57 protein-coding genes and 1 pseudogene (1 of these 58 running past the window's edge) are annotated in these 55,172 nt (G+C 72.4%); 33 read left to right on the top strand and 25 right to left on the bottom strand.

What is annotated here, in order from left to right:
* Together AB0F10_RS05955 and AB0F10_RS05950 are read left to right on the top strand one after the other, a co-directional pair.
* On the top strand, positions 1 to 281 hold the 3' portion of the coding sequence (locus AB0F10_RS05955; protein WP_360620682.1) for an endonuclease domain-containing protein. It extends 58 nt beyond the left edge of the window; only the last 281 of its 339 coding nucleotides appear in the window; its start codon lies beyond the left edge, outside the window; the stop codon is at positions 279 to 281.
* A 123-nt stretch (positions 282 to 404) separates the two neighbouring features.
* Positions 405 to 953 (top strand): nucleotidyltransferase family protein, encoded by a 549-nt coding sequence (locus AB0F10_RS05950; RefSeq protein WP_360620681.1) that lies wholly within the window; start codon positions 405 to 407, stop codon positions 951 to 953.
* A gap of 178 nt (positions 954 to 1,131) precedes the next feature.
* Here the strand turns inward: AB0F10_RS05950 and AB0F10_RS05945 are convergent, their stop codons facing one another.
* Entirely contained in the window at positions 1,132 to 1,686 is a 555-nt protein-coding gene (locus AB0F10_RS05945) for a hypothetical protein (RefSeq protein ID WP_360620680.1), read from the bottom strand.
* Positions 1,687 to 1,827: 141 nt separating this feature from the next.
* Between AB0F10_RS05945 and AB0F10_RS05940 the strand changes: the two genes are divergently transcribed.
* The gene (locus tag AB0F10_RS05940; protein ID WP_360620679.1) at positions 1,828 to 2,766 is read left to right on the top strand and encodes a DJ-1/PfpI family protein; all 939 of its coding nucleotides are present in this window, start codon (positions 1,828 to 1,830) and stop codon (positions 2,764 to 2,766) included.
* 96 nt (positions 2,767 to 2,862) lie between these two features.
* Positions 2,863 to 3,858 (top strand): type I glyceraldehyde-3-phosphate dehydrogenase, encoded by a 996-nt coding sequence (gap, locus tag AB0F10_RS05935; RefSeq protein WP_360620678.1) that lies wholly within the window; start codon positions 2,863 to 2,865, stop codon positions 3,856 to 3,858.
* Positions 3,859 to 3,894: 36 nt separating this feature from the next.
* Here gap and AB0F10_RS05930 read toward each other — a convergent pair whose 3' ends face one another.
* Positions 3,895 to 4,593 carry a TetR/AcrR family transcriptional regulator gene (locus tag AB0F10_RS05930; protein ID WP_360620677.1) on the bottom strand — a complete coding sequence of 233 codons (699 nt, stop codon included), beginning with the start codon at positions 4,591 to 4,593 and terminating at the stop codon, positions 3,895 to 3,897.
* Between AB0F10_RS05930 and AB0F10_RS05925 the strand changes: the two genes are divergently transcribed.
* The 4 genes from AB0F10_RS05925 (at position 4,520) to AB0F10_RS05910 (ending at position 6,814) form a co-directional block, all read left to right on the top strand.
* Positions 4,520 to 5,107 carry a TIGR03086 family metal-binding protein gene (locus AB0F10_RS05925; RefSeq protein ID WP_360620676.1) on the top strand — a complete coding sequence of 196 codons (588 nt, stop codon included), beginning with the start codon at positions 4,520 to 4,522 and terminating at the stop codon, positions 5,105 to 5,107. The genes AB0F10_RS05930 and AB0F10_RS05925 overlap by 74 nt on opposite strands.
* A 20-nt stretch (positions 5,108 to 5,127) precedes the next feature.
* The gene (locus AB0F10_RS05920; RefSeq protein ID WP_360620675.1) at positions 5,128 to 5,673 is read left to right on the top strand and encodes a hypothetical protein; all 546 of its coding nucleotides are present in this window, start codon (positions 5,128 to 5,130) and stop codon (positions 5,671 to 5,673) included.
* A gap of 51 nt (positions 5,674 to 5,724) precedes the next feature.
* Entirely contained in the window at positions 5,725 to 6,003 is a 279-nt protein-coding gene (locus tag AB0F10_RS05915; RefSeq protein ID WP_360620674.1) for a hypothetical protein, read from the top strand.
* A 322-nt stretch (positions 6,004 to 6,325) separates the two neighbouring features.
* Positions 6,326 to 6,814, top strand: a complete 489-nt coding sequence (locus tag AB0F10_RS05910) for a hypothetical protein (protein WP_360620673.1) — start codon at positions 6,326 to 6,328, stop codon at positions 6,812 to 6,814.
* Positions 6,815 to 6,823: 9 nt separating this feature from the next.
* On the opposite strand, the gene AB0F10_RS05905 is transcribed toward AB0F10_RS05910, so the two are convergent.
* The gene (locus AB0F10_RS05905; protein ID WP_360620672.1) at positions 6,824 to 7,639 is read right to left on the bottom strand and encodes a methyltransferase domain-containing protein; all 816 of its coding nucleotides are present in this window, start codon (positions 7,637 to 7,639) and stop codon (positions 6,824 to 6,826) included.
* A gap of 78 nt (positions 7,640 to 7,717) precedes the next feature.
* Between AB0F10_RS05905 and AB0F10_RS05900 the strand changes: the two genes are divergently transcribed.
* Positions 7,718 to 8,050: a PadR family transcriptional regulator gene (locus tag AB0F10_RS05900; protein WP_360620671.1), complete on the top strand. Its 333-nt coding sequence runs from the start codon at positions 7,718 to 7,720 to the stop codon at positions 8,048 to 8,050.
* Between the two features lie 280 nt (positions 8,051 to 8,330).
* Positions 8,331 to 8,579 carry a hypothetical protein gene (locus AB0F10_RS05895; protein WP_360620670.1) on the top strand — a complete coding sequence of 83 codons (249 nt, stop codon included), beginning with the start codon at positions 8,331 to 8,333 and terminating at the stop codon, positions 8,577 to 8,579.
* 121 nt (positions 8,580 to 8,700) lie between these two features.
* Here the strand turns inward: AB0F10_RS05895 and AB0F10_RS05890 are convergent, their stop codons facing one another.
* Positions 8,701 to 9,402 (bottom strand): uridylate kinase, encoded by a 702-nt coding sequence (locus AB0F10_RS05890; protein WP_360620669.1) that lies wholly within the window; start codon positions 9,400 to 9,402, stop codon positions 8,701 to 8,703.
* A gap of 83 nt (positions 9,403 to 9,485) precedes the next feature.
* Here AB0F10_RS05890 and AB0F10_RS05885 point away from each other — a divergent pair, with 83 nt between their 5' ends.
* Genes AB0F10_RS05885 through AB0F10_RS05875 form a run of 3 tightly spaced genes read left to right on the top strand, consistent with a single transcriptional unit; the run spans position 9,486 to position 12,124 of the window.
* Positions 9,486 to 9,674, top strand: coding sequence for a hypothetical protein (locus AB0F10_RS05885; protein WP_360620668.1), 189 nt, complete (start codon positions 9,486 to 9,488; stop codon positions 9,672 to 9,674).
* Positions 9,675 to 9,683: 9 nt separating this feature from the next.
* Positions 9,684 to 11,288, top strand: coding sequence for a DUF885 domain-containing protein (locus AB0F10_RS05880; RefSeq protein ID WP_360620667.1), 1,605 nt, complete (start codon positions 9,684 to 9,686; stop codon positions 11,286 to 11,288).
* On the top strand, positions 11,285 to 12,124 hold the full coding sequence (locus AB0F10_RS05875) for an MBL fold metallo-hydrolase (protein WP_360620666.1): 840 nt from the start codon (positions 11,285 to 11,287) through the stop codon (positions 12,122 to 12,124). The genes AB0F10_RS05880 and AB0F10_RS05875 overlap by 4 nt, the downstream gene beginning before the upstream one ends.
* On the opposite strand, the gene AB0F10_RS05870 is transcribed toward AB0F10_RS05875, so the two are convergent.
* From AB0F10_RS05870 to AB0F10_RS05855, 4 genes are read right to left on the bottom strand one after another with little or no spacing between them, the layout of a single operon-like run.
* Positions 12,119 to 12,526, bottom strand: a complete 408-nt coding sequence (locus AB0F10_RS05870) for a contact-dependent growth inhibition system immunity protein (protein ID WP_360620665.1) — start codon at positions 12,524 to 12,526, stop codon at positions 12,119 to 12,121. The genes AB0F10_RS05875 and AB0F10_RS05870 overlap by 6 nt on opposite strands.
* Positions 12,519 to 13,130, bottom strand: a complete 612-nt coding sequence (locus AB0F10_RS05865) for a hypothetical protein (protein WP_360620664.1) — start codon at positions 13,128 to 13,130, stop codon at positions 12,519 to 12,521. Before AB0F10_RS05865 ends, AB0F10_RS05870 begins: the two co-directional genes overlap by 8 nt.
* Positions 13,131 to 13,143: 13 nt before the next feature.
* Positions 13,144 to 13,557: a VOC family protein gene (locus AB0F10_RS05860; protein WP_360620663.1), complete on the bottom strand. Its 414-nt coding sequence runs from the start codon at positions 13,555 to 13,557 to the stop codon at positions 13,144 to 13,146.
* Between the two features lie 23 nt (positions 13,558 to 13,580).
* Entirely contained in the window at positions 13,581 to 14,339 is a 759-nt protein-coding gene (locus AB0F10_RS05855) for an MBL fold metallo-hydrolase (protein WP_360620662.1), read from the bottom strand.
* Between the two features lie 266 nt (positions 14,340 to 14,605).
* Between AB0F10_RS05855 and AB0F10_RS05850 the strand changes: the two genes are divergently transcribed.
* From AB0F10_RS05850 to AB0F10_RS05835, 4 genes are all read left to right on the top strand, one after another.
* The gene (locus tag AB0F10_RS05850) at positions 14,606 to 15,619 is read left to right on the top strand and encodes an endonuclease/exonuclease/phosphatase family protein (RefSeq protein WP_360620661.1); all 1,014 of its coding nucleotides are present in this window, start codon (positions 14,606 to 14,608) and stop codon (positions 15,617 to 15,619) included.
* Positions 15,620 to 15,732: 113 nt separating this feature from the next.
* Entirely contained in the window at positions 15,733 to 16,077 is a 345-nt protein-coding gene (locus AB0F10_RS05845) for a helix-turn-helix domain-containing protein (protein ID WP_360620660.1), read from the top strand.
* Positions 16,078 to 16,147: 70 nt separating this feature from the next.
* Positions 16,148 to 18,454: an arginine/lysine/ornithine decarboxylase gene (locus AB0F10_RS05840; RefSeq protein ID WP_360620659.1), complete on the top strand. Its 2,307-nt coding sequence runs from the start codon at positions 16,148 to 16,150 to the stop codon at positions 18,452 to 18,454.
* A gap of 49 nt (positions 18,455 to 18,503) precedes the next feature.
* Positions 18,504 to 19,070, top strand: coding sequence for a carboxymuconolactone decarboxylase family protein (locus AB0F10_RS05835; protein WP_360620658.1), 567 nt, complete (start codon positions 18,504 to 18,506; stop codon positions 19,068 to 19,070).
* Between the two features lie 9 nt (positions 19,071 to 19,079).
* Here the strand turns inward: AB0F10_RS05835 and AB0F10_RS05830 are convergent, their stop codons facing one another.
* Entirely contained in the window at positions 19,080 to 19,541 is a 462-nt protein-coding gene (locus AB0F10_RS05830; RefSeq protein ID WP_360620657.1) for a DUF4396 domain-containing protein, read from the bottom strand.
* A gap of 115 nt (positions 19,542 to 19,656) precedes the next feature.
* Here AB0F10_RS05830 and AB0F10_RS05825 point away from each other — a divergent pair, with 115 nt between their 5' ends.
* Entirely contained in the window at positions 19,657 to 20,817 is a 1,161-nt protein-coding gene (locus tag AB0F10_RS05825; RefSeq protein ID WP_360620656.1) for an MFS transporter, read from the top strand.
* A gap of 67 nt (positions 20,818 to 20,884) precedes the next feature.
* On the opposite strand, the gene AB0F10_RS05820 is transcribed toward AB0F10_RS05825, so the two are convergent.
* Complete coding sequence (locus AB0F10_RS05820; protein ID WP_360620655.1) at positions 20,885 to 21,820, bottom strand: DUF2332 domain-containing protein; 936 nt, start codon at positions 21,818 to 21,820, stop codon at positions 20,885 to 20,887.
* A 123-nt stretch (positions 21,821 to 21,943) separates the two neighbouring features.
* On the opposite strand from AB0F10_RS05820, the gene AB0F10_RS05815 reads away from it, so the two are divergent.
* A complete protein-coding gene (locus AB0F10_RS05815; protein WP_360620654.1) occupies positions 21,944 to 23,665 on the top strand; it encodes a sulfatase in 1,722 nt (573 codons plus the stop codon).
* 48 nt (positions 23,666 to 23,713) lie between these two features.
* Positions 23,714 to 24,337 carry a helix-turn-helix domain-containing protein gene (locus AB0F10_RS05810; protein ID WP_360620653.1) on the top strand — a complete coding sequence of 208 codons (624 nt, stop codon included), beginning with the start codon at positions 23,714 to 23,716 and terminating at the stop codon, positions 24,335 to 24,337.
* Positions 24,338 to 24,339: 2 nt separating this feature from the next.
* Here the strand turns inward: AB0F10_RS05810 and AB0F10_RS05805 are convergent, their stop codons facing one another.
* The 4 genes from AB0F10_RS05805 to AB0F10_RS05790 all read right to left on the bottom strand — a co-directional run bounded on the left by AB0F10_RS05805 (position 24,340) and on the right by AB0F10_RS05790 (position 26,973).
* Positions 24,340 to 25,368 carry a beta-ketoacyl-ACP synthase 3 gene (locus AB0F10_RS05805; RefSeq protein ID WP_360620652.1) on the bottom strand — a complete coding sequence of 343 codons (1,029 nt, stop codon included), beginning with the start codon at positions 25,366 to 25,368 and terminating at the stop codon, positions 24,340 to 24,342.
* Positions 25,369 to 25,538: 170 nt separating this feature from the next.
* A complete protein-coding gene (locus tag AB0F10_RS05800) occupies positions 25,539 to 26,060 on the bottom strand; it encodes a GNAT family N-acetyltransferase (RefSeq protein WP_360620651.1) in 522 nt (173 codons plus the stop codon).
* A gap of 2 nt (positions 26,061 to 26,062) precedes the next feature.
* On the bottom strand, positions 26,063 to 26,455 hold the full coding sequence (locus tag AB0F10_RS05795; protein WP_360620650.1) for a VOC family protein: 393 nt from the start codon (positions 26,453 to 26,455) through the stop codon (positions 26,063 to 26,065).
* 50 nt (positions 26,456 to 26,505) lie between these two features.
* Complete coding sequence (locus AB0F10_RS05790) at positions 26,506 to 26,973, bottom strand: heme-degrading domain-containing protein (RefSeq protein ID WP_360620649.1); 468 nt, start codon at positions 26,971 to 26,973, stop codon at positions 26,506 to 26,508.
* Between the two features lie 149 nt (positions 26,974 to 27,122).
* Here AB0F10_RS05790 and AB0F10_RS05785 point away from each other — a divergent pair, with 149 nt between their 5' ends.
* The gene (locus tag AB0F10_RS05785) at positions 27,123 to 27,920 is read left to right on the top strand and encodes an endonuclease/exonuclease/phosphatase family protein (protein ID WP_360620648.1); all 798 of its coding nucleotides are present in this window, start codon (positions 27,123 to 27,125) and stop codon (positions 27,918 to 27,920) included.
* Here AB0F10_RS05785 and AB0F10_RS05780 read toward each other — a convergent pair.
* Positions 27,917 to 28,411 (bottom strand): GNAT family N-acetyltransferase, encoded by a 495-nt coding sequence (locus AB0F10_RS05780; RefSeq protein WP_360620647.1) that lies wholly within the window; start codon positions 28,409 to 28,411, stop codon positions 27,917 to 27,919. The genes AB0F10_RS05785 and AB0F10_RS05780 overlap by 4 nt on opposite strands.
* Before the next feature lie 69 nt (positions 28,412 to 28,480).
* Here AB0F10_RS05780 and AB0F10_RS05775 point away from each other — a divergent pair, with 69 nt between their 5' ends.
* From AB0F10_RS05775 to AB0F10_RS05755, 5 genes are all read left to right on the top strand, one after another.
* Positions 28,481 to 28,927: a MarR family transcriptional regulator gene (locus tag AB0F10_RS05775; protein ID WP_360620646.1), complete on the top strand. Its 447-nt coding sequence runs from the start codon at positions 28,481 to 28,483 to the stop codon at positions 28,925 to 28,927.
* An 11-nt stretch (positions 28,928 to 28,938) separates the two neighbouring features.
* Complete coding sequence (locus AB0F10_RS05770; protein ID WP_360620645.1) at positions 28,939 to 29,358, top strand: organic hydroperoxide resistance protein; 420 nt, start codon at positions 28,939 to 28,941, stop codon at positions 29,356 to 29,358.
* A gap of 261 nt (positions 29,359 to 29,619) precedes the next feature.
* Positions 29,620 to 30,636, top strand: a complete 1,017-nt coding sequence (locus AB0F10_RS05765; protein ID WP_360620644.1) for a recombinase family protein — start codon at positions 29,620 to 29,622, stop codon at positions 30,634 to 30,636.
* Positions 30,637 to 30,882: 246 nt separating this feature from the next.
* Entirely contained in the window at positions 30,883 to 32,091 is a 1,209-nt protein-coding gene (locus tag AB0F10_RS05760; RefSeq protein WP_360620643.1) for an MFS transporter, read from the top strand.
* 155 nt (positions 32,092 to 32,246) lie between these two features.
* The gene (locus AB0F10_RS05755) at positions 32,247 to 33,476 is read left to right on the top strand and encodes an SAM-dependent methyltransferase (RefSeq protein ID WP_360620642.1); all 1,230 of its coding nucleotides are present in this window, start codon (positions 32,247 to 32,249) and stop codon (positions 33,474 to 33,476) included.
* Positions 33,477 to 33,614: 138 nt separating this feature from the next.
* Here AB0F10_RS05755 and AB0F10_RS05750 read toward each other — a convergent pair.
* Together AB0F10_RS05750 and AB0F10_RS05745 are read right to left on the bottom strand one after the other, a co-directional pair.
* A pseudogene (locus AB0F10_RS05750) lies at positions 33,615 to 36,658 on the bottom strand (Tn3 family transposase).
* A 153-nt stretch (positions 36,659 to 36,811) separates the two neighbouring features.
* Positions 36,812 to 37,207 (bottom strand): helix-turn-helix domain-containing protein, encoded by a 396-nt coding sequence (locus AB0F10_RS05745; RefSeq protein WP_360620641.1) that lies wholly within the window; start codon positions 37,205 to 37,207, stop codon positions 36,812 to 36,814.
* Between the two features lie 109 nt (positions 37,208 to 37,316).
* Here AB0F10_RS05745 and AB0F10_RS05740 point away from each other — a divergent pair, with 109 nt between their 5' ends.
* The gene (locus AB0F10_RS05740) at positions 37,317 to 38,222 is read left to right on the top strand and encodes an NADP-dependent oxidoreductase (RefSeq protein WP_360620640.1); all 906 of its coding nucleotides are present in this window, start codon (positions 37,317 to 37,319) and stop codon (positions 38,220 to 38,222) included.
* A 4-nt stretch (positions 38,223 to 38,226) separates the two neighbouring features.
* On the opposite strand, the gene AB0F10_RS05735 is transcribed toward AB0F10_RS05740, so the two are convergent.
* Positions 38,227 to 39,183: a tyrosine-type recombinase/integrase gene (locus tag AB0F10_RS05735; protein WP_360620639.1), complete on the bottom strand. Its 957-nt coding sequence runs from the start codon at positions 39,181 to 39,183 to the stop codon at positions 38,227 to 38,229.
* A 631-nt stretch (positions 39,184 to 39,814) separates the two neighbouring features.
* A complete protein-coding gene (locus AB0F10_RS05730; RefSeq protein WP_360620638.1) occupies positions 39,815 to 40,390 on the bottom strand; it encodes a hypothetical protein in 576 nt (191 codons plus the stop codon).
* Between the two features lie 278 nt (positions 40,391 to 40,668).
* On the opposite strand from AB0F10_RS05730, the gene AB0F10_RS05725 reads away from it, so the two are divergent.
* Complete coding sequence (locus AB0F10_RS05725; protein WP_360620637.1) at positions 40,669 to 41,475, top strand: hypothetical protein; 807 nt, start codon at positions 40,669 to 40,671, stop codon at positions 41,473 to 41,475.
* On the opposite strand, the gene AB0F10_RS05720 is transcribed toward AB0F10_RS05725, so the two are convergent.
* Complete coding sequence (locus tag AB0F10_RS05720) at positions 41,456 to 44,686, bottom strand: tetratricopeptide repeat protein (protein WP_360620636.1); 3,231 nt, start codon at positions 44,684 to 44,686, stop codon at positions 41,456 to 41,458. The two genes, AB0F10_RS05725 and AB0F10_RS05720, sit on opposite strands and share 20 nt — an antisense overlap.
* Positions 44,687 to 44,857: 171 nt before the next feature.
* On the opposite strand from AB0F10_RS05720, the gene AB0F10_RS05715 reads away from it, so the two are divergent.
* On the top strand, positions 44,858 to 45,310 hold the full coding sequence (locus AB0F10_RS05715; RefSeq protein WP_360620635.1) for a hypothetical protein: 453 nt from the start codon (positions 44,858 to 44,860) through the stop codon (positions 45,308 to 45,310).
* 22 nt (positions 45,311 to 45,332) lie between these two features.
* Here AB0F10_RS05715 and coaD read toward each other — a convergent pair whose 3' ends face one another.
* From coaD to AB0F10_RS05700, 3 genes are all read right to left on the bottom strand, one after another.
* The gene (gene coaD, locus AB0F10_RS05710) at positions 45,333 to 45,788 is read right to left on the bottom strand and encodes a pantetheine-phosphate adenylyltransferase (protein WP_360620634.1); all 456 of its coding nucleotides are present in this window, start codon (positions 45,786 to 45,788) and stop codon (positions 45,333 to 45,335) included.
* Positions 45,789 to 45,853: 65 nt separating this feature from the next.
* Positions 45,854 to 46,411: a dihydrofolate reductase family protein gene (locus AB0F10_RS05705; RefSeq protein WP_360620633.1), complete on the bottom strand. Its 558-nt coding sequence runs from the start codon at positions 46,409 to 46,411 to the stop codon at positions 45,854 to 45,856.
* Positions 46,412 to 46,539: 128 nt separating this feature from the next.
* Complete coding sequence (locus AB0F10_RS05700) at positions 46,540 to 47,454, bottom strand: aminoglycoside phosphotransferase family protein (protein ID WP_360620632.1); 915 nt, start codon at positions 47,452 to 47,454, stop codon at positions 46,540 to 46,542.
* A 53-nt stretch (positions 47,455 to 47,507) separates the two neighbouring features.
* Between AB0F10_RS05700 and AB0F10_RS05695 the strand changes: the two genes are divergently transcribed.
* Positions 47,508 to 49,838, top strand: coding sequence for an NB-ARC domain-containing protein (locus tag AB0F10_RS05695; RefSeq protein WP_360620631.1), 2,331 nt, complete (start codon positions 47,508 to 47,510; stop codon positions 49,836 to 49,838).
* Positions 49,839 to 49,842: 4 nt separating this feature from the next.
* Here AB0F10_RS05695 and AB0F10_RS05690 read toward each other — a convergent pair whose 3' ends face one another.
* Positions 49,843 to 50,535 carry a response regulator transcription factor gene (locus AB0F10_RS05690; protein WP_360620630.1) on the bottom strand — a complete coding sequence of 231 codons (693 nt, stop codon included), beginning with the start codon at positions 50,533 to 50,535 and terminating at the stop codon, positions 49,843 to 49,845.
* Complete coding sequence (locus AB0F10_RS05685; RefSeq protein WP_360620714.1) at positions 50,532 to 51,269, bottom strand: histidine kinase; 738 nt, start codon at positions 51,267 to 51,269, stop codon at positions 50,532 to 50,534. Before AB0F10_RS05685 ends, AB0F10_RS05690 begins: the two co-directional genes overlap by 4 nt.
* Positions 51,270 to 51,460: 191 nt before the next feature.
* On the opposite strand from AB0F10_RS05685, the gene AB0F10_RS05680 reads away from it, so the two are divergent.
* The 3 genes from AB0F10_RS05680 to AB0F10_RS05670 all read left to right on the top strand — a co-directional run.
* The gene (locus tag AB0F10_RS05680) at positions 51,461 to 52,165 is read left to right on the top strand and encodes an ABC transporter ATP-binding protein (protein ID WP_360620629.1); all 705 of its coding nucleotides are present in this window, start codon (positions 51,461 to 51,463) and stop codon (positions 52,163 to 52,165) included.
* On the top strand, positions 52,162 to 54,474 hold the full coding sequence (locus AB0F10_RS05675) for an ABC transporter permease (protein WP_360620628.1): 2,313 nt from the start codon (positions 52,162 to 52,164) through the stop codon (positions 54,472 to 54,474). Before AB0F10_RS05680 ends, AB0F10_RS05675 begins: the two co-directional genes overlap by 4 nt.
* Positions 54,475 to 54,549: 75 nt before the next feature.
* On the top strand, positions 54,550 to 55,172 hold a 623-nt coding region (locus AB0F10_RS05670), incomplete at its 3' end, for a DNA glycosylase AlkZ-like family protein (RefSeq protein WP_360620627.1).

Raw genomic sequence — 55,172 nt, 5'->3', positions numbered from 1 at the left:
TATCCCGCCGGACCCGCGACGCCACGAAGGACGGCGATCGCGTCTGGCATGCTCAGGTCCTCCGCGAGAGGTACCGACTGACGCCGTCGGACTACGACTCGATGATGGATGAGCGGCACGGGGCGCGTGCCATCTGCGGCAAGGCCGAAAGCGTGCGCGGTCGTGGTGGCGCCCCGCGAAGGCTGGCCGTCGACCATGACCATCGAACCGGGACGATCAGGCAGCTGCAATCTCGTCACCTGGGCGGTCGAGGAGAACCCCGGTCCGTGCCTATCTCATGAGGCACAGCCGTAAGGCGGCCCCTGACCGGCGGTTCCTCCAGAGCCAACGTGCTGAGGTTTCCCGGCCCGCGGCCACCGGCCTCGCAGGAGATGCGTACGCGGTCTAGGGTCCCTGGGGTGGTCATGAGCGCGCAGGACGTTGTGGGCGTGATCGAGTCGGATCCGGGAGCGATGAGAGTCCTTCGGGCGGCGGCCGGCCTCGGGCTGCCGGACTGGTGGATCGGTGCCGGCTTCGTCCGCAACCGTGTCTGGGACGCGATAAGCGGCCTTCCGGCGTCGCCCGATCGGGACGTGGACGTCGCCTACTTCGACCCCGCAAGGGCGGACCCTCGCGAGGACGCACGCGCCGAAGCCCGTGCCATGGCAGTCATGCCGGGGGTGCCCTGGGAGATTCGTAACCAGGCACGGATGCATCTGCGCAATGACGATGAGCCCTACACATCCACCCTGGACGCGGTATCACGCTGGCCCGAAACCGCGACGTGCATCGCGGTGACTCTCCGGGACGACTCTGTTCACCTGGTGTCCTGTCATGGGATGGACGACCTTGTCGGAATGGTCGTCCGCCCGTCTCCGGCCTTCGACAACGCGGCCGGCCGGGCGACGGTGCGGCGCCGCGTGGAGACCAAGGGCTGGCTCGACCGATGGGCCGCACTGCGGCTGGAGACATAGCGACGCCAGCGTCGCTCGGTGATGCGTGGCAGGAATTCGAGCACCTTCCACACCCGTGAGGACCTTCGGGTGCTGCGTGTCGGGATCGAACGACAGACCCTGATGACCCCTGCGGGAGGACTTGGCGGCCGTGGCTTTGTTCGTGAGTTCCGATGTTCCCGAGTTTGAGCGCCGCCCCTCAGCGGGGACCGGTCCAGGTGTCATCGGCCGGCACACCATTCACGCACGGTAACGAATGTGCCGGGCCGGCGAGCGCCAAGGCGACGTCCAGCTCGTGCAGCTTGGACTGGGACAGGATGCCGACCCGCTCCAACAGCGACTCCGCGCTGACGGTCGTGCCCCAGGTGCAGAAGACCTTTCCGTCCTTGGGCAGCGCCAGCCGAACCACGCCGCTCTGCGCCAGGCCCTCCTCGGCTCCGAAGAAGACCTCGATACCGATGGCCCGCGTATCCGGGCCGGCCGCCGCAAGGATCCGGCATCGTTCGTCGACGTCGACCGCCTGCTCTCCGGACAGCAGGACAAATCCGAGCTTCTGCACCGGCGTGGCCGGTTCGACGATCTGCATGGCCAGAAACTCCGGCCCCGCACCTCCCGAGAGCAGCACGACGGGACGCTTCTCGTCGATCTGAGCCCACCAGACCTCGCCGCGCTCCACATGCCCTCCTAGGGTCCGGTCCAGCTCAGCGCCGCCTGTCTGAACAGCGATGCCATTCTGCATCGTCAGCGTTCTCAAGCGCGCACGACATCAGCTGGATCCGCGCACTCGGCCCGAGTGGCTTCACGATCGCTTGCACACAGCGTGAACGGGGCTTGGAGCGGCCGCGGGCACCACCCGGGCGATCAAGATCCTTGCGGCTGGTGCCATTGTGGCCACATGAGTCATCGGGTCGTGGTGCTGGTCCTGGACGGCGCGAAGCCGCTCGACGTCGGCATCCCCGCGCAGGTGTTCGCCGGCCGGCCGACCATGCCGTACCGGGTGCGGGTGTGCGGCGCCGTCTCCGGGCTGGTGGCCGGCGGGGACGGCCTGTCGTATCACGTGGCCGAGGGGGTGGAGGCGTTCGAGCACGCCGACACGATCTTCATCCCCGGCTACCGCGAGCCTGTGACCACCGAGCCGCCGGACGCGGTCGTCGCGGCGCTGCGGGCCGCGTACCGGCGTGGCACCCGGCTGGCGGCCATCTCCACCGGAGCGTTCGCGCTCGCCGCGACCGGTCTGCTGGACGGCCGGCGGGCCACCACTCACTGGCATTACACGCGGGCCCTCGCGGAGCGATACCCGGCCGTCGACGTCGACGAGAACGTGCTGTTCGTCGACGAGGGTGGCGTGCTCACCTCGGCCGGCGCGGCGTCCGGCATCGATCTGTGCCTGCACCTGGTGCGCCGCGACCACGGGGTGGGCCTGTCCAACATCGTGGCGCGACGGCTGGTCGCGGCCCCGTACCGCAGCGGCGGCCAGGCCCAGTACGTTCCGCGCAGCGTTCCGGAACCGCTCGGTGACATGTTCGCCGGCACCCGCGAGTGGGCCCTGGCCCACCTCGGCGAACCGCTCACCCTGGAGGCGCTGGCACGCAACGCCCGGGTGTCGCCACGCACCTTCTCCCGGCGGTTCGCCGAGGACACCGGATACACCCCGATGCAGTGGGTGCTGCGCGCCCGCGTCGACCTCGCCCGGGAACTGCTCGAACGCACCGGCCTGGGGGTGGAGCAGGTCGCCGACCGGGTCGGCCTGGGCACCGGCGCCAACCTGCGCCTGCATTTCCAGCGCATCCTCGGCACGTCACCCACCGAGTACCGCCACACGTTCTCGTCGTGAGCGTTCCCCGCTCGTTGATCTTGCTGGCGAGATCCTTGCGCATAGTGGCGGTCGAGCCACTGGTTCGGCCGGTGACCAGGCCCGGACGATGGTGGCATGACTCGCATCGCTGTCAATGGTTTCGGACGCATCGGACGCAATACCCTGCGAGCCCTGCTGCAACGCGACAGCAAGCTCGACGTGGTGGCCGTCAACGACCTCGCCGCCCCGGAAACCCTGGCACACCTGCTGAGGTACGACAGCGCGCTCGGCCGCCTCGGCAGCCCGGTCACCGTCGACGGTGACGACCTGGTGGTCGACGGCCGCCGCATCCGGGTGCTCGCCGAACGCGCCCCGGGCGCCCTGCCGTGGGCCGACCTCGACATCGACATCGTGCTGGAGGCCACCGGCCGGTTCACCAACGCCAAGGCCGCCCGCGCGCACCTGGACGCCGGCGCCGGCCGCGTGCTGATCAGCGCGCCCGCAGGCGGCGCCGACGTCACGCTGGCCTTCGGGGTCAACACCGCGGCGTACGACCCGGAGCGGCACCGGATCGTCTCCAGCGCGTCGTGCACGACGAACGCGCTGGCGCCGCTGGCCTCGGTGCTGGACGACCTGGCCGTCATCGAGCACGGTTTCATGACGACGGTCCACGCGTACACGCAGGAGCAGAACCTCCAGGACGGCCCGCACCGCGACCTGCGCCGTGCCCGCGCCGCCGCGGTGAACATCGCACCCACCACCACCGGCGCCGCCAAGGCGATCGGCCTGGTCCTGCCCCGGCTGGAGGGCAGACTCTCCGGCGACTCGATCCGGGTGCCGGTGCCGTTGGGTTCGCTGCTCGAACTGAACACCGTGGTGGCCCGCCCGGTGACGCGCGACGAGGTGCTCGCCGCCTACCGCGCCGCGGCCGGCGGCGCGCTGCACGGCATCCTGGAGTACGCCGACGATCCGCTCGTCTCCAGCGACATCACCGGCAATCCGGCCTCGGCCGTCTTCGACTCCCTGCTCACCCGGGTCGACGGCAGGCACGTCAAGGTGGTGGCCTGGTACGACAACGAGTGGGGCTTCGCCAACCGCGTCATCGACACCCTCGAACACCTGGCCGGATGATCCTGGAGGTGGTGGCCAGGACTCCAGCGGTCGCCGTCAAGCCAGGAGACCTCGTACGAGGAGCTCGACCTGCGCCTGCATGCGTTCCAGCCCGTCGGCGGCTCTGGTGCGGGCAACGTACATGCCGGCCTCGTTGATCGCTCCCAGCAGGAGTTGCCCGGCCAGTTCCGGGTCGATCCCCGCCGCCAGGTACCCGTCGTGGGCGGCGGCCTCGAGCAGGCTTCTGATGAAGCCCAGCGAGCGCCCGCCGTCGACGGCGCGCCACTGCGACCATCGCAAGGCGACGGGCGCCTCGACGAACACGATGCGTAGCGTGGTCTGATCCCGGGCCACGACGCGGAGGACTTCTCGGCCCGCGCGCAGGCACCTCTCCCGGGAGTCGGCGAGTCCGGCCAGCGCCTGCTCCACATCGGCCAGCAGTTCCCGCTCGACGGTGGCGAACACCGCCTCCATCACCTCGGTCAGGTTGGCGAAGTGGTGGTACAGGGCGCCACGGGTCACCCCCGCCGCCTCGCACAATCCGGTGGTGGTCACCTCGCCGAACCCGTCCTTGTAGTTCGCGAGAGCCTTCGCGACCAGGACGCCCGAGGCGGTGCTTATCTGGACCTCGCGGGCGGCGAGCGTACGTCCGCGGCGGGCCATCGACAGCACGGCCGCGATCGTGAAGACGATCAGCTCGCGGCAGCTCGCCACGCCCAGCCTCTGCCCGGGATGGAACGTCCGGACCGAACTCAACCACCTCGTGGGCGGCATGCGCGTCTACGCCGCCGAACTGTCTGGAACCCGCGCGGCGGCGGACCACGAGGCCGACTGGCTCGGCGACGACAACCGCGACGCCTACACCCAGGCGGCCCGGCTCGACCGCGCGGCGTGGCATCGTCCCGGCGTTCTCGACACGACCGTACGCCTGGGCTTCGGACCCGTCCCCGGGCACCTCGCCGCGTTGATCCACCTCACCGAGGTCCTCGTCCACGGCGCAGACCTGGCGGTCGTGACCGAACAGCAGACGTGCATCGACGATGGCGCGTGCGAGGAGCTGCTGGCGGTCATGCGCACGATGGACTTCGCCGCCTTCCGCCGGCCAGGGATGTTCGGTCCCGAACGAGCGGCACCCACCGGCACGCCGGCACACCGACGTTTGCTGGCCTTCCTCGGCCGCGATTTCCCCGAGCAACTTGCGACCCCGGAGCCCGGCCGGCCACGAGGCCCGAGCTACAGAGCCGCCCCAAATCGCGCGACAGGATCTTGAGTGGCGGCCACACTGTGCTGGTGCTGGAGCCGGACCCGAATGAGCAGGACTACCTGCGGCAGATCGAGTTGCTTGCCCTTGACGTGGTTGGCGCAGCCCGGGAAGAGGGCTGGCAGGCTTACGGCGACGACCCGGCGGATGCCACCAGGATGCGGCGCTCGGTCAGCGAACTGGCGCGGACCCTTCGACACCATCACTTCGAGGACGACGGCTGCGTCGAACAGGATCGGCCGATGCTTCACCTCGGCGGCGCCGCGTTGTTCGAGCCGGGTGAAGCGGAGGGACAGCGAGACGGCTACCGGGCCGGTTGTGCCCGGCTCGGTGTCGACGCCCGGGAGGAGGGCTGGGCACTGTGGTACACCTGGGACCACCAGGAGCGCGCGCACACCATGGTGACCACCGCCCTGGAGGCGACTCGCGGCCTGCTGGACAACTGGGCACGGGGCCGCGATGTTCATCCGGCCCAGCCCCGGCGCAGTCAGATCCGCGCCGTCATCCGGGGATGGGTCGGGCCGATCACCCTGTCGCCCAGTCACGCCCGCACGAAAGGGCTGGGCGGATGTTGAGGCCGGCGGACGGCAGGAGTCGTAGCGGCCCGGCGGGTTTTCGGCCTGACGATGCTGGTCCATCTCCTTTCCGCGGCCAGTTTCGTGGCCCTGGCGGCGGCCGACCTGGAGGGCTGTGATCAGGGCGACAGTGCCGGCTATGCCCTGGTGATCGCGGTCGCCCTGGATCTGGTTCTGGCCGTGGCCGTCCTGGTCGTCATGGGGGTGCGGCGGCCCGGTGAGCGCATTCGGGTCTGCCTCGGCTGGGCGGCCGGCCTGATCCCGGCGCTTGCCGGCGTCGTCATGGCCGCCGCGTACGTCGAGGGCCTCGGCACGGGCTGCCCCGTCTGATCGCCCGCGGCGCGACACAAAGGTCTACTGTCACCTTCCGTGATGATGCGGATGCTGAGCGGGGTGTGATCAGAACGTCTTCATGGGCCCGGCCGGCCGGGCATCGCCACCCGGCCGAGTGTCGGGAAAGGACCGGACCGTCACGCCCGCCGCGCGGCGGTCGGGGAATTGCCCAGGTCGATGCCCATAGGCCGGCCGATGACGGACTCTGTGGACCGTCCGGCGCGCAAGGCATTCCCCCATCAACTTTACTTAAAGTAACGTCAATATCGGATTATCCCGCCTTGACATTGATCTCTCGGAATCACTTATAGTCACCGCCGTGAGTGAGAACGGGCGGTCGGTCGGCATGCTTCTAACCCATCATGAACTGGATGATCATGAGGTCGACGAGGCCTTGTCCACGATGCCCGCCCTGATCACCGCCGACACTTTCCGTGTTGCACCCGGCGGCGGTGCGGAGACCTCGTTGCTGGATGCGGACGGGATTTCCGTGGCTCTGGGTGACAGCGGCTGCGGCGCGGTTCCAGAAAGCCCGGACGCGGCCCTCGACGGTCCGGCCGGACCGGGCCGGCCGACGCGGCGCCGATGGTTCGCGCCGGACACCGACGGGATCGACGTGGGACTGGACCTGTTGTCCTTCGGACCAGACGCCGACTGGCTCGCGCCGGCCGATTCGGGCGCCTCTGCCGCGGCCGAGCAGACGGTGACCGTCCGGGAACGTCCCAGGATCAGGCGCCTACCGTTGATTCTCGCCCGCTGGCGGTCCTGGGCGTTTCCCCGCTACCGGCGGATGAAGTCAGCGACATAGGCACAGCCGTCAGCCGGCCGGCGGGCGGCGCCCCCAGGCCGAGATCAGGGGCGCGAGAGTCAGGTCGAGTTCGCCGGCGTGGATGGCGGCCAGGTGCGCGTCGATCTCGGCCTCGTCGGCCAGCCCGGCCGCGAGCAGCTCGCCGCGCACGTGCCGTACGGTGGCCGCCTCCAGCCGGTCGCAGGCCGGCCCGCCCACCGGGAAGAACCCCGCCGCGGCGACGTCGACCAGGCCGGCCTCCCGCAACGCCCGCGGCAGCGTCCGGCCGTAGCGCAGGTCGGCGCCGCGGCGCGTCAGCAGTTCCCGGACCGAGTTGCGCAGCCGGTTGGCCCGCCGCTGCGCGGGGCCGCTGTCGTCCAGGCAGGCCAGTGGCTGCAGGGCGGTGTCGGCGTCCTCGATCAGCAGCCGGCCGCCGGGCCGCAGCGCCGCGACCATCGTGGCCAGCGCCGCGGCCCGGTCGGGCAGATGGACCAGCACGAGCCGGGCGTGCACCAGATCGAAGGTTCCCGGCTCCGGTGGCGGATCGGCGACGACGTCGTGCCGGCGCACCTCGTACCCGCCCCCGGTCTGCAGCCATGACGGGTCGATGTCCGTGGCCAGCACGTACCCGGTCGGGCCGACGGCGGCCGCGAGCGCCTCCGGGATGCTGGGGCCGCCGGCGCCCACCTCCCAGCAGCGCGAGCCGGCCCGGACCCCCAGCCGGTCGAGGTGGCCCCGCGTCACGCCGTCGAACAGTTCGGCCAGCCAGACGAATCGCTCGCCCGCCTCGGCGCGCGCGTTGTCCAGCAGGTACCCGCGGTCGGGCGGGCGGGGCGAGGAGGTCATCAGTCCATGGTCACCTCCCCGGCCAGGAGACACGCCGACGGATCACATAGGTAGTTCAGATACATATATAGTTGTCCTATGCGAGAGGCTACGTACTTCATCCTGGCCGCACTGCAGGGCGGCGCCCTGCACGGCTACGCGATCATCAAGCAGGCCGAGGCCCTCTCTCAGGGGCGCGTGCGGCTGGCCACCGGCACCCTCTACACGGCACTCGACCGGCTCACCGGCGAGGAGCTGGTGCGGGTGGTGAACGAGGAGGTGGTCAACGGCCGGGCCCGGCGCTACTACGACCTGACCCCTGACGGCCGCGCCGCCCTCCAGACCGAGGCCACCCAGCTGGCGGCGGCCGCCCGGGTCGTCACCGATCGGATGACCACGGTCGTCGCCCGGCCCGCGGTGGGCCTCGCGTGAGCGCCGGCCTGGAGCGCCGCTACACGCGCCTGCTGCGCCTCTACCCGGCCCGCTACCGCCGGGAGCGCGGCGCCGAACTGCTCGGCACCCTGCTCGAAGGGTCCGGCCCCGCACGCCGCGAGACCGGACATCTGATCCTCGGCGCGCTCCGCGCTCACGCCGGCGACGCCCGCCGGTCGGTCCCGGACAGCTGGCTGTCCGCCGGCCGGGCGGCCGCCCTGATGCTTCTCGGGTACGCGACCATGAACGCCGCCAGCTACCTGATGCTCGGCTTCGGCAGGTGCTCCTGGTGTTCGCGCTGCTCGGCGTCGCCCTGCTCTGGGTCGCCGTTGACGAGCGGGTGCCCATGGCCGTCGGCCTGTTCACCGGCTACGCCGTGCTGAACCAGGTGACCTTCGAGGCGGGCACCGGAGGCGTTCCCCGGTCGACTCCGCTGGTGGCCCTCCTGCAGATCTCCATCGTCGCATCCCTGCCCGTCGTGCTGCTGCTCCTGTCCGGCATCGCCGCCCGCCGCCAGGCCCGACTCTGACAGTGCGGCCGTCGGGCGAGGCGGCCGGCGGCGACCGCGCGTACCTCGGGTGTCTGTCGCGCAGGTATCGCAGCCGCTCACGGCGTGTTGTGGGTGCTCCCCGCCGCCGGATCGAGCGCGTTCACCGCCCGCAGGTAGGCGGCGCGTCCGAACGAGTGCGGGTCTCCCAGGCCGGGTGCCGAGGTTCGTCGTTGTGCACGATGATGTCGGCGTGCTCGGCCGGGCGGACCGCGGCGACGTAGAGCCGCTGGGAGGGGATGTAACGCTCGCGCCAGCGCCGTTCGACCTCGGCCCGCGATGACACCCGGCGTTCCCGGACCACGGCACGGTCCACGGTCCTCTCGAGCGCGACCGACACGAGGATGCGCAGATCCCACCGATCAATCAGTTCCGGTCGCATGAGGAAGACCCCGTCGAAGAGCAGCACGGCGCCGGCTGGGGCGGTCGCGACCGGCGGGCAGGACACGGCATCGGCGGCGCGGTCGTAGACCGCGTGCCGGTAGCGCCGGTCCCCGCCCGGACCGAGCGGATCGAGCAGCACCCGGTTCAGCGCGTCGTGGTCGTGCGTGTCGAAGTAGCAGCCCTCGGCCGAGAACTCGCCGCGCGGATAGCGCAGCGCCCGAGGGAAGAGGAAATCGTCGATCGTCGCCTGGATGACCTCGCGGCCACGCGCGCGCAGCACGACGGCCAGCTCGTCGGCGAGCGTGGTCTTACCCGCGGCCGGCGGCCCGTCGACGGCGACCCGCACCGGGTGCGCCACCGCGACCGACCCGACCGCCTCGGCCAGCCGGCCGAGCATCTCGTCACGGGGGCCTCGATGCATGTCCAGTCCCATTCCGTAAGTAGTACTAGCCTCGGGCTCGTGGACGACGGACTCCTTCGCCGGCGGGAATCCACCGCCTCTACGTGGTGGGGCACGACGGCAGCACGCCGCACGATCTGGTCCCGGCGGTTGCCGCGCTCGCCGGGCGTCCCGAAGACCACCTCGGCCGGCGGGCCGACGACGACCTGCGCACCCGGGTCGCCGCGCCGGCCCGGACCGTCCTGAACCGCGTGCTCGCGTCCTGCCCCGATCTCGGCAGGACGCGGCGTTAGCATCGCTGCGTGATCGACGACTTCGCCGGACGGCTCCTGCGCGACGCGGCCCGCCTCGACCCGTGCGCCGCCGCGGTCGAGGCCGGCGAGCAGGACGTCGACGGGCTCACCGACTACAGCCCGGACGGCCACCAGGCCCGCGCCGATCTCGCCGCCCGCGCCCTGCGCGAGCTCGAGACCGTGCCGGGGACGCCGGGCCCGCTGCACGCCCACCTCGCCGAACGCCTGCGCACCCGGATCGCCTTCCACGATGCCGGTGAGGACCTGCGCGAACTGCACGCGGCCGCCACCGGCCCGCTGCAGCTCATCCGCCAGTCCGTCGAGGCCGCGGTGCCCGGCCGCGACACCGAGGGCGCGGCCTTCGAGGACGGCTGGGCCCGCGTCGGCGCGCGCCAGCAGGCGATCCCCGAGACCCTGGACGGGTACGCCCGCAGCCTGCTGCTCGCCGCCGAGCGCGGCCACCTGCCGACCCGGCGGCAGGTGGAGGTCGTGACACAGCACTGCCGCACCTGGGCCGGCGAGGACATCGCCCTGGTGGAGCGCTACGGCGCCGGGCGCCGCCGGGAGTCGTTGCGGGCGGCGGCGCGAGCCGCGGGGGAGGCGTACCAGAGGCTCGCCGGGAGGCTGACCGCCGAGCTGGCACCGCGGGCGCGCGACGGCGAGGCCTTCGGACCGCAACGGTACGCACTCTGGGTGCGCACGTTCCTCGCCGCCGAGCCGGATCTGCGCGAGCTCTACGGCTGGGGCTGGGACGAGTTCACCGCGATCGAGGCGGAACTGGTCGCCGAGGCGGGGAACCTGGGCGGGACCGTGCCCGAGGTGCTCGACCGGCTCGACAGCCCCGGCGCGCCCGGCACCCTGCACGACCGGGCGGCGTTCGGTGCGTGGCTGCAGGAGCTGCTGGAGGCCACCACCGAGCGGTTGCACGGCACGCACTTCGACATCCCCGAGCCGCTGCGGCGCATCGAATCCCAGGTGACCGTGTCCGCCGGCACCTCCTACACCGCGCCCTCGCGGGACCTGACCCGGCCGGGCCGGGTCCGATGGTTGCTCCCGGAGGGCAACGCGATCTTCCCCACCTGGTACGCCTACAGCACCGCGTACCACGAGGGCGTCCCCGGCCACCACCTCCAGATCGGCTCCGAGGCCTGCCGGGGCGGCCTCGGGCAGCGGCTGAACCTGCTCGGCGGGCTCTCCGGCTGCCAGGAGGGCTGGGCCCTGTACGCCGAGCGGTTCATGGACGAGCTCGGCCTCTACCCGCAGCCCGGCGCCCGCCTGGGGCACCTGTTCATGCAGCTGTTGCGGGCCGCGCGGGTCGTGCTCGACATCGGCCTGCACCTGCGGCTGCCGGTGCCCTCCGGCGGCGGTGCCCGGTGGACGCCGGAGGCCGCGCTGCGGCTGCTGCGGGACCGCTGCCATCAGGGGCCGTACGCGCCCTTGGAGCTCGCGCGTTATCTGGGCCGGCCGGGGCAGGCGCTGAGCTACAAGGTGGGCGAGCGGGTGTGGCTGGCGGGCCGCGCGTCCTTCCGCGGCGACCGGCGCGAATTCCACAGCCGGGCGCTGGAGGTCGGTTCGCTGGGACTGGACCAGTTGACGGCCGCGCTGGCCGCATGAGGGGGCACAGCGACTTCCGGGAGATCGCCGACCGGGTCTACGTCCTGCGGTACCCGGTGCTGGACGTCAACGTCACGCTTGTCACCTCTGCGGGGGCGGCCCTGGTGGTGGACACGCTGTCCACCGCGGCCCAGGCCGGCGAGCTGGCCGCCGCGATCCGCGGGATCACCCGCGACCCGTTGACGATCGTGAACACCCATCACCACTTCGACCACTGCTTCGGCAACGCGACGCTGGCCGGGCCCGAGGTGCCGATCTGGGCGCACGAGGACGCCGCGCGGGAGTTGCGCGACGACGCCGGCACCCTGCGGCGGCGCCTGTACGAGCAGTGGCTGCCCACCGAACCGGAGCTGGCGGCCGGGCTCGCCGAGGTCACCGTGCGGGTGCCCGACCGGCTGGTGCGCACCGGGGCGACCGTCGACGTGGGCGGGCGTACCGTGTCGCTGCACCACTTCGGGCGCGGGCACACCGGCGGCGACCTGGTGGTCGAGGTGCCCGACGCCCGGGTGGTGCTCGCCGGCGACCTGGTGGAGCAGGGCGCCCCGCCGTCGTACGGCGACGACGCCTACCCGCTGGAGTGGCCGGACACCGTTGCCGCGCTGCTGCGCCTGGTGCCGCCGGACGGCGTCGTGGTGCCGGGGCACGGCGCGCCGGTGGACCGCGCGTTCGTGCGGGACCAGCACCGGCAGCTCAGCGACCTGGGCCGGCTGATCCGCGCGGGCCACGCCGATGGCGCCGGTCCCGCCGACGTGGCGGCCCGCTCGCCGTTCGGCGCCGAGGCGTCCCTGGTCGCGGTCCGCCGCGGATACGCCGAACTGTCCGGACCTGAGCTATGAGGCCGAACGCCGGCCCCGGAAGCGTGCGATCTGCTCCCCGACCGGGCCGGGCGGCTCGGCGATCGAGTCGATGATCGTCCGGACGGTCCCCTCGTGCTCCGCATGGGTTTCCCAGAAGCTCCGGTCGATCCGCAGCACCGCCCTGAGCAGGTCACCCTCGTACATGCCGGCGTCGGCCAGGGGATCACGCTTCAGGATTTCCAGCGCCACGGGCACCAGGAAGGTCACGCCGATCTGCTGACCGATGAGCAGCCGGAGATCGGCGATGGTCAGGTCCGCGACCGGCCGCCGGCGTAGCCGGTGCGCCGTCGCGATCAGCCGCGTCGCGTCCACGGGCGGATCGCCCCAGCGCTCGCCCTCCAACTCCTCGAGCGAACGCCGCCGCCCAGCCTGCTCACCCATGCGATGTGGCGGGACCGGGGGCACCCCAGAAACGACGACCCGCTGTCAACAGCTCGCGCGCAACCTCACGCCGGTACCGCTGTCGCACGCCGACCGCGTCGAGGGCCGCGGCGACCAGTCGCCCGGCCTCATCGGGCAGGTCGGCGTCGCCCATCGCCGGCAGCAGCAGAAGCAGGCGCTCGGCCGCGCTCCGGGTGGGGTCCGGCCGGCTCGCGACAGCTATGAGGTCCTCCCATGAAAACGCCGGTCCCTGAAAGTGACCCTCGAGCGCAGCCACCGTCGTGACCGTGTCGGTGCCGGCCGGCTGGCGAAGGTAATCCCATCCCGCGTCTCCCTCGAAGTTGCGAAAGAGCACGTAAAGGCGGTCGCCGGAAGCGAGCCGCACCACAACGAACGGCCACCTGTCCGCGTGGTGCAGCTCCGCCGCGTACGCCTCGACGTCGGCCGGATCGGCCGCGAAGGCGACGGCCGCGGTTTCGGAGCCACCGACCGTGAACAGAAACGCCGGCCAGAACAGGTCGTCGTCCAACCACGACGTGGCATCGACGAGCACCGACTCGTCAACCGGCGGGTGGAATTCGCTCAGATAGCGGCGCAGGGACACAGCGGCACCGGGCTTACCGGGCGCGCTCGGGCCAGACGAGGCCCTGGTCGGTCCAGACGACGCCCTTGTTGTGGCACAGGCAGAAGGGGTGGCCGACGGGATCGGTGTAGACGCGGAAGCCGTAGCCGTTGGGGCCGACGGAGTCCCGCTGCAGGCTCGCGCCGAGGGCCAGGACCCGGCCCTGTTCCGCCTCGATGTCGTCGACCTCGAAGTCGAGGTGGAACTGCTTGGGGTGCTCGCTGTCGGGCCACCGAGGTGCCCGGTAGTCCTCCACCCGGTTGAAGGCCAGCTCGACCTCGCCGAACCGGATGCCGGCCCAGTAGTCGTCGCTGCCCGCCTTCACCGGGCGGCCCGTCACCTCGGAGTAGAAGGCTGCCAGCTTCATCGGGTCCGGGCAGTCGATGATGAAATCGGTGAGTCGCAGCATCCCGCGATCCTGCCACAGGATCTCTACCCGCTCCGGTGCTCCCGGGTGCGCAGGTAGGCCTCGGCCAACTGGCGAAGGCGGGTCCTGTCGAAGCTGTGCCCGTGGCCGGTGTGCACGACGGACACGTCGAGGCCGGCGAGGAACTCCATGCTTCGCCGGTAGGCGGCCACGTCGGAGTTCGGCAGGTCGTCGATCAGGGCGCCGTCGTAGACGATGTCGCCGGAGTACAGGGTCCCGGTGCGCTGCTCGAGCAGGGCGATGCTGCCCGGTGTGTGCCCGGGCAGGTGCAGCACGGTCAGTTCCCGCCCGCCCAGGTCGATCCGGTCGCCGTCGTCGAGCGTGCGGCTCAGGGTCATGGGTTCGATGCGGTAGGCGGCCGGGTCGTAGCCCGGATCGGGCAGGACGTCGATCATGAGCTCCGGTACGGGTTCTCCCGCCGCGTCGATCCCCAGTTTGTCGAAGAGCTCCGCGCCGTAGAGGCTGGCCGGCACACCCGCCGCCAGGAGCTCCGCCTCGGCGCAGTGTGCGGCCCGGTCACCGAACTCGGGCGCCCCGCCGACATGATCCAGGTGCGCGTGGGTGAGCAGAACCATCGGGTCGCGCTCGAACATGGCCGGAATCGCCTCCCGCAGGGAGACGACGCCCAGCCCGGCGTCGATGACGATGTCACGATCGTCGCCGCGCAACCACCAGAGGTTCGCCGACAGCAGCTCGTTGACGTGCGGCTCCGAGATCCGGATGACGTCGCCGTCCACTTCGGACCGGCTGAACCAATCGACCATGTCCGCAAGTGTGCCAGCGCGGCGCTCACCGGGCCGGTGGGGTCGGCGCGGGGGAGGCGGTGGCGACGACGGCGTCGCTCGGGGGCAGGCTGCGCCGACGGGCGACCACGGCGATGAGTTCGTCGCCGTGCCGTGAAGACCGGCCGAAAGTCGCAGGGTGAGGCCCCCGCCTTCCGGCGCACGGCCGAAGCGGCGCGTCCCGGCCCTGCCGCAGACTTGGTGCCCGCGTATGTTTGCCAACCCACCCCGGACCCGAGGATGCAGCAGTGACCAGCACCATTCGTACGGAAACCGCAAGCGACGCGGGCGTCAGCCGGTCGGGGCCGTGGAAGCGCGGCATCGTGTTCGCGGGACTGGCGGTGCTGCTGGGCCTGCTGATGCTGCTGCACGCGGCGATCCCGAACCGGTTCGGCAACCTCGGCAGCCTGGTGGAGACGTTCCTGCCGTGGTTCGGCCTGTTCATCCCGGTGCTGCTCGCCGGCGCGCTGTGGCGCCGCTCCGCCACCGCGGCGCTCGCGCTGCTGCTGCCGGCCGTGGTGTGGCTGAACCTCTTCGGCGGGCTGCTCGGTGACAGGTCCCACCCGGGCGGCGACCTGACCGTGGCCGCCAACAACGTCGGCGCCGCCAATGCCGACCCGGCCGGCACCGCCCGTGACCTGGCCGCCTCCGGGGCGCAGGTGCTGGCCCTGGTGGAGCTGAGCGAGCAGGCCCGGGGCACCTACGAGGCGGCGCTGGCGCGGGCGTACCCGTACCACACGGTGCAGGGCACGGTCGGGTTGTGGAGCACGCTGCCGCTGTCGGACACCCGGCCGATCGACATCGAGATGAATTACGGGCCGGCGGCGGCCACCCTGCCGTTCGACCCGGCCGAGACCCGGGCGCTGCGCGCCACGGTGGCCACGGATCACGGCCCGCTGGCGGTGTATGTGGCGCACCTGGCATCCGTACGGGTGAATCCGAGGGCGGGGTTCGGCACGCAGCAGCGGGACCGGGGCCCGCAGGCGCTCGCCGTCGCCGTCGCCGCCGACCCCACCGCGCGGGTGGTGCTGCTCGGCGACCTGAACGGCACCATGGGCGACCGCGCGTTCGACGGCCTGACCTCGCGGCTGCGCCCGGCGCAGGAGGCGGCCGGGGACGGCCTCGGCTTCACCTGGCCGGCGGCGTTCCCGGTGGTGCGCATCGACCAGATCCTGGTCAGGGGAGTGCGGCCGATGAGGTCCTGGGTGCTGCCCGCCACCGGCAGCGACCACCTGCCGGTGGCGGCCCGGCTCGGCTGGTAGCCCGCCGCGGGGCGGACGCCGTGCACCCGTCGCGCCGGTCCCGTTTCGCAGGTCGAATCGATCGACGAAACGGTACTGTGTCGGAAACCGAAGCACGAGGGGCGGCGCGGCCGATGACGGTTCCCAGGCCCGGACGGCCGGTGCGAGGCTCCGGCACCGGACGCCCGCTCATGGCCGCGCTCGACCTGTTCGGCCGCCGCTGGAACCTGCGCATCGTCTGGGAACTGCGGCACGGGCCGGTCGGGTTCCGCGCGCTGCAGCAGCGCTGCGACAACATGTCGTCAAGCGTGCTGCGGCAACGGCTGACCGAGTTGCTCGACGCGCACCTGGTGGAGCAGCGGCCGGACGCCGCCTACGCACTTACCGAGCTGGGCCACGGCGCCCACCGGGCCCTGCGGCCGCTGGTCAAGTGGTCCGACGGGTGGGCATCGGTCATGGACGCCGGCGGCCAGGTGTGATGTCACCCGGGCCGGGGACCCGCGCCGGGTTCCCGCCCGGACCGCTCCCGGCCTGGCTAGGTTCACGGCGATGCCCCTGCCCGCTGCGCCAGCCACCGCCGAGAGGGCGTTCACCTTGTCGTTCCCGGTCACGATCGTCACGCCCGCGGAAGGCCCCGGCGGGGCGCAACGGCCACTGGAACTTCTCGAGGCGGCGCTGGTCCGGGCCGGCCTGGAAATACGGCGGATCGGCGACGAGGGGCGGGGCACCGAGCGGCTGGGAACGCTGGCGCACGTCGCCCGGTCGAGCTCGGCCGTTCTCTACACGCTGGAGCTCACCGTCCGCCGGTCCCACGACGGGCCCGAGGAGCCCTCCGACGTGGCGGCCGTCCGCGCGGCGGCCGAGTTCGTGCAGGCCGTCCGCGCGCACAACGACCGGGTACCGATCCTGCTGTTCGGCGAGCAGTTGACGGCCCGGCGGATTCCGCAGTCGGTGCTCTCCCGGATCGACGGCGTCGTCAACGGCTACGAGGACACCCCCGACTTCCTGGCCCGCAAGATCCAGCGGGAGGTCAGCCACTACATCGGCCAGCTGGCGCCGCCGTTCTTCACGGCGCTGATGCGCTACGCCAACGACGGCGCCTACTCCTGGCACTGCCCCGGCCACTCCGGCGGCACCGCGTTCCTGAAGAGCCCCATCGGCACCCTCTTCCACGAGTTCTTCGGCGAGAACCTGCTGCGTTCCGACGTGTGCAACGCGGTCGAGGAACTGGGGCAGCTGCTCGATCACACCGGCCCGATCGCCGACAGCGAGCGCCTCGCCGCCAGGACGTTCCGCGCCGACCACCTCTACTTCGTCACCAACGGCACCTCCACCTCCAACAAGATCGTGTGGAACTCGCTGGTCGGGCCGGGCGACATCGTCGCGGTGGACCGCAACTGCCACAAGTCGGTCCTGCACGCCATCATGCTCACCGGGGCCGTGCCGATCTATCTGATGCCGACCCGCAACAAGGCCGGCACCATCGGGCCCATCCCGCGCAGCGAGTTCACCCCCGCCGCGCTCCAGGCCAAGATCGACGCCAGCCCGTTGGTCGCCGACAAGAGCAAGCGGATCCGCCTGCTGGCGCTGACCCAGTCCACCTACGACGGCATCATCTACCGCGCCGACGAGCTGAGGGCCCACCTCGACGGCGTCGTCGACGCCCTCCACTTCGACGAGGCCTGGCTGCCGCACGCCGGCTTCCACAAGCTGTACGAGGGGATGCACGGTGTCGCCAACGACCGCGAGCGCACCGACCGGACCGTGGTCTACGCGACCCAGTCCACCCACAAGCTCCTCGCCGGCCTCTCCCAGGCGTCCCAGATCCTCGTCCAGGACACCACCGGCGGCCACTTCGACAGCCGGGTCCTGGCCCAGGCGTACCTCATGCACACCTCGACCAGCCCGCAGTACGCCATCATCGCCAGCTGCGACGTGTCCGCCGAGATGATGGCCGGCAAGCGCGGCCCCGCCCTGGTCGAGGAGAGCATCACCGAGGCGATGGAGTTCCGCCGCACCATCATCCGCGTCGGCGAGGAACGCGACGACTGGTGGTTCGGCGTCTGGGGACCGGACACCCCGCCGCGGACCGGGCTGCCCGAACGCTCCGAGTGGGAGCTGACCGCCGACGCCCCCTGGCACGGCTTCGACCAGGTCGACAACGGTTTCACCATGCTCGACCCGATCAAGGTCACCCTCACCATGCCGGGCCTCACCGTGCAGGGCGAGTTCAGCGAGCCCGGCTCACCGTGCATCCCGGGCGTGGTGCTGGCGCGCTATCTCGCCGAGCACGGGGTCGTGGTGGAGAAGATCGGCCTGTACTCGCTGCTCGTGCTCTTCACCATCGGCATCACCAAGGGCCGCTGGAACTCCCTGGTGGCCGAGCTGCACCGCTTCAAGAGCGCCTACGACGGCAACGCCGGGATCGAGCGGCTCATGCCGGCCTTCGCCGCCGCGTACCCCCGTTACGACAGGCTCGGGCTGCGGGACCTCTGCGACGCCCTGCACGCCACCTACCGCGACGCCGACCTCGCCGAGCTGACCACGACGATCTACACCGAGCCGGTCGAGCAGGTGACGCTCCCGGCCGACGCGTGGACCGCCATGGCCGCCGGGCAGGTCGAACACGTGCCGCTGGAGCGGCTGGCCGGCCGCACGACCGCGGTGCTTCTCACCCCGTACCCGCCGGGAATCCCGCTGCTGGTCCCCGGCGAGCGGATCGGCGCGACGATCGTGCGCTTCCTGCAGCACGAGCAGGTCCTGGCCGAACGCTGGCCCGGCTTCACCGGCATCACCCACGGCGTCGAAGAGGGCACCGGCAACCAGCGTACGGTCGCCTGCCTGCTTGCCCCGTGACCGTCGCGCCGCTACGGTGCTTCTAAATCCGAAGCACCTGGGGGCAGGCGTGGCTCGTATCCCCGCGCTGCGGGCGCCGTTCGCGGCGGACGTGGCGGCCCAGCTCGAATCGATGATGCCCGCCGGTGTGCCGCCGATCGGACTGTTCCGGACCTTCGCCAAGAACCTGCCCATGACCGCCGCGATGAGCGAGTGGGGCAGATATCAGCTCGGCCGGGGTCTGTCGCTGACGCTGCGCGAGCGGGAGATCGTCATCCTGCGGACCTGCGCGCGCTGCCGCTGCGAGTACGAGTGGGCCGTGCACCTGATGGTCTTCGCCCGCCGCGCCGAGCTGACCGGCGACGAGATCACGTCACTCACCCACGGATCGGCCGGCGACGCGTGCTGGAGCGCCGCCCGCGAACGGGTGCTGATCCGCGTGGCGGACGCGCTGCACGATTCCTCGGACATCGACGACGAGCTGTGGGAGGCCGCCCGGGGCGAGCTGGGGGAGCCGCAACTGCTCGACCTGTTCCTGCTCTGCGGCTGGTACCACGCGATCAGCTTCGCCGCCCGGGCCGCCCGCGTCGAGGCGGAGCCGGGCGCACCCCGCTTCGCCGACTTCACCGCCGGGTGACGCGCCGCCTCAGTGGTATTGATGCACGACGGCGTGGCCCCTGCCCCGCGAGATCATCCACCGGTTCACCGGGGTGGTCAGCACGAACGCCACGACCAGCGATCCGGCCAGCGACGCCCAGAACAGCACGCTGGTCAGCCCGGCGTCCATCGCGCCGGGCACGGCGAGCACGAACGCGTTGTCCAGCAGCTCCATGATCGCGATCGAGACGGTGTCCGCCGCCAGGGCGACCTTCAGCGCGGTGCGCACGTCGACGCCGGCGCGCAGCACGCTGCGCATGGTCAGGCCGTAGCCGAACACGAACGCCAGGGCGACCGACAGCGCGACCGTGGCGGCGTTGTGCAGCCCGGCGGCGGTGCCGATCACCATGCCCAGCACCTCGCCGATCGCGCAGCCGGTCAGGCAGTGCAGTGTCGCTCCCGCGGCGACCGCCCACGTCGTCGCGGGAGGATGGTGATGCTCGTGTGTCATGCCGGACACGATACCCCTGGGGGGTATAAACGCCAAGTGCCGCGGCCGACTCTTCGACGATCCGTACACTGTGGCCGGGAGGCCGCAGCGGGTGAGGGCACATCGCTCGACATCGATGCCGCTCGTCGCGGTCTGCGCGGTCTGGGGAGTGTTCTGGGGGGTCTGGGGTGGCCTGCTGCCGGCGGTTCAACGGCAGATCGGCGGCTCACTCGCCGACCTCGGCCTGGCCCTGGTCGCCATCCCGATCGGCGCGATCCCCGCCATGATCTTCGCCGGCCGCCTCGCCCGGGGCCGGGAGCGCCCGGTGCTGGCCACGGTCGTCGCGGCCTTCGCGATGACCGTCGCGGCTCTCGCCGTACCGGCCACGCCGGGGCGCCTCGCGGTGACTCTCGCGGCGGCCGGCATGGCCAGCGGGGCGCTGGACGTGTGCCTCAACATGGCTGTCGCCCGCGCCGAACGCACCAGCGGTCGCAGGCTCTTCCAGAAGGTGCACGCCGCCTTCCCCATCGCCGTCGTGGCTTGCGCGCCGCTGACCGGAGTCGCCCGGCAGGCCGGCGTCAGTCCCGCTGTCATCCTGATCGCCACCGCACTCGTCGTGATGGGGGTCGGCGTCACCGCCGCGCTGAGGCTGCCGCGGACCGACCACGCACCGCCCGGCACGCAGGCGCCGCGGCCCAGGGCGGCGGCGACGGGCGCGAGGACCTCCGGCCGGTGGTTCTGGCTCGGCATCCTCGGGGCGTGCATCCTCGTCGTGGAGAACGGGGTCGAGCAGTGGTCGGCGGTGCTGCTGGAGGACTTCAGGGACGCACCGCCGGCGGTCGCCAGCAGCGCGCCCGCGGTCTACTACCTCGCCCTCACGGCCGGGCGATTGATCATCCAGTCCCTTCCCAGCGTCTCCCTGCGCCGCGTCGTCTCCGTCGGCGCCGGCGTCGGCGGCCTGGCGATGGCCTTCGCGGCGACGATGCCCGCCGCGGTGCCGGCCCTGGCCTGCTTCGCTCTGACCGGCCTGGCGTTCGGACCGCTGATGCCGGCGATGCTGGCGTACGCCGCGGGCCACGACCCCGACGGCGCCCTGGTGGCCCGGGTGACCACCGCGTCCTACAGCGGGTTCGTGGTAAGCCCGCTGCTCGTGTCCCTGCTGCACCGATGGCTGGCCCTGCCCGCGGCGCTCGCCTGCCTCGCCCTGTTCACCCTGCCGCTGCTCGCGGCCGCGGCGGTCAGGCAGTTCGCGCCGCCGCGAGACACCCGGGCAAGCCATGAGTCCCGGGAGCCGTAGGCTTTCGGCTGGTCAGGGCCGAGGTTCCGGTTGCAGCCTCACGACACCGTGCCGCCCCCGCCCGGGCTCAGCCGAACCAGGCGAGGCCCTGGCCGTGTGAGCGGGTCCAGGCCAGCGGCCTGCCGTCGAGGGCGAGCACGTTGCGCAGCCCGGCGTCCGGCGGCTGCGGCAGGTCGCGGTGTACCACCACCTCCGGCGACTCGTTGGCGATCCAGTGCCCGGGCAGCGTGCCCACCAGCGCGGCGAACGCCTCCCGCCTCGGTGCCGGCACCTGATACAGCACCGAGGTGTGGAACACCACCAGGGTCGCGTCCGGCGGGGCCTGTGCGGCCAGCGCGGGCAGGTCGTCCAGCAGGTCACCGCGTACCAGATGGGGTGGGTCGGCGGCGGCGACCGCGGCCGCCGCGCGCAGGCGGGCGCGGCGGTGGGCGTGTTCGGGCCAGATGAGGGCGTCGAGCCAGGCCAGGTCGGCCGGGTCGGTCACGTCGAGCGGGTTCAGGTCCAGGCCCGCGCGCCACACCACCTCCGGTACGCGGTCCGGCGGCGTCAGCCCGGTCGCCTCGCAGTCGAGCAGCGGCCCGCCGGTGCCGAGCCGGTGCTCGCCGTAGCGGTACGCGTACCGGTCGGGGTACAGGCAGAGCCCGGCGGAGGCGCCGACCTCGAGCAGCGCGAGCGGCCCCGGCAGCGCGGCGAGCACGGGCAGCAGCACGGCGCAGCGCCCGGGCTCGTTGGTCTGTGTCGCCCGGCACCGGATCTGCGGCTCGATCGCGGCCCAGTTCGCCACCGTGTAGTCGTGGAAGGCGGCCGGGTCGTCGACCGGGCCGCCGAGCAGGCGCACCGCGGCGAACAGCAGGTTCGGCTGCTGCTTGGCCTCGGGCAGCAGGCCGATCAGCGCGAGCAACTCGGCGTCGCCGGCCACCGCCACCGCCAGCCGCTCGTACGCCGGTGACACCCCGCGGGCCTCCCGGGTGCCGAAGTCGGAGTAGGTCCGGGCGATCGTCATGCGGGCTCCAGGCGTTCATCGACGGGCATGACGACCCTAGTGGCACGCGCGGCCGGGCATGCTACTCATAGTGAGTACAGTCCGGTCGTCTCTTCGGACTCCTGCCTCGTAAGGATCTTCGGGTTGTCGTACTTCACGCGCTTTCGCCGTACGCCGGCAGCGGGCAACGGCGCAGGTCGCGGTCGCCGCGCCGGCGCCGGGGTGATCACCCTGCTCGCCGCGGCGCTCGTGTATCTCGCCCTGGTGGTGCCGGATCAGATCACCCGGCTGCCCGCCGGTTCGTCGGTTCCCGCGGCATTCGTCCGCATCCCGATCGAGGGAGTCGTCGCGTTCGCGGTGCTGCTGGCGCTGCCGGCGCGGGCCCGCGGGATCGTCGCCGGGGTGCTGGGCGCGGTGCTCGGCCTGCTCACGGTGATCAAGGTCATCGACATGGGCTTCTTCACGTTCCTCGCCCGCCAGTTCAACCCGGTGCTGGACTGGCCGCTGTTCGCCGACGGCTACCGCTTCGTCAAGGACTCGTTCAGCCTGCCCGGCGCGATCGCCGCGGTCGCCGTCGCGATCGCGCTGGCGGTGGCGGTGCCGGTGCTGATGACCCTGGCCGTACGCCGGCTGGCGCGGGTCGCGGCCGCGCACCGCACCGCCTCCTCGCGCGGCATCGCCGTGGTGGCCACGACGTGGCTGGTCACGGTGTTCCTCGGCACCTCGTTCGTGCCCGGGGTGTACGTCGCCTCCGACAGCGCCGCCGACCTGGCCCACGACAACGTGCTGAAGATCCCCGAGGCGATCGAGGACCGCCGGTCGTTCGCCGTCGAGGCCGGCGCCGACGCGTTCCGTGACGTGCCCGGCGACCAGCTGCTGACCGGGCTGCGCGGCAAGGACGTCATGTTCACCTTCATCGAGAGCTACGGGCGTTCGGCGATCGAGGACCCGAAGCTGTCGGAGCGCGTCGACGCGACGCTTGCCGACGGCGACCGCCGGCTGGCCGCCGCCGGCTTCTCGGCCCGCAGCGGCTTCCTGACCTCGCCGACCTCCGGCGGCGGCAGCTGGCTGGCACACGCGACGTTCCAGTCCGGCGTGTGGATCAACAACGAGCAGCGCTACCGCAGCCTGGTCTCGGGCGAGCGGATGACGCTGACCAGCGCGTTCGGCAAGTCGGCCGCCTGGCAGACCGTCGGCGTCGAGCCCGGGGTGACCTTCGCCTGGCCCGAGGGCCGGTTCTACGGCTTCGACCGGGTCTACGACTCGCTGACGCTGGGCTATCACGGGCCGTCGTTCAGCTGGGCGACGATGCCGGACCAGTTCACCCTGAAGTCCTTCGCCGACCGGGAGTACACCAGGCCGGGCCGGGGGCCGCTGATGGCGGAGCTCACCTTCGTGTCGAGCCACACCCCGTGGGCCCCGATCCCCGCCCTGGTCGGCTGGGACGAGGTCGGCGACGGCTCGATCTACACCGAGCAGCAGAAGAGCGCCGAGAAGCCGGGCGAGGTCTGGAAGGACGCCAACCGGGTACGCGCCGAGTACGCCAGGTCCGTCAAGTACTCGATCGACAGCCTGGTCTCCTGGGTCAGCGAGTTCGGCGACGACAACCTGGTCCTGGTCTTCCTCGGCGACCACCAGCCGGCCCCGATCGTGGTCGGCGCCACCGCCAGTCACGACGTGCCGATCACGATCGTCGCCCGGGACCGCAAGGTGCTCGACCGGATCTCCGGATGGGGCTGGACCGACGGGATCAAGCCGGCCCCGCACGCGCCGGTGTGGCCGATGAACGCCTTCCGCGACAAGTTCCTGACGGCGTTCGGCCCGCAGCAGGACCGGGCCCTGCCGCTGTCGCCGCCGAGTCGCTGACCTGGCAGCGGGCCCTCACGGCCGGGGCCGGTTGATACGATCGCGTCCATGACCGCGATGGCGGGCGCCACCTCCAGGACCCAGCGCGAGCGCTCCGATGCGACCATCTCGCTGCTGCTGGCGGTCTCCCGGGAGGTCTTCGGCCGGGAGGGCTACGCCGCCACGTCGCTGACGGCCGTGGTGGAATTGGCGGGAGTGACCAAGGGCGCGCTCTATCACCACTTCGACAGCAAGCGGGACCTGTTCCGGGCCGTCTACGAGGCCGAGGGCGAGCGGCTCTCGGAGATCGTGACGTCGGCCTACGTCGACGAGCCCGACCAGTGGGAGGCGTTCCACAAGGGCGTCGAGGCGTTCCTGGAGGCGCTGCTCGACCCGTGGGTGCAGCGCATCATGCTGACCGACGCGCCCGGCGCGCTGGGCGCGCAGGCGATCTGGGACAACCTGACCACGACCGGCTTCACCGCGCAGATCCAGCGGGGACTGGCCCGCGCCGCCGAGGCGGGCCTGATCTCCCGGACGCCGGGCGAGGCCACCCCGCACCTGATCTACGGCGCGGTCTGCTGCGCCGCGCAGCTGATCGCCCGCTCGGACGACCGGCGTGCGGTGTTCGAGGATTCGGCGGCCGGCCTGCGCGTCATGCTCGACGCCCTGGCCGGCCGCGGCTGCGGCTAGGGCTACTGCTCGGTGGCGACGGCGTCCAGCCTGGGCCAGGTCAGCAGCGCCGACCCCCAGGTCAGGCCCCCGCCGAAGGAGGTCGCCAGCAGCCGGTGCCCGGCCCGCAGCGACCCGTTGCGGCAGGCGTCGGCCAGGGCGAGCGGAATGGACGCCGCGCCCGTGTTGCCGACCGTGGCGACGTTGCCGATCTGCCGGTCGGCGTCCACCCCGATCAGCTCCGCGACCCGGTCCAGGATGCGCTGGTTGGCCTGGTGCGCCACGAACCGGTCCACGTCGGCGACGGTGCGCCCGACGGCCCTGAGCACCCGCAGGCTGGACTGGGTCATGTGCTCGATCGCCCGGCGGTAGACCTCCTGCCCGGACACCGCCCAGTACCGGTCCGCCTCCGCGCCCTGCTCCGCGGACGCCTCGCGGGCCCGCTGGCGGCTGCCGCCGGACTCGATCCGGATCAGATCCGCGGCGCCGCCGTCGCTGCCCAGGTCGAACGGGCCGACCGCGCCGGGCTCGTCCGCGGTGCCCGCGCGCAGCACCACCGCGCCGGCACCGTCGCCGAACAGGATCGCCGGGCCGCGGGCCTCCGGCGTGCGCTGCAAAAAGTAGGAGTTGGTCTCCGCGCCGATCAGCAGCACCCGCTCGGCGATGCCGGCCGCGATCAGGCCGGCGCAGGTGGCCAGCCCGTAGACGAAACCGCTGCAGACGGCGGCGAGGTCGAACGCGGCGGCGGGGGCGACGCCGACCCGCCAGGCGACCTCCGGCGCGGTGGCCGGGCTCAGCCGGTCCGGCGTGGTGGTCGCCACGACGACCGCGTCCACGCTGTCGACCTGCGCCGACTTGAGCGCGTTGCGGCCCGCGGTGCTGGCCAGGTCGACGGTGGTGGTGCCGGGGTCGACGACCCGCCGCTCGGCGATCCCGGTGCGGCGCCGGATCCACTCGTCCGTGACGTCGAGCGTCTGCGCCAACTCGGCGTTGGGCACCCTGCGGCTCGGCACCGCCGTGCCGAGCCCTTCCAGGACGGCGACTCTGCTCACGTTCTCTCCCTCTGAACTACCGGGCGATGGTGGCCACTACCAGGATCGTCCCCATCCAGGCGAAACCCTCACCGGTACACACCCCTAGGCCCCGTCTCGAACGGGAAATAAGCCGTTCGGGGCCGTCCAGCCATCCGCGGGGACGGTACACGAGCGGTTGTCGCGGTCGGTCAGCCGTCGCGTACCGGCTGGTAGCGCACGTGCAGGTGGCCCTCGCGCGGATACGGCGCCTCCGCCCGCAGGGTGGCCTCGTACGGGTAGCCGCACTTCTGCGCGACCCGGCAGGACGCGGTGTTGTCGATCTGGTGCAGCAGGTCGAGGCGGCGCAGCCCGGGGAACGTCGCGAACACCCACCCGGTCAGCGCCGCCAGCGCCCGCGGCGCGACACCCTGGCCGCGGGCGTACCCGGCGGTCCAGTAGCCGACCTCGGCGACGCCCGCCCCCGGATCGGGCAGCTTCAGGGCCACGTTGGCGACGAGCCGCTGCCCGTCGTCGAGCACGGCGAAGCTGTACCGGTCGCCGGCCTGCCAGCCGCGGTGCTGCACGCCGAGCCACTCCCGGGCCTCGTCGGCGTCGGCCGCGCGTACCTTCGTCCAGCGCCGCAGCATCGGGTCGTCCGCGGCCACGATCAGCGCGGCCGCGTCGTCGTCGCGCCACGGCCGCAGCGTCAGCCCGCCCGTGGCCCGCGGCATCCTCACGACGTCGGCAGGCCGCGCTCGCCGGCGCTGCGCTCGACGCAGAACTCGTTGCCCTCGGGGTCGCGCATGGTGACCCAGCCGAGGCCGCCGTCCGTGCGGTGGTCCTCGTAGACGGTCGCGCCGGCCTCGAGCAGCCGCGCGACCGTCTCGTCGCGGGTGCCGGCCGCCGGCTGGATGTCGAGGTGGACCCGGTTCTTGACCGTCTTGTCGTCGGCGACCCGGATGAACAGGATCGCGGGCGCGCCCGGCTCGGGCGGGGAGATCAGCACCTCGTCGTCGTCCTTCTCGGACGGATCCACCGCGTAACCGGTGACCTCGGCCCAGAACGTCGCCAGGGCGAACGGCTCGTGTGCGTCGAAGGTGATGTGCCGCACGGGATTCACGAACATGGCGGGAAGCCTAATCGCCGCCCGCCGGTCCGGTGTGCCCCATGGGCGGCCTAGAGATCGAGATACGCCTCGATCGCCTCGACCACCAGGGCGTGGTCGTCGGCCTGCGGAAGCCCCGACACGGTCACCACCCCGACCACACCGACATCCCGTACGCGCACCGGGAACGCCCCGCCGTGCGCGGCGTAGTCGGCGGGGTCCACCCCGTACTTGGCGTCCAGCTCGACACCCTTGGCGGCCAGCCGCCGGCCCACCAGGAACGAGGACGCCGCGAACCGCTCCACCACCCGCACCTTGCGGGCGATCCAGGCGTCGTTGTCGGCCGTGCTGCCCGGCAGCGCCGCGTGGAACAACTGCTGGGTTCCCCGGCGGATGTCCACCGCCAGCGGCAGCTCCCGGGTGGTCGCCAGGTCCACCAGCAGGCTGCCCAGATGCCAGGCGTCCGCGTTGTCGAACCGGGAGAAAATGAGGCGTCGCTCGTGCTCCTCGAGCCGGGCGATCAGATCGTCGTCGGTCATGCCGCCCATTGTCCGGCAAAGATCAGCCGCGACCGCGGCTACGCCGTAACCACATCCCCAGCACACCCAGGATCACGAACACCATCGCCGCACAACAGACAGCCTTGAACACAGCTGACACCCCTCATCCACCGCTAGGGTCTTATTCCGTGCGCCTGGCCACCTTCAACCTGCTGCACGGCAGGTCACTCTCCGACGGCAACGTACACGCCGAGCGCGTCGCCGCGTCGGTCGCCGACCTCGACGCCGACGTCCTGGGCCTGCAGGAGGTCGATCGCGCCCAGCCCCGCAGCGGCCTGCTCGACCTTACCGCCATCGCCGCCGAGGCCCTCGGCGCGACGGTGCACCGCTTCGCCGCCGCCGTCGTCGGCACGCCGGGGGAGACCTGGCAGCCCTGGCGCTCCGCCGACGACAACGCCCACCCGCTCTACGGCATCGCCCTGATCAGCCGCTGGCCGGTGCTGCGCTGGCAGATCACCCAGCTGCCCGCCGCCCCGGTGCGCTCCCCAGTCTGGGCGCCCGGGCCCAGAGGGGGAGTGGTCCTGCTCAAGGACGAGCCCCGCGTGCTCATCGCCGCCGTCATCGACACACCCACCGGGCCCGTGACGGTCGCGAACACCCACCTGTCGTTCGTGCCCGGCTGGAACATCCGCCAGTTGCGCGCCGCCGTGCGCGCGCTGCGCGCGCTGCCCGCGCCGCGGATCCTGCTCGGCGACCTCAACCTGCCCGCCGGGCCCATCCGCGCCTTCACCGGCTGGCGCACCCTGGCCCGCCGGCCCACGTACCCCAGTCACAACCCGAGGGCCCAGCTCGACCACGTCCTGGCCGACCCGCGCGGTGCCGGGCCACTCGGCCCGGTCGTGCAGGTGCGCACCCCGGCGGTCGGCGTCTCCGACCACCTGCCCCTGGTCGTGCACCTCGACCCGCCCCGGCGCACCCGAGGCTAGACGGCGAGCTCGAAGACCAGCTCCAGGCCGTCCTGCTCGTCCCACTGCTCGCCGACCTCGACGAACCCGAACCCGGCGATGGTCGCCAGCGACCCGGCGTTGTCCGGGCTGATGCTCGCCCGCACCACCCGTACGCCCGGCTCGGCCCGCGCCCGCTCGATCAGCGCGGCCAGCATCGCCCTGGCGTGACCCCGCCGCCGGTACGCCGGATCCACCGAGTAGCCCACCTCGACCATGCCGCCCGCGTCCGGCGGGCCGTGGAAGCCGCCGTGCCCGACCACCACCCCGGCGGGCTCGTCCACCGCCACCCGGGCGATCCAGTCCGCGCTCGCCGGATCCCGGGCGATCTGCTCGCCGCGGATCTCCCACAGCCACTTCTCGTCCCGGATGAACTCGGACAGCTGCTGACCCGCGGCGGCGCTGGCCGCGGGAAGGTCGGAGTCGATCAGCGCGCGCAGCGCCGCCGGCGGGAGTTTCACGAATCGGATCACCCCGGGATCCTAAGCGCGGCCCCGGCCATCCAGTTGCGCACAACTCAATCGTGCACTAGCATTCTCGGCATGGCAGGCACCGACGACACCACAGGACTCGAGCAGATGATCTGCTTCGAGCTCTACGCCGCCTCCCGGGCCATGACCGGCCTCTACCGGCCCGCCCTCGACGCCCTCGGCCTCACCTACCCCCAGTTCGTCGCCCTGCGCGTCATCTGGCACCGCGGCCGCCTCACCGTCCGCGAGCTCGGCGCCGCCCTGCACCTCGACAGCGGCACCCTCTCGCCCCTGCTCAAACGCCTCGAAACCCAGGGCCTCATCCGGCGCGAGCGCGGCACCGACGACGAACGCGTCGTCTGGATCACCCCCACCGACCAGGGCGACACCCTGCGCGACCGGGTCGCCGGCCTGCCCGAGCGACTCGCCTGCGCCACCGACCTCACCGTCGACGAATTCACCCAGCTGCACCACCTGCTCGGCCGCATCCGCGGCGCGGCAGCCACCCCGGCCCACTAGGGAGAACCACCATGCAGGCGCTCTACACGGCATCCGCCACCGCCACCGGCGACGGCCGCGGCGGCCACACCCGCTCCAGCGACGGCGTCCTCGACCTCGACCTCGCCGTCCCCAAGGAGATGGGCGGCCCCGGCGGCCACCTCACCAACCCCGAGCAGCTCTTCGCCGCCGGCTACGCCGCCTGCTTCCACAGCGCCCTCAAGCTGGTCGCCGGCAAGCAGAAGATCACCCTCACCGACACCGCGATCACCGTCGACGTCGGCATCGGCCCCAACGGCAACGGCGGCTACGGCCTCACCGTCGCCATCGAGGCCGAGCTGCCCGGCCTCGACGAGGACACCGCCCGCACCCTGCTCGAGACGGCACACCAGGTCTGCCCGTACTCGAACGCCACCCGCGGCAACGTCGACGTCCAGCTCACCATCGCCTGAGCCGGAACCACGCACCCGAGAGCCCGGCCCCCGCGCCGGGCTCTCCGCCGTTACGGCCCTTGAGGAACATCGGAACGAAAAGTAACGCTAGCGATGATCTTGAGGGGGAGGGCCTCCCTGCCGTACGGCTTCTCGCAGAAACGTTCAGTTACGAGAGTTCTGCGAGAACCCGGAAACCAACCGTGTTTCCGCAGCTCGGTATTCGCAAAAGTCCTCTCAAAACTGAAGGTTTGTGCGAGACACTTCTGAGAGACTGTCGGCATGAACTTGACACCCGATCGGGCCGCGACGGCGGTCGAGCGGCACGGCTGCCCGAACTGCGGTGCGCCCGCCGGCAGCGCCTGCCGCACCCGAAGCGGGAAGACCACGGCGAAGTACCACACCGCGCGCTTCGGCCTGGTGCCCGCGCTACGCGAGGAACTCGACGTGCCGGTGCCCGCAGACCGGAGGCCCGGCCGAACCTGGAAGCAGGGCCCGGCGCTGGCCGTGGTCCCGGCGCCCCGCAGCGAGCGGGCGATCCGGATCGGGTACGCCCGTACGTCGACCGCCCGCCAAGAGCTGGGCAGCCAGCTCGAAGCGCTGCGCCGGGCCGAGTGCCACAAGATCTTCTCCGAGCAGATCAGCACCCGGGTCAAGGTTCGGCCCGAGTTGGAGAAGGCGCTCGCGCTGGCCCACCAGTTCAAGGAGGCGGCGCCCGAGACCCCGGTGATCGTCACCGTGCACGAGCTCAAGCGCCTGGCCCGCAACGCCGCCGAGCTGATGACGCTCTCCGCTGACCTGCAGGCCGGTGGTATCCAGCTCGAGCTGCTCACCGGGCCGCTCACCGGCCTTTACGACCCCAATGGCATGGGCGCCATGTTCTTCGCTGTGCTCGCCGTCGCCGGGCAGATCGAACGCAACTACATCCGGGAGAAGACCCTCGAAGGGCAGGTCATCGCCGCCGCCAAGGGCAACCACGGCGGCCGGCCGAAGGTCATCGACGACGACTCGCTCACCTTCGCCCTCGCGCTCAAGGACAAGGGGGTGCCCGTACCGGACATCGCCAAGAAGCTGACCATCAAGACCGGCAAGAACGCTGGCAGCTCCCCGTCGGTGGCCTCGCTCTATCGGGCGCTCGCCGAAGCCGAGGCGCAATCCGGGCAGGCCGCTGCGGATGGTGGCGTGGCGCTGCGGCCTGAGCCCGCCCGGATCCGGCAGGACGACGAACTGGAGACGCGTGAGCAAGCCGCTCTTCGTGAGCGTCTCCAGGCCCAGGTCCTCCAACGGCCCGTTGGCTGATCGGAGTTCCGGCTCAGCCGGGGTGCTCACTGCGGCAGTGAAGCCGTACCGGATATTCTGCGACTGGTATTGATCCACAGTTAGGAGTTGGGATGCGCCTCGACAAGGTCACGGTCACCGCTTCGCCGCGAGAGCACACCGCGCGCTAGCCGGTCCACCGTCGGCTGTCACCGACGGTGTGGTGCTCCTCGCCGTGAAGCGGTCGCTGAAGCGACGACCGTTTCCCCTTGGCTCGAGGAGCTATTTTTGCGTGCCCTTGTCTCTGCGCGTATGGGCGCAGACTTCACCAGACTGTGGACCGCCTCGGCGGTGTCCAACATCGGCGACGGTGTCACCATGGTGGCCGGCCCACTGTTGGTGGCCTCCATCACCACCGACCCGGCACTGGTCGCCGGTGCCGTCTTCGTCCAGCAACTTCCGTGGCTGCTGTTCTCCCTGATCAGCGGCGCCTATGTCGATCGGCTAGACCGCCGTCGGCTGATCGTCGTGGTCAACCTGTTCCGCGCCGTCGCACTTGCCGCGCTGACGGCGGCGGTCGCCACGGACACCGTCACCGTTGCCGTGATCTACACGGTGTTCTTCCTACTCGGCACCGGAGAGACCCTCGCCGACACCGCCTTCGGGGCGTTCCTGCCGGCCATCGTGGCTCCAGATCGTCTGACGGGCGCCAATACCCGGCTCAGCGCCACGTTCACCATCGCGAACCAGTTCGCCGCCAAGCCTCTGGGGGCCTGGCTGTTCGTGATCGCCGCCGCAGCACCCTTCGGGGTCAACGCGCTGACCTTCGCGGTGGCCGCCGCGCTGGTGGCGAAGATTCGGCAGGTTCCCGCGCCGGTGTCCGGACCCCACCGCACACGGCTGCGTGCGGATATTGCCGAAGGGGTCCGCTGGCTGTGGGGGCATCGGCTGCTGCGCACTCTCGCCGTCAGCATGGGACTGGCGAACGTGGCGTTCTGCGCCGCGTTCGCGGTGTTCGTGCTCTACACCCGTGAGCGGTTGGGCCTGTCCGACGTCGGCTACGGCTTCCTGCTGATCACCTTCGCCGTCGGCGGGCTCATCGGCACCACGGTCGCCGCTTCGCTGCAGAAGGCTTTCGGCACCACGGCTGTGCTGCGCGCGGGACTGATCATCGAGGTCGTCACGCACGCGACCCTCGCGACGACCACGACGCCCCTGCTCGCGGCGGCAATCTTGATCATCTTTGGTATCCACTCCATGGTCTGGGGCGTGATCGTGGTGACCATGCGTCAGCGAGTGGTACCGCCGGGCCTGCTCGGCAGGGTGGCCAGCGTGTACTCGCTGCTCGACCTGGGCGGCGCGGCCCTCGGGTCCCTGCTCGGCGGTCTGCTGGCCCAGATCTGGGGTCTCACCACACCGTTCTGGATCGCGGCCGCCGCGATGGCTGTCATCACCGCCGTCGCTTGGCGTCCGCTACGTGAGGCAACAACCGCCTAATACCGGCGCGCAGTGCCGCTCGGCCACCACGGCTGAGCGGCGCTGCGCCTTGCAGCGCTCGCCGCTCCACGACCACCCATCCGCATCAACGCCACCACCTCGCCGTTGATGCGGCACAACAAAGACGGGCTCGACAGATGTCAGATTTCACGACCATGGCCGACCTCATCCGCGACTGCGTGAACCATCAGGAATTCCAACGTGCCGTCCTCAGCGGAACCGCTCACGGCGCACAAAACCCGTGGCGCCGGGTCGTCATCCGCAAGGTGGCGCTGCAAGACGCGGTGCAGACCCAGGTCACCTGGCACACCGACAAGGCGGCTGCGACGCGCAACTACTCCGGTCTGGAAGCGCTCGTGGAGGAGGTGTGTGAGGTGCCGTTCCGCAACGCCCACATCGAGTTGCGATCAGCCACCATCGAGGCGCGCGTCGCCAAGCGTGGCCAGCTGCTGATCTCCCGGCGCGCTGCCGCCAACGTCGCATCATTGGCGCACGACCGTCAACGAGAGCGTCCCATTCCTGTGGATGCGGCCTTCCTGGAAGTTCTCGGCGTCAGCCACGACGGTGCCGTCAAGCCGACCGGTCAGCGCAAGTACCGGCAGATCAACGAGTTCATCCGGATTCTGAGCGCCACTCTGAGTACCGGGCCGGCACGGACAGGACCGCTGCGGGTATTGGACCTCGGATGCGGCAACGCCTACCTGACGTTCGCCACCGCGCACCACCTGCGCGAAAGCGGCATCACCTGCACCATTGTCGGGGTGGACCGGGATGTCGAAACGATCGCCCGGAACAACGAGCGCACGCACCGACTCGGCTGGCAGGACCACCTCGCCTTCACGTCCTCACTGATCGAGCACTACGTGCCGGACGAAGCCCCGGACCTGGTCATCGCGCTGCACGCCTGCGACACCGCCACCGACGACGTGCTCGCGCTCGCCGTGAACCACAACGCGACGTATCTGCTCGCTTCACCGTGCTGTCACCACCATCTGCAGCGACAGCTACGACCACAGACGATGCCTCCCGGCTTTCGTGACCTCGCGCGCGACGGTGTCCTCAAGGAGCAGTTGGGCGACGTGATCACTGATGCGCTTCGTGCATCGTTGCTGCGCATGGTCGGCTACAAGGTCGACGTCTTCACCTTCGTTCCGGTCGAGCACACACCTCGCAACAACCTGATCCGTGCGACCAGGGTTCCTGGACGCGACACCGCAGAGGCAGAAGCCTCTATTCGCACACTGGCGGCGATGTTCAACATCCGGCCGCGGCTCGCGGAACTGCTCCAGCACCGCATTCCCGCTGGCCTGGTCCCGTTCACGAATCCTGACGTCGGCCCGGCCCGGCGATGCCCGCCGAGTGCGACCTCAATCCGCAAGCAGTGAGGTCAGCGAAGCGGGCCTGGGCTCACTCCAGGCCCGCTTCGTAGGCGACGGTTACAGGTGCTCGTCACCGCCCGGGCCGCAGGTGGCCACCGTGTCCAGCGGCGGATCGGATCGCCTCCACCCCGATACTGGCGAGGACTATTGGTCGTCGCCGGTATCAGGGTCGCGCAGCGGCCGGTAGATACGTCCGCCGAGGTCGGGCAGGGCGAAGGAGTAGTGCCCGTGAACCCGGATGTGGTGGCGCACGTACGGCGATAGCCGGGCGACATCGGCGTCGAGCACCGGGTAGCCCTGGGCGCGCAGCCCGGCGAGGGCGAGGTCCAGGTAGAGGGTGTTCCACAGGGTGATGCAGTTGAGAACAAGGCCGAGCGCACCGAGCTGATCTTCCATGCCTTGGTGGTAGGCGCGGTGTAGTTCGCCGCGGCGGCCGTGGAACACGTGCCGGGCCAGGTCGTGGCGGCCTTCGTTGAGGTTGCGCATGCCCTTGATCTGGCGCCGGTACGGTTCGTCGTCGACGAAGGTCAGCACGTGCAGGGTCTTGAAGATCCGGCCGTAGCCGGCCAGAGCCTCGCCGAGCTGGGTAAGGTTCCCGCCGGCCGACAGGACCCGCAGCGCGTCGTAGGCGGAGATCTGCCCGGTGTGGATGGATCCGGCGATGCGCAGCATGTCGGGCCAGTGCCGACGGATCCGGTCGAGGTCGACGATCCCGCGGGCGGTCGCGTTCAGCGCCCCGTAGTCGGCGGTGCGGTTGATCCGCCACAGCTTGGCGTCGGGCAGGTCGGCGAGCTGGGGCCGGTAGTCGAAGCCGAGCATCTGTAGCAGGCCGAAGACGACGTCGGAGTACGAGCCGGTGTCGGTGATGACAACCTCCGCGCGGCGGCCGCCGTCGCGCCGGTACAGCAGGTCGATCAGGTGCATCGAGTCGCGCGGGGTGCCGGACAGCACCATCCCGGCGGTGCCGACGGCCTGATCGTTGACCGCGTTCAGCCAGGTCGCGCCGCGGCGCTGGCCGAAGTACTTCGGGTTCGGCCGGGCATGGATCGTGCGGACCGGCACCACGAACCGCATCCCGTCGGCCGCCGCGACCAGGCCCGGGCCAGTCCGATGCCGTCCTGGGCGTCGATCAGCACGCCGTTCGCCGCGGCGTAGGTCTCCGGCCGCAGGTAGGTGGCGTCGACGTGGCTGATCCGTCCCCGGGTCAACGCGGGGATCCCGTCGGAGATCACCGGCCCGAAGCCGACGTTGAGCGCGTGCGCCGTCAGCGTCGCGGCGACCGTCACGTGCAGATCGTCCAGGCGGGTCGCCGAGCCCGACAGCGCGGTGAACGCGCTGGCGAAGCCGGGATACCAGGCCATCACCTCCAGGATCAGCTCGCCCAGGTCGATGCGCGGCAGCATCGCCTCCACCCGGCGGCGCAGGTCGACCAGGCTCGGCGGGTCCGGCACCGCGGTGACCTTCTGCGCGAGCAGCCGGCCCTCGTCGTCGAGGCGGGCCGCCGTGTCCACGGCCAGCCCGGCAGCGACCTGCCGCCACGCCTCGTCCAACGCCGCGGCGTGCCCGGCGAGCAGCTCACGTGGTTCCTCGGGCAGTTGCAGCGCGTTCAACGCGGGCGCCTTGGCCTGCTGCCAGGCCTCGCCGTCGAGCAGCCGGGCCCGCGGGTCACCCCACCGTTCGGAGACCGCAGCGAAGATGTCACGGCGCTTGAGCCGCTGGTGGAACTGCTCGAGCACGCAGAACACGTACGCGGCCTTGTCCACCGTCTCGGCCGGGCGATCCTTCGGGAAGACCAGGCGCTGCCACCACCCAGACGGCACCACCTCCACCTGGATACGGCGGGCGTCGAGGAACCCGGCACCGACCTTGCGGCCCTGCCGGGCATCGAGCAGGTCCGGCAGATCGTTGACCGCATACAGCACCGGCGCCGCGTCCGTCGTGGCACCGAACTCGATCACCTTGCACAGCAGCGGCACGAACCCGCGGACCGTGGCCATCCGCTCCAGCAGATGCGCCCGCCACTCCCCATCCGGGTCCGCGTCAGCCGGCGGCAGGATCTCCGCGATCCCGGCGACCGCCGCCCGCAGCTCGGCGCGCGACACCTTGCTCTCGATCGCGTCCCACACCTGCTGAAGGCGCACCTGCTCGCCCCACTCGGCGGCCTCCAGCAACACCGCGACCGCCGCCGCCAGCTTCCCGGCGTGCCGGGACACCTTCGGATAGCGGCGCAGCTTCTCCTTCTTCGACTGCCGCTCCGCCCGGCTCAGCAGCTCCGTGGTCATCAGCACGTCGAACAGCTCCAGGGCGTCGTCGACCGACTTCGCCTCCAGCGCGCGCACCGTCGCGAGCAGGGTGGCCAGCTTGCGCGCGTACGGGTGCCGGCGCAGCGTCGGCGCCTTCGCCTCCAGCCCGTACCGAGCCAGCTCCCACACCCGCCGCCACGGCACCACCCCGACGTCCAGGGCCCCCAGGCCGAGCCCGGCGACCTCACCGGCCCGCTGTAGAGCGCGAACCATTCCGGTGCCCGACGTCCTGGTCACCGGTGTTCGCAACTTCTCCAGCTGCGAGACCCGGGAGCCGTCCGGTACGTCGAGCAGGTCCTCCAGCAGTCGGGCTTGATCGGCCGATACAAGGTCGGACAGCCGTTGGTGGAGCCGGCCCGTTGCCTGTGCCCGGACCTGCGCGACCAGCCGGGCCACGGTGCTCACCGCCGGGAGCAGCACCTTGCGCTCGCGCAACCAGCCCACCGCCGCGTCGAAGATCGCCTTCGGCCCGTCCCCGGTCGTCCACGCCCGGTCATCGATCCAACGCGCCAGGTCCGGCTCCGCCGCGGCGAAATCGGTGTACCCGTACACCCTGGCGATCTCCCGCTGATGCTCGAACCGGGTCGGCCGGCGCCGCAGATACTCCTTGGCCACCGACGGATCCGCCGCACCGACCTGCACCGCGACGTAGTCGACCGCCGCAGTCGGCACGTCCAGCGGATCCTCCAGGAACAGGCCCAGCGCCCGCACCGTAGCCACCTGCAACCCGAACCCGATCCGGTTCTCATCCCGCCGGCGCTCGACGATCAGGTCCCGGTCCGCATCGTCGAGGAAGAAAAGGCCTTCCAACTCTGTCGGCGTCAGCCCGGCCGGAAACCGGCCGTACGCCGCTGCCTGCTCATCAGTGAGGAACTCAACCGGCACAGGCGGAAACGGTAGAAGATATCGAACATGATCGAAGCCGGGTTAACGGTCAGTCGATCACGACAACCGACGTACCCCGAACGTGTCGAGCCGGGGCCCTGGCTCAAGATCATCCTTAGCGTTACTTTTCGTTCCGATGTTCCTCAAGGGCCGTTACGGACCCTCGAAGCGGGCCCGGGCCTGCAGGACACGGTCCATGTGCGTCTCGGCCCACTCCTTGATCGCGGCCATCACCGGAAGCAGCTCACGGCCCAGCGGCGTCAGCTCGTAGTCGACCCGCACCGGCATCGACACGGTCACCGAGCGGGTCACCAGGCCGTCGCGCTCCAGACCCCGCAGCGTCTGGGTGAGCATCTTCTGACTGACGCCCGCGATGCGCCGGGCCAGCTCACCGTGGCGCCGCGGGCCGTCCGCGAGCGCCGCGATGACCAGCGCCGTCCACTTGTCGCTGAGGGTGCTCAACAGCTCCCGCGTCGGACACGCCGCCAGGAACGCGTCATAGTCGCGCCTGGCCTGCTCCCGCCGCTGCGCGCTCGTCGCCGTCGCCATGCTCGCCACCTCCGCCGAGTGCCCTAGGCACTATCAGGTACCTACTTCCCCACAGTTCCCAGGTTACCTACCGTCAGAGAGGCCACCACACCCGACGGAAGGAACCACGATGCGCGCAGTCACCTACGCGGCGTTCGGCGGACCGGAGGTCCTGCACGTCACGGCGGACCTGCCGATACCCGAACCCGGCCCCGGGCAGGTCCGGATCCGAGTAGCCGCCTCCGTCCTGCACCCCGTCGACCTGATGATCCGCGCAGGCCAATTCCCGGCACCGCTACCCACCCCGCCGCCGTACACACCCGGCTGGGACGTCGCCGGCACCATCGACGCGGCAGGCCCGTCCACGCCGCACCACACCATCGGCGACACCGTCATCGGCTTCTCACATTGGCTGCGCACCACGGTCGGCACCCACGCCGAATACGTCACCCTCGACGCCGACGGACTGACCGCCGCACCCCACGGAATCCCCGCCACCGCGGCCGCCGCCCTGCCGACCAACGGCCTCACCGCCCGCCAGGCCCTCGACCTGCTCGACCTGCCCGCCGGCTCCACCGTCCTGATCACCGGCGCCGCCGGACAGGTCGGCGGCTTCACCCTCGCCCTGGCCCGCCTCGCCGGCCTGCGCGCCACCGGCCTCGCCAGAGACACCGACCGCGAATTCATCCAGTCACAGGGCGCCCGGTTCCTGCCCGGCCCGGACGCGGCGCCCGGCAGCTTCGACGCCGTCATCGACCTGGCAGTGCTCGGACCGTCGCTGATGGACCTGGTCAGAGACGGCGGCGGCTACGTCGCCGCGTCACCCCCGCTGCGCCCCGAGCCGACCCGCGCAATCCGCACCCACGCCCTCGAAGTGACACCCGACCGCGAACGCCTCGCCGACCTGGTGAAACTGGCCGAGAGCGGAGAACTCCCGCTACGGGTCGCCGAGGTGCACACCTTCGCCGACGCGGCAGCGGCACACGACCGGCTCGCCCGCGGCGGCGTACGCGGAGCCATCGTGATCACCCCCTGACGCCTCAGGCACTCAGCTCACCCAGCGCGCGGTTGGTGCGGTTCGCCCGCACCGCCGCGCGCTGGTGCGCCGCCGTCACCTCGATGTAACCCTGCGACGTCGTCAACGACGCATGCCCGAGCAACCGCATGATCTCCGAGGCGTTCGCGCCGTCCTCGGCCAGCCGCGTCGCGAAGGTGTGCCGCAACGCGTGCAGCTGCGCACCCCGCGGCACCCGGTCCGTGATGCCGGCCCGCCGATAACACGACTCGACCAGATACTGCAGCCCCCCGCGCCGCAGCGGCAGGCCCTTACGGTCCAGGAACAGGGGATCGGCCGGGCTCACCCGCCCGAACCGCAGGCGGCGGCTCTCCAGATAGCGGTCCACCACCGCGTCCAGCTCCGGCTCGATCGGCACCGCCCGCGGACGGCCACCCTTGCCCGCCACCTCGACCCGCCGCTCGCCCGGGCGCCCCAGCAGCGAACCCGCCCTGAGCGCCAGCAGCTCGGACAGCCGCAGACCCGCACACAGCGCCAGGGCGACGACCGCCACGTCCCGCTCCGGCCACGGGTCACGCTGGCGCTCGTCGCTCTGATTGACCGCCAGCAGAAGCTGCTCCGGGGTGTCCTCGCCGCGCAGGGGCTTGGGGGAGGGCGTCGGGATCCTCGGCTTGCCCACGGCCGGCATGGGGTTGCCCGCCACGACGCCGTCGACGACGAGGAAGCCGAAGAAGGAGTTCCAGCTCGACCAGGCCCGATAGACCGAGGCGGGGGCGCGGCCCGCCGCGAAGGCGGCGAAGGCCGCCCGCAGCGCCTTGGGGGAGAGGTCACCGAGAGTGACGTTCTCACCCATTTCCTTGAGGACGGCGTTGAGGTCCCTGCGGTAGGCCATGAGGGTGTGCTCGGACGGCTTGCGCACGGCGCGGGCGCCGAGGAACTCCTCGATCAGCGCGGTGACTGGAATGTCTTGTTCGTCCTGCATAAGGAATATTATGCAGCAATTTCGCTCTTGGCGGGGAGTCGGCGGGCCTCGACTTTGGACGGATGTTTCATCAGCCGCTGCGCGTGTGCACTGCACGCGCCGAGTGGGTTCCGGCCCTGAGCGGCGGTCGCTGTGGTTGCAACCTTCGCATCGCGAGGTCCCGGTCTCCGGACCCGGCGATCCGGCAGGTGCGCCGCCGGGCGCATATCCCGATCGGCCCGATTTTGCCGGACTTACGGCCGTCGGCCGATTCTTGGGCCGAAAACCTGCGCCGGACCGCCGCTCCCGTGATTTTCGACCCCGGCCGCGCTCAGGTTGACATAATGTCAATTATCGACCAAGGCGTGATGGTCAACTTTCGAGCGAATCTCCGCCGTTCACGCCCCGGCTGCGGCCTATTTGCTCGCGGGTGGCGCGTCGAGCCGCGTCTCATCCGCGCACCTCGCCTGCGTCGGAGTCACCGACGGGCGGCTGGTCGCAGCATCGCGACGCCTTCGGCCGGCGAGCGGCCTTGATCCGTTCGGATTCGGCCGGGCGGTTTACGTTCCATGTCCTTCGTCAACGGTCGGCATGGCGAGGAGCGTGCCACATGCGGGCATGGATCGTGGGGTCCATGCCCGCCGTGGCGGTGTCAGTCGTTCTGTTCGACGGACAGCATCCAGTCGTCCAGCGTGGCGGTCAGCTGGTTGTTGGCGCCCAGGTCGACGATGCGCCAGCGGGCGCCGATGGTGTAGTTGCCGGGTCCGAGGCGCCGGCAGGCCTGCAGGGCGTTGGACTCCCCCACGCCCGTGGTGAAGGTCGGGTCGTTGAGCGGCGCCATCACCTGGGTGACGCCGCCCCCGGTGATGATGATCTGCAGTTGGATGTTGTCGGCGGGCACGGTGACCGGCACGGGCTGGCCGGCGAGGACGGCCTCGGCGCTGAACCGGACGACGAACTGGTCGTTGGCGGCGGGCGGGACCGTCACGGGGACGCCGGAGTTGGCGAGTGGCACGAAGGTTCCGGTCTCGCCGATGGTGGTCGGCGTGTCGTTCATCCGGGCCAGGGAGAGCTGTTGGGGTCCGCCGAGGCAGGCGGACGGGCCCACCTCCGCGGGGATCTGGTCGTCCTCGCCGGCCGCGAGGGCGGGTGCCGAGAACGCGGCGCCGAGCAGTGCGGCGGCGACGGCGGGGGCGAGCCAGCGGGTACGTCTGGTTTGGGGTCGCATCGGTTCCTCCGTTGGTCGGGTGTTGTGTGCGGAACCGTGGCAGCGAGGTGTCCAGGGCGCCTCAGGGTGGCGTCAGGGCGGGTGTTGTCGGGTGCGCGTCACCGCACCCTGACGTCACCGTGACGCCGGTGCGGAGTATCGGAACCGGCCGGCGCCGTCCGCGCGGCGGCCGGGAGGGGAACGGCATGTCATTGACTCAACTGATCCGGTTCCGGGCGGCGACCGTCGCGGTGGTCGTGGGCTTGGCGGGGGGTGCTCTGGCGGTTCCGGTGGCCGAGGTGGCGACCGGCACGGCTACGGCGGCCCATGCCGCGTCGGCGCGTATCGGCCGGTCTACCCAGTCCAACGCCGATCCGGTCAAGGTCGTGGAGGTGCCCTGCCCGGGGGATACGACGCCTTATGTCGGTGGCGGGGCCGTCGACTATGGTCCGGCGGGCAACACCGGCGTCGCGCTGACTTCGATCGTGCCGGACCAGGCCCTGCGGGCGGTGGTGGTGACCGCGACCGCCCCGCCGGGGCAGACCTCCGACTGGGCGCTCGTCGGGTACGCGATCTGCACGACTCAGGGTGATCCGGACGTGGTCATCCGCAGCGGTCTCGGTGCGGCCGTGGCGACCTGCCCCGGCGGCGATACGTTGTTCGGCGTCGGGTTCCATGTCGCCGGGGATCCGGCGGTCGGCCATGTGACGGGCATCGACCTGAACGCGCAGGTGGCCGGGGTGCTGGTGACGGCGGGCGGGCCGGGTGCCGCGTCCACGCAGGTGACGGCGGTCGCCGTGTGCCAGACGGAGACGGCGCCTCCGAGGATGGTGCACGCCGTCAACGACGACCTGGGCTGGCCCAAGCTGGTCGTTCGCCAGGACCACGACTCGCAGGGGAAGCCGTACGCGACGGGTGCGAAGGTGACCGGGCCGGAGGCGGCGACTCTGGACGCGGTCGTGCCGGCGTCTGACGGGGGCGTCAGCTGGGCGCGGGGCACGCTTTACGGCGGGTCGGCTCCGCAGCCGCTGGTCGGGTCCGCGGACGGCGAGGGCGATGACGGGTCGGTGAGTCTGGAGACGTCCCTTATCGGTACTTTCCATTGAGTGTCGCGGCCTGGGGCCCGCGTTGCGGCGGGCCCGAGGCGGGCGGCGCGAGCAGGCTGCGGTCCGGTGGGCGTACGCCGATCTCGCGCATCGCCTGGCCGTAGCGGTCGAAGGCGCGGCGCGCCTCGCCGTGCCGGCCGGCGCGGACCAGGCGGCGTACCAGGCTGCGGTGGGCGGGTTCGTCGTACGGGTCGCGTTCCAGCAGTCGTAGCAGGTAGCCGTCGGCGGAGGTGGCGGGCCCGCAGACCTGGGCGAGCATGCGCAGCATGCTGAGGTAGGCGGTTCGGGTCTGTTCGCGCAGCGAGCCCGACCAGCTTGCGTACGGTTCGTCGTCGAAGGCGTCGGCGGCGTGGTGGCGGTCGATGGTGACCAGCAGTTCGCGGGCCTCGTCGCGGTCGCCGGCGTCGAGCAGTCGGGCGGCGCGGGCCACGTAGGACAGGAAGTCCTCGACGTCGACCCGGACCCGGGTGACGTCGAGGGCGATGCTGGCCTGGTCGGCGATGAGGTAGTGGTCGGCGGCGCGTGCTTTGGCGGGGTCGAGCACGCCGCGGACGATGGACAGCAGCACCGAGAGCCGGTGTCCGGTCTTGGCGGGGTCGTCGTCGGGCCAGAGCAACTCGCACAGTTCCTCGCGGGGTACCGGCCGGCCGCGCCGGGCGACGAGGATGCGGAGCAGGTCGCGGGCCTTGCGTGACTGCCACCGCGACGGTGGTACCGGTTCGCCGTCGACGCGTACCTCGAAGCGGCCGAGGGCCTGGACGCTGATCTCGGCGGCGGGGCCGTCCGGGGCTGTGTCGGGGCGGCCGGTGGGCGGGGATTCGGCGGCGACGGCGCCGGCGGACTCCATCCGCTGGGCGGCGAGCAGCCCGTGGATCCGGTCGTCGGGTCCGGCGCCGGGCAGCCGGCTGATGGTGACGGTGATCCGGGCGGCTTCGACGGCGGCTCCGGCCTCGGTCCAGATGGCGTGGCATTCGCGCAGCGCGGTGCGGGCGCGGCCGGCTTCGGCGGCGGGGCCGCCGGCGTGGACGGCGCCGCGCAGTTCGAGGGCGTCGGCGAGGCCCAGCCGGTCGCCCTGGGCGCGGGCGGTTTCGCAGGCCAGGGTGGCGAGTTCGCCGGCGGATGGCCGGTCGCCGCGGTGCAGGGCCAGCCAGCCCTGTGCCAGCAGGGCCGGGGTGTCGCCGGATCCGGCGACGGTGGCGTGCGCCGCGGCGGTGTCGGGGTCGTCGGCCATGAGGGCCAGGGCGAGGCCGGCTTCGGCGGGGCTGCGTACGTGGCCGTCGCCGGTTTCGGTGGAGATCCGCACCGCCTGTTCGAACGCGGCGCGGGCCTGCTCGCGCCATCCGCGGCGGCGGTAGACCTCCCCGAGGCCGAGTTGCGCGCCGGCGACCCGCCGTGATCCGGCCCGCCGGTAGCCGGCGATGGCGCGCTCGTACTGGCGTACGGCCTCGTCGAAGCGGCCGAGCATGGCGAGGGCGTCGGCCTCGTTGCAGGTGGCGATGTCGCGCAGTTCGGGCTGGCGTGCGGCGGCGGCGTAGCGGGCGCAGGTGCGGGCGGCGGCGAGCGCCTCGGTGAAGCGTGCGGCCTGCAGCAGGTGGTAGGTGCGGTTGTTCATGATCCGGGTGAGCAGGACCACGTCGCTGATGCGTTCGGCGATCGGCTGGGCGAGGCGGTAGTGCTCGTCGCTGCCCGCGTCGTCGCCGAGCGCGCCCAGGCACAGCGCGACGCTCACCTGGGCCGCGGCGAGGGCGGCGGCGGGCGCGAAGTCGGCGCCGGCCGGGTCGGGGCTGCCGGCCTCGGCCAGCGACACCGCCTCGCGGGCGTGGCGCAGGGCGGTCTGCGGGTCGCCGGCCAGCAGGTGTCCGGTGGCCGTCCAGGCGGAGACCTGCGCGGCGTCGGCCGGCGGGTGGGGGCCGGGCCCGGTCTCGGCGAGGGCGGCGAGCATGGCCCGCGCGTCGCCGCGGTGGTAGTGCAGGCGGCCGATCCGCCAGACCAGTGCGGCGCTGCCGGCGGGCAGGCCGGGCGCGGCGGCGGCGTACGCCCGCATGGCGGCGTCCAGGTCGCCGCCGGCGCGGCGCGCGTCGCCGAGGAACAGCCACAGCCGGGGGGTGCGCAACGGGTCCGGTAGCTCGGCGATGAGCCGTCCGACGGCCTCGGCGTGGCCGGCGGCGAGCATGGCCTCGCCGTGCCGTTCGATGACGCGGGCGCAGGAGGCGTGCTGTCCGCAGCGGCGGTGGGCGAGCGCCGCGGACACGGCGGGTCCGTGCTCGTCGAACCAGGCGGCGGCCCGGGCGGCGACCCCGGCGCCGTTGGACGCGGTGCGGGTGCGCCGGGACCGGAGGACGACCTCGGCCACCACCGGCACGATCCGGGCGGACGGCGGCGGCCCGCCCGGCACCGGCGGCGGGGATCCGGCTGTGGTCAGCAGGCCGCAGCGGGCCAGCAGGCGTACGGTCTCGGCGGCGCTCGGGTGCCCCAGCGCCCGGCACAGGTCGGGGTCGACCGGTGCCAGGTCCCCGACGTGCTCGAGCAGCCGGAGGGCGGGCTCGGGCAGGGCGGCCAGCACCTCCTCGGCCAGGTAGCCGGCGATCAGCCCGCCGGGTGCGGCGAGCACGGGCAGCAGGTCGCCGTGCGGCACGCCGCCGGTGCGCAGCATCTCGGCGGCGAGGTGGACCAGGGCGGGCCAGCCGGCGGTCGCCTGGTGCACCCGCTCGGGCAGGTCGCGGGCGCCGGCGTCGTATCCGCCGGTGGTCCAGTCGGTCACGTCGTAGTCGTCGGCGAGCAGGTCGGCGACGCGGTCGACGGGCAGGGACAGCTCGGCGGGGCCGATGACGGCCTGCGCGGTGTCCGGCAGGGCGGTGGTGGCGGCGCCGAGCGGCCACCGGGAGGCCAGCGCGACGTCGACGGAGCCCGCCAGGTCCGTGCTGGTGAGGCGGGCGAGTGCCTCGGTCAGGGCGCGGGCCGTGTCCGCCGGCAGGCGTGGCAGGTCGTCGAAGACGATCTGGCCCGCGCCGGCCCGCGCCTCGTCGAGCACCGCGCCGGCGAGGGCGTCGACGGGATCCGCGGCGCCGCCGGGCAGGCCACGGTGCCAGCGCGCCCCGGCCGCCGGATACCACGCCCGCAGCGCGGTGGTCTTGCCGTAGCCGGCCGCCGCGCACACGACCCGGCAGGTGGGCCGGGGCGGCGCCCACGTCCTTACCGCTGACGGTTTCACCGCGCCCCCTCGCTGCACAGCGTCGCCGTGGTGCGCCGCGGGCGCAACTCATTGTCGTCAACGTGCCAGCGGGCCCGGACCGTGAGGCGACCCGGATCCGGCCGTGACGGCGGTCCGGATCGTCGGTGGGGACGGCGCCACCGAGCGGCGCCGCGACGAGAGGACGAGACGATGAGGAACCTGTTCACCCGTACGGCCGGACGCGCCCTGCTGGCTCTCGGGCTGACCGGCGCCGGGCTGGCCGGCGTGGTCGCCGTGGCGGGGCCGGCGTCCGCCGCGACCAGCTGCGACTTCGACATGGTGTCGCTGGAGGCCCGCAATCTGCAGACCGACAACGGCAGCCAGCGGGACTACGTGTGGCTGCAGGTCGAGGACCGCTGGTTCCCCTCCGGCGGCGACGGCGTGATGTTCGCACTGGGTACGACCCACACCGACGCGGCGTTCGGCTACCCGATCGCGGGCTTCGGCTCGTCGGGCCTGGAGGTGCGGCTGGTGCTGGACAAGTGGCCCGGCAACGTCACCGTCGACCGGGAGACCATCGCCTGCGACGCGGTCACCAACGCCACCCGGACGTTCAGCAACGGCGACGCCGTGTACGACCTGAAGTACAACGTCACCGACTGAGGCCCGGCCGGTCCCCGCCGGGTCACCGGCGGGGACCGGGAGCCGGCGGGAGGGTCCGCACCGCGGTGGAGGACGTCGTCGCCAGCTCCGGCCGGGCCGGCAGGAACAGCGTCGTCACGCCGAGCGCCTCGTTCATCGCGGCGAGTTCGTACTCGCTTCGCCAGTCGGTCGAGTTCCTGACGCCGCGGACGATCACCCCGCACCCGTGCCGGCGGCAGTAGTCGACGGTCAGCCCCTGCCAGGCGGCCACCGTGACGTTCGTCCACTGCGCCGGGAGCAGCCGCCGGATCTGCTGCGCCCGCGCGTCCGGCTCCCGGGACGGCCGCTTGGCGCCGTTGACGGCCACCAGGACGGTGACGTGGTCGAACATGCGGCGGGACCGGTCGACGACATCGACATGGCCCGGCGTGAACGGATCGAACGTCCCGGGATAGACGGCCCGCGCCGGCCCGCGACCGCCATCAGAGCCATCAAGCACCGTGCCAGACTATGCCGGCCCGGTTCGGCGAGCGCGGGGACGCCGCGCAGCCGGCGGCCCGGGGTTCAGCGCGCGCGGCGGTAGTGCATGGCCACCACGCCGTTGCGGAGCGGCTCCGCCGAGAGCAGTTCGAGCCGGCGTGTGGCGGGCAGACCGGCCTCATGCAGGGTCGGGCCGTGGCCGGCGATCCTGGGCTGCACGAGCAGCTGGTACTCGTCGATCAGGTCCAGCCGGTCGAGCGCGGTCGCGAGCTTGCCGCTGCCGAGCAGGACCCCGGCCGGGGTCGCGTCCTTGAGCTGCCGCACGCCCTCGCGCAGATCGCCGGCGATGTGGTGGCTGTTGGTCCACGGGAAGTCGTCGCGCGTCGAGGACACCACGTACTTGGGTTTGGCGTCCAGCTTGACCGCCCACTCGCGTAAGGACGGCGGCGCCTCCACGTCGCCGCGGGCGACGGCCGGCCAGTAGCTCTCCATCATCTCGTAGGTGACGCGACCCCACAGCATGGCCCCGCTGGCGTCCAGGAGACGGGTGAAGAAGGCGTGCGTCTCGTCGTCGGCGATCCCCTCCTGGTGGTCGACGCAACCGTCCAGGGTGACGTTGAGGCTGAAGATCAGCTGGCCCATGGCCGACGAGTTTAACGCCACCACGGCGTCGGGCGTCGTGTCAGCGAGTGCGAGGTGCGGGCCCGCGCGACACCCACGAGCACGGCGGGTCCCGAACTCACGCCCCGGGAACCCGGACGTGCGGCGGGTCAGGTGAACAGGTCGGCGTACCGGATGAGGTTGTGGGTGAAGGCCGGGAAGCTGCGGATCTGGGCCTGGGCGCGGGTTTCGTTCTCGGTGAGGTCGCGGGGTCCGGCCGGCTGCTCCCCCAGCGACATGCGCAGGCGTTCGGCGAGGCGGCCGAGGCGGATGCCGGCCCGGCGGGCCAGGACGTCCGGGCCGGTCGGCGCGGTGCCGCCGCCGGCGGTGTAGGCGTCCAGGACGCGGCGGATCGCGGCGCGGTCGGGGCGGGGCCCGTGGTGGGTGGCGAGCGAGTAGGCCGCGTGCGCGGTTTCGAGGCCCGCGCTGTCGGGGCCGGCGCTGTCCCAGTCGATGAGGACCGGGCCGGCCGCGGTGATCATGATGTTGTGGGTTTCGATGTCGCGGTGGGTGGTCACGTGGTCGGCGGTGTCGTCGAAGGCGCGGGCCACCCAGGCGGTGGCGGCGAGGATGTCCGGCAGGTGTTCGCGCAGCGCCGGCGTCCAGGGGCGTGGCGCGGCGCGCAGCCAGGTGTGCCAGCGGTCGTCGTGCAGGTGGTACCAGTCGGGTCCGGCGGGCTCGGCGGGTTCGATGGCGTGCAGCCGGGCGAGGGTTTCGCCGAGCCAGGCGGCGATGTCGTCGGTGTCGCGCAGGGGGCGGCCGTCGATCCAGGCGTACGCGCGGACCAGGCCGACGCCGTCGATGTGTGCCGGGTGGCCGACCGGGGTCGGCATGGCGATCGCGGCGGCGCGGGCCCTGCGTTCGAAGGCCAGCGTCGCCGGCTGGGCCGCCGGCAGGTGTTTGAGCAGGACGCGGCCGTCGGTGGTGTCCAGCGTCCAGGTCTGCGAACTGCTGTAGGTGAACGGCCGCGGTTCGCCGACGGGGTCGGGCAGGCCGAGCGCCCGGGTGATCAGCTCCGATCTCATGGCCGCGATTTTGACAGGGGCGCGGACAGCGATGCCCCTGTATGTTTCCTGGCATGATGCGGCATCGGTCGGTTCCGTTGCTGATCGTCATGTCGGTGCTGTTCTCGGTGCTGCTGGCGGTGGCCGTGAACGTCGCGACCGGTGGCGTCCTGCCGGCCGGGCTGCGGCCGTACGCGTGGCTGCTCGTCGGCCTGCTCGCGGTCGTCGGTGCCGGCCTCGCGGTGTGGCAGCACCGGCTGGGTTCCCCCGCCGCGCCGGCCGCGGCGCCGGTCGTGTCGCGCCCGGGCGAGTTGCCGGCGGCTCCGGTGATCATCGGCCGGGCCGAGGAACTGGCCACGGTGGACGCGGCCGTCTCGGGCGGTGCGCGGCTGGTGGTGATCGCGGCGGCCCCGGGTACGGGTAAATCGGCGCTGGCGTTGCGGATCGCCCACGATGCGCGCGACCGCTACCCGGACGGGCAGTTGTTCGCCGCGTTGCGGGGCGCGTCGGCGGATCCGGTGCCGCCGGAGACGGTGCTCGTGCGGTTCCTGCGGGTGCTGGGGCGCCCCGACGACGAGTTGCGCGGCGACGTGGTGGATCTGGCGGCGCGATTCCGGTCGGCGGTCGCCGACCGGCGGGTGCTGATGCTGCTCGACGACGCGCGTGACGCGGCGCAGGTGCGGCATCTGCTGCCCGGCGGGGAGGGCTGCCTGGCGGTGGTGACGAGCCGGCGGCTGTTGTCGGACCTGCTGGGCGCCGAGGTGCTGACGCTGGGCGCCCTGGATCCGGGGTCGGGGCTGGAGCTGCTGGCGATGACCGCCGGCGGGGGCCGGGTCGCGGCGGATCCGGACGGTGCGCGGCGGGTGGTGGGGTTGTGTGACGGCCTGCCGCTGGCGGTGCGGATCGCCGGCGGCCGGTTGCGGGCGCGGGCGCAGTGGTCGGCGTCGGCGCTGGCGGACCGGCTGGTCGACGAGGAGCGGCGCCTCGACGAGCTGCGGCTGGCGGATCGGGCGGTGCGGTCCAGCTTCCAGGCCGGCTACGAGGAGCTGGGCCCGGTCGAGCAGGCGGTGTTCCGGCTCGCGGGCGGCTATCCGGGCACGTCGCTGGCGCTCGGCGCCGCGGCGGCGCGGTGTGAGCTGGGCGAGGATGTGGTGGCGGAGGCGCTGGAGCGGCTCGTGGACGCGTTCCTGGTGGAGTCGCCGGCGCCGGAGCGGTACCGGCTGCATGACCTGCTGCGGTTGTTCGCGCAGGAGCAGGCCGGCGACGACGCGGTGCAGTGCCTGCGGCGTCAGGTGCGGTGGCTGACCGGGCAGGCCCGGCCCGGGGTGTGGCCGGAGCCGGAGTGGGACAACGTCGTCGCCGTGCTGCACGCGGCGGTGGGTGCGGGGCTGACCGGGCAGGCGATGGGTCTGGTGGTGGCCGTTCACCCGCTGCTGGACGACGTGGCCGACCACTCGATGCGGCTGCGGCTGTGGCAGGCCGGTGCGGCGGCCGCGGTCGCGGCCGGCGACGAGGGTTTCCGGGTACGGGCGCTGCGGTGGGTGTCGCACTCGTACGGGATGGCGGGCCTCGTCGATCTGGAGCTGGCGGCCGCGGAGCAGGCGCTGGAGATCGCGGAGCGGCTCGGGTCGAACGTGCGGGAGATCGCGCTGGCGCAGTGGCGGGTCGGCGACGCGCTGCGGGCGCAGGACCAGTTCGTTGATTCGGAGTCGGCGCTGCTGGGGGCGCTGGAGCTGCTGTCCGGGCTGGGCGCGGTCGAGGACGAGGCCGAGGTGCGGCTGTCGCTGGGCACGCTCTACAACACCTTCTGGAGGCCGGAGCTGAGCGCCCCGATGCTGACCCGGGCGGTGGAGCTGCTGGCCGACGGCCCGGAGGTGGCCCGGGGCTGGGCGGTGCTGGGTCTCGGGCTCTCGCACAAGCTCGCCGGTGACCGGGTGCGGGCCCGGGAGCTGTTCGCGGAGGCGTTCGGGGCCGCCCAGCGCACCGGCGACGACCAGTTGCTCGGCTACTGCCTGCAGGAGCGGGGCTGGCTGTCGGCGCAGGAGCGCGCGTTCGACGCCGCCGGGCGCGACTTCGCGGAGATGCTCGCCGTCTTCGAGCGGCTGCGCAGCGGCGGCGGGATCGGCGGCGCGCACGCGGCGCTGGGCGAGCTCGCCGACATGCAGGGGCGCTGGGCGCAGGCGCTGGCGGAATACGACCTGGGCATCGCGGAGTACGAGCGGCTCGGGATGCGGGTGCGCATGGGTGAGCTGCTGCTGCACCGGTGCACGGTGCTGCGGATGCTGGGCCGCGAGCCGGAGGCCGTCGAGGCGCGGCTGCGGGGCGAGGAGCTCGTCGGTGACGCGCCGATCCATCGGGGGCCGGGGCTGGTGCGGCGGCTCAACGAGCCGGATCAGGAGCGGTGACGAGTCAAGCCGGGCCGTCCGCGGCCGGCGCGACCAGCCCGGTCTCGTACGCGAGGACGACCGCCTGGGCGCGGTCGCGCAGGGCGAGCTTGGCGAAGACGTGGGCGACGTGGGTCTTCACCGTCGCCTCGCTCAGGATCAGCGTCGCGGCGATCTCCGCGTTGGACAGCCCCCGGCCCATGAGGGTCAGCACCTCGCGTTCGCGGGGCGTCAGCACGGCCAGGTCCCGGTGCAGGGCCGGCGTCACCGCGGCGTGCGGCCCGGCCGCGAAGCGCTGGACCAGCCGCCGGGTGATCGAGGGTGAGAGCAGCGCGTCGCCGGTGTCGACCAGCCGCACCGCCGCGGCCAGGTGCGCGGGCGTCACGTCCTTGAGCAGGAAGCCGCTCGCGCCGGCGGCGAGCGCGGCGTAGACGTAGCGGTCCAGGTCGAAGGTGGTCAGGATGATCACCCGGCAGTCCGGGGCGAGCGCCACCACCCGGCGGGTGGCCTCCAGGCCGTCCATGGTCGGCATCCGCACGTCCATGAGGACCACGTCGGGGCGCAGCTCGCGGACCGCCGTCACCGCCTCGGCGCCGTCCGCCGCCTCGCCGACCACGCTGATGCCGCGGGCCGTGAGGATCATGCGGAAGCCCGTGCGGACCAGCGCCTGGTCGTCCGCGATCAGCACCCGCGGCGGCGCCTCCCCGCGTTCGGTCATGACGGTGCCAGCGGGATGCGGGCGCGGACCCGGAAGCCGCCGCCGAGGCGCCGCCGGGCGTCGAGTTCGCCGCCGTAGACGGCCACCCGCTGGCGCAGGCCGAGCAGCCCCCGCCCGTCCTGCTGGTCGCGCCCGGCCGGGCGGCCGCCGGAGAGCACGCTCGGGCCGCTGTTGAGCACCTCGACCCGCAGGTAGCGCGGGGCGTACCGGACGGTGACCTCCGCGCCGCCCCCGTGGCCGTGCTTGAGCGCGTTGGTGAGGGCCTCCTGGATGATCCGGTACGCGGTGAGGTCGACTCCCCCGGGCAGCGGCCGCGGCTCGCCGGAGATCCGCACCTCGACCGGCATCCCCGCGAACGCGATCCGGTCGATGAGCGGGCTGAGCCGGCCCAGCCCGGGCTGCGGTGCGAGCTCGTCCTCGCCGTCCGGCAGGGGCGCGAGCACGCCGAGCAGATGCCGCAGCTCGGCCATCGTGTTCCGGCCGGCCGCCTCGACGGCCAGCAGCGCGGCCGCCGCGTCCGCCGGTGCCGCGTCCAGCACCTCGCGCGCCGCCGCGGCCTGCACCACCATCAGGCTCACGTTGTGGCTGACGATGTCGTGCAGCTCCCGCGAGATCCGGGCGCGTTCGGCGTCGACGGCGTGCCGGGCGGCGCCCTGCCGTTCCCGTTCCAGCAGCCAGCCGCGCTCCGCGCCGGCGCGGGCCGCGGCCCGGCGGGCCCCGGCCAGCCCGGCCAGCGCGAACGCGGCGATCAGCACCGCACCCGCCGCGACGCTCAGCTCCCACACGCCGCCCACTGTGTCAGGCCCGCACCGCCGTCCGCATCACCCCCCGGAACCGGTGCCTACCTCCACGGGATGAGGTGCGCGAGGCGAATACCCCGACGGGCCGATGCCCGCGCCGCCCGGGTAGCCCAGGCTCTACCACCATGAACAGTGATGCCAGCACCGAGCCGGTGGTCCGCCTCTCGGCCGTACGCAAGGAGTACGGCGACTCCGTCGCCCTGGACGGCGTGGATCTCGAGATCCGCCCCGGCGAGGCCGTCGCGGTGATGGGCCCGTCCGGCAGCGGCAAGTCGACCCTGCTGAACCTCGTCGCCGGGCTGGACCGGCCGAGCTCCGGGACCGTCGTCGTGCACGGCGACGACCTGGGCACGCTGAACGAGAAGGGTCTCGCCCTGTTCCGCCGCCGCCGGATCGGCATGATCTTCCAGTTCTTCAACCTGCTGGACGACCTGCCGGCACTCGACAACGTCGCGCTGGCCGCCCAGCTGACCGGGACCCCGGCGGCGCAGGCCCGCCGGCGCGCGCTGGAGCTGCTCGACGAGCTCGGCATCGCCGGGCGCCGCAACACCTACCCGGCGCAGCTGTCGGGCGGCGAACGGCAGCGCGTCGCGGTCGCCCGGGCGCTGATGAACCGCCCGGCGCTGCTGCTCGCCGACGAGCCGACCGGCGCACTGGACAGCAGGGCCGGCGAGCAGGTGATGGACCTGCTGCTCGACCTGAACCAGATCGGGCAGACGCTGCTGCTCGTCACCCACGACGAGCGGCTCGCGACCCGCTGCGCCAGCCGGTTGATCGAGGTCGTGGACGGGCGCGTGGCCCGCGAGCGCAGCCTGGAGTCCGCGCAGTGAGCGCCGTGTGGCGGGCCGCGCGCGCCGCGGTGCGCCGGCGCCGGCTGCAGACGATCGTGATCGGCGTGGTCGTGGGGCTGTCGACGACCATGGCGGTGGTCGCGCTCGGACTGCTGGCCGCGGCCTCCGGACCGTTCGACCAGGCGTACGCCAAGCAGCAGGGTGCACACGCCGTCTCGGCGTTCGACCCCGCGAAGGTCTCGGCGGCGCAGCTCACGGCCGCCGCCCGCACCCCCGCGGTCGACGCGGTCGCCGGGCCGTACGGGCTGGCCATGCGCGACCTGCTGCTCGACGCGGACGGGCTGCACCCGTTCGAGGCCACCCTGGTGGGGCGCGACGATCCGGGCGGACCGGTCGACCGCCTGAACGTGTGGCGGGGCCGCTGGGCCACGGCACCGGGCGAGATCGTCTTCAACCGAAACCCGGTCGAGGCCGGGGACGGCGGCACCCCGCTGGCGCTGGGCACCCGGATCCGCGTCGCCGGCGGGCCGGAACTCACCGTCGTCGGCTCCGCCTTCTCCGTGAGCGACTCCGCACAGGCCTGGGTCAGCTCCGCTCAGATGACGGCGCTGCACCCGACCGTGCTGCAGATGCTGTACCGCTTCGCGCCCGCGGCGACGAACGCGCAGGTCGCCTCGGGCGTCGCGGCGGCGACCACCGGCGTGCCGGCGGACGCGCTGCTCGCGACCAGCTCCTATCTGGCGCTGCGGGCGAAGGCGTCCGCGCAGGCGTCGACGCTGGTGCCGTTCCTCGTGGTGTTCGGCATCCTCGGCCTCGCGGTGGCGGTGCTGATCGTCGCCAACGTGGTCAGCGGGGCGGTCGTGGCCGGGATCCGGCACATCGGCGTGCTCAAGGCGCTGGGCTTCACCCCCGATCAGGTGCTCGCCGTCTACCTCACGATGGTGTCGGTCCCGGCGATGATCGGCTGCGTGCTCGGCACGGCGCTGGGCAACGCGCTGGCCACCCCGCTGCTGCACGAGGACTTCAAGATCTACGGGGCCGGCGGTGTCGGCGTGTCGCCCTGGGTCAGCGTCGCCGCCCTGCTGGGGATACCCGCGATCGTCGCGCTGTCCGCGCTGCTGCCCGCGCTGCGCGCCCGGCGCCTGTCGGCGATCGAGGCGATCAGCGCCGGCAGCACACCGCACGCCGGGCGCGGGCGGTGGATCCAGCGCCGGCTCACCGGCAGCCGGCTGCCGCGGGCGGTCAGCCTCGGCCTGGGCCTGCCGTTCGCCCGGCCGGGCCGCAGTGCCCTGACGATGGCCGCGGTGATCCTCGGCGTCACCAGCGTCACGTTCGCGCTCGGCCTGGCCCGGTCGGTGACCGAGTTGAGCGACGCGACCCAGCAGGCCGGTGCGGCGCAGGTCGAGGTCTACACCGACGGCCCCGGCGCGACCGGGGCGACGCTGAGCGACACGGCGGAGGAGGCGATGCTGCGGTCGCTGCCCGGCACCGCGGCGGTCTTCGCGAGCGCGAACCTGCAGATGCGGCGGGTGGGTGCGGCCGAACCCACCATGGTGCGGTTCTACCGCGCCGACCTCGCCGACCTCGGCTACCGGGTGCTGCGCGGGCAGCCGGTGACCGGCGCCGGCCAGGTCGCCGTCACGCACCGGTTCCTGGCCCGCGCGGACCTCGACATCGGCGACCAGCTCACCTTGGCGCTCGACGGGAAGCAGCTTCGGCTGCGGATCGTCGCCGAGGTGCTGACCAACTCCGCGCAGGTCGTCTTCGCCGACTGGTCGAGCCTGGCGCTGATCAAACCCGGGCAGCGGGCCGACTCCTACGAGGTGCGGCTCGATCCGGACACCGACGTCGGCGCCTATCTCGACGGGGTCCGCCGCGGCGATCCCGGCGTGGATGCGATCGCCGTGGACGACGGCGACGCGTTCTCCGCGATCCTGCTCGCCTCGGTCACCCTGCTGACCCTGATGCTGGGCACGGTGGCGGCGCTCGGCGTCTTCAACACGGTGGTGCTCAACGCCCGGGAACGCCGTCGCGACCTCGGCATGCTCAAGTCCATCGGGATGACCCCGGGCCAGGTGACGGCCATGATGGTCACGTCGATGGCGGCGCTGGGCGCGCTCAGCGGCCTGGTCGGCATCCCGATCGGGATCGCCACCCACCGCCTGGTCGTCCCGCTGATGGTCAGCGCCGCCCAGATCGCGCTGCCGGACTTCATGCTGCACGTCTACTCGCCGGCGCTGCTGACGCTGCTGCTGGCGGTGGGCATCGCGATCGCCGCCCTCGGCGCGTTCGTGCCGGCGCGCGCCGCGGCCCGGACCACGATCGCCGAGGTGCTGCACAACGAGTGACCCTCGATCGCGGTTTAGCCTGCGACTGTTGCCTTTTGCCGTGGCAACCTGCCGGAGGGAGCGGGGCATGGGCCGGTGACCGTCCTCGGCGTCCGGGCGCTCAACCGCGCGACGCTGGCCCGGCAGCTGCTTCTCGAGCGCGCCGACCTGCCGGTCCTCGACGCCGTCGGGCACCTGTGCGGCCTGCAGGCGCAGGAGCCGCAGGAGCCGTTCGTCGGGCTCTGGTCGCGGCTGCGCGCGTTCGACCCGGCCGTGCTGTCGCAGCTGCTGGTGCGGCGCGAGGTGGTCCGGACCCACCTCATGCGCCGCACCGTCCACCTGCTCGCCGCCGGCGACGTCCTGGCCTGGCGGTCCCGCCACGGCCTCATGCTGCGCCGGCGGGTGCTCGGGGTCTACCGCCGCGAACTGGAGGGGGTGGACCTCGGCGAGCTCGCGGCGGCGGGCCGGGCGGTGCTGGCCGACGGTGAGCCGCGCACGATGTCCGAGCTCGCGCGGGCGGTGGCCGGGCGCTGGCCGCAGCCGGGGACCCGGGCGCTGGGCGAGATGCTGATCGGCGCCCTGATCCCGGCGGTGCAGCTGCCGCCGCGCGGCGTCTGGCGGGCGAGGGCGGGCGCGCGCTACCTCCCGGTCTCCGCCTGGCTGGGGCGCGAGGTGGATCCGCCGGCGCCGGACGGCACCGACCCGGTCGGCGCGGAGCT

The organism is Actinoplanes sp. NPDC026623, assembly GCF_040638275.1.
GTDB lineage: Bacteria > Actinomycetota > Actinomycetes > Mycobacteriales > Micromonosporaceae > Actinoplanes.
The sequence above is the reverse complement of the archived record's forward strand: the minus strand, read 5'-3'. Positions and strand labels throughout refer to the sequence as shown.

Bases quoted from the DNA above. Each gene is read 5' to 3' on its own strand.
- AB0F10_RS05845 (WP_360620660.1), top strand. From the start codon at position 15,733: ATGACGGTTCCCAGGCCCGGACGGCCGGTGCGAGGCTCCGGCACCGGA.
- AB0F10_RS05830 (WP_360620657.1), bottom strand. From the start codon at position 19,541: ATGACACACGAGCATCACCATCCTCCCGCGACGACGTGGGCGGTCGCC.
- AB0F10_RS05690 (WP_360620630.1), bottom strand. From the start codon at position 50,535: ATGACCGAACGCGGGGAGGCGCCGCCGCGGGTGCTGATCGCGGACGAC.
- AB0F10_RS05860 (WP_360620663.1), bottom strand. From the start codon at position 13,557: ATGCTGCGACTCACCGATTTCATCATCGACTGCCCGGACCCGATGAAG.
- AB0F10_RS05855 (WP_360620662.1), bottom strand. From the start codon at position 14,339: ATGGTCGATTGGTTCAGCCGGTCCGAAGTGGACGGCGACGTCATCCGG.
- AB0F10_RS05795 (WP_360620650.1), bottom strand. From the start codon at position 26,455: ATGTTCGTGAATCCCGTGCGGCACATCACCTTCGACGCACACGAGCCG.
- AB0F10_RS05755 (WP_360620642.1), top strand. From the start codon at position 32,247: ATGGCCGACCTCATCCGCGACTGCGTGAACCATCAGGAATTCCAACGT.
- AB0F10_RS05810 (WP_360620653.1), top strand. From the start codon at position 23,714: ATGACCGCGATGGCGGGCGCCACCTCCAGGACCCAGCGCGAGCGCTCC.
- AB0F10_RS05915 (WP_360620674.1), top strand. From the start codon at position 5,725: ATGCTGGTCCATCTCCTTTCCGCGGCCAGTTTCGTGGCCCTGGCGGCG.
- AB0F10_RS05730 (WP_360620638.1), bottom strand. From the start codon at position 40,390: ATGCGACCCCAAACCAGACGTACCCGCTGGCTCGCCCCCGCCGTCGCC.
- AB0F10_RS05680 (WP_360620629.1), top strand. From the start codon at position 51,461: ATGAACAGTGATGCCAGCACCGAGCCGGTGGTCCGCCTCTCGGCCGTA.
- AB0F10_RS05840 (WP_360620659.1), top strand. From the start codon at position 16,148: ATGCCCCTGCCCGCTGCGCCAGCCACCGCCGAGAGGGCGTTCACCTTG.
- AB0F10_RS05700 (WP_360620632.1), bottom strand. From the start codon at position 47,454: ATGAGATCGGAGCTGATCACCCGGGCGCTCGGCCTGCCCGACCCCGTC.
- AB0F10_RS05800 (WP_360620651.1), bottom strand. From the start codon at position 26,060: ATGCCGCGGGCCACGGGCGGGCTGACGCTGCGGCCGTGGCGCGACGAC.
- AB0F10_RS05735 (WP_360620639.1), bottom strand. From the start codon at position 39,183: ATGCAGGACGAACAAGACATTCCAGTCACCGCGCTGATCGAGGAGTTC.
- AB0F10_RS05740 (WP_360620640.1), top strand. From the start codon at position 37,317: ATGCGCGCAGTCACCTACGCGGCGTTCGGCGGACCGGAGGTCCTGCAC.
- AB0F10_RS05715 (WP_360620635.1), top strand. From the start codon at position 44,858: ATGAGGAACCTGTTCACCCGTACGGCCGGACGCGCCCTGCTGGCTCTC.
- AB0F10_RS05875 (WP_360620666.1), top strand. From the start codon at position 11,285: ATGAGGGGGCACAGCGACTTCCGGGAGATCGCCGACCGGGTCTACGTC.
- AB0F10_RS05745 (WP_360620641.1), bottom strand. From the start codon at position 37,207: ATGGCGACGGCGACGAGCGCGCAGCGGCGGGAGCAGGCCAGGCGCGAC.
- AB0F10_RS05890 (WP_360620669.1), bottom strand. From the start codon at position 9,402: ATGCATCGAGGCCCCCGTGACGAGATGCTCGGCCGGCTGGCCGAGGCG.
- AB0F10_RS05870 (WP_360620665.1), bottom strand. From the start codon at position 12,526: ATGGGTGAGCAGGCTGGGCGGCGGCGTTCGCTCGAGGAGTTGGAGGGC.
- AB0F10_RS05770 (WP_360620645.1), top strand. From the start codon at position 28,939: ATGCAGGCGCTCTACACGGCATCCGCCACCGCCACCGGCGACGGCCGC.
- AB0F10_RS05775 (WP_360620646.1), top strand. From the start codon at position 28,481: ATGGCAGGCACCGACGACACCACAGGACTCGAGCAGATGATCTGCTTC.
- AB0F10_RS05900 (WP_360620671.1), top strand. From the start codon at position 7,718: ATGCGAGAGGCTACGTACTTCATCCTGGCCGCACTGCAGGGCGGCGCC.
- AB0F10_RS05905 (WP_360620672.1), bottom strand. From the start codon at position 7,639: ATGACCTCCTCGCCCCGCCCGCCCGACCGCGGGTACCTGCTGGACAAC.
- AB0F10_RS05695 (WP_360620631.1), top strand. From the start codon at position 47,508: ATGATGCGGCATCGGTCGGTTCCGTTGCTGATCGTCATGTCGGTGCTG.
- AB0F10_RS05940 (WP_360620679.1), top strand. From the start codon at position 1,828: ATGAGTCATCGGGTCGTGGTGCTGGTCCTGGACGGCGCGAAGCCGCTC.
- gap (WP_360620678.1), top strand. From the start codon at position 2,863: ATGACTCGCATCGCTGTCAATGGTTTCGGACGCATCGGACGCAATACC.
- AB0F10_RS05705 (WP_360620633.1), bottom strand. From the start codon at position 46,411: ATGGGCCAGCTGATCTTCAGCCTCAACGTCACCCTGGACGGTTGCGTC.
- AB0F10_RS05820 (WP_360620655.1), bottom strand. From the start codon at position 21,820: ATGACGATCGCCCGGACCTACTCCGACTTCGGCACCCGGGAGGCCCGC.
- AB0F10_RS05950 (WP_360620681.1), top strand. From the start codon at position 405: ATGAGCGCGCAGGACGTTGTGGGCGTGATCGAGTCGGATCCGGGAGCG.
- AB0F10_RS05825 (WP_360620656.1), top strand. From the start codon at position 19,657: ATGCCGCTCGTCGCGGTCTGCGCGGTCTGGGGAGTGTTCTGGGGGGTC.
- AB0F10_RS05790 (WP_360620649.1), bottom strand. From the start codon at position 26,973: ATGACCGACGACGATCTGATCGCCCGGCTCGAGGAGCACGAGCGACGC.
- AB0F10_RS05765 (WP_360620644.1), top strand. From the start codon at position 29,620: ATGAACTTGACACCCGATCGGGCCGCGACGGCGGTCGAGCGGCACGGC.